Annotated in this window: 53 protein-coding genes and 1 pseudogene (1 of these 54 only partly in view); 32 read left to right on the top strand and 22 right to left on the bottom strand. The window is 55.7% G+C overall.

All coding sequences use genetic code 11. From position 1 onward, the window contains the following. A protein-coding gene (gene purM / locus ABLU80_RS23185; RefSeq protein ID WP_045392672.1) for a phosphoribosylformylglycinamidine cyclo-ligase crosses the window boundary here: on the bottom strand, positions 1 to 850 show its 5' portion. Its footprint begins 188 nt before the window's first position; the window shows 850 of its 1038 coding nt (coding positions 1–850); it begins with the start codon at positions 848 to 850; the stop codon falls past the left edge of the window. Between the two features lie 249 nt (positions 851 to 1099). Between purM and ABLU80_RS23180 the strand changes: the two genes are divergently transcribed. From ABLU80_RS23180 to ABLU80_RS23165, 4 genes are all read left to right on the top strand, one after another. Continuing rightward, a complete protein-coding gene (locus ABLU80_RS23180) occupies positions 1100 to 2530 on the top strand; it encodes a 6-phospho-beta-glucosidase (protein ID WP_045379879.1) in 1431 nt (476 codons plus the stop codon). Between the two features lie 196 nt (positions 2531 to 2726). Then, positions 2727 to 3353 (top strand): uracil phosphoribosyltransferase, encoded by a 627-nt coding sequence (gene upp, locus ABLU80_RS23175; protein WP_015370402.1) that lies wholly within the window; start codon positions 2727 to 2729, stop codon positions 3351 to 3353. A 96-nt stretch (positions 3354 to 3449) separates the two neighbouring features. Next, complete coding sequence (gene uraA / locus ABLU80_RS23170; protein WP_015370403.1) at positions 3450 to 4736, top strand: uracil permease; 1287 nt, start codon at positions 3450 to 3452, stop codon at positions 4734 to 4736. Between the two features lie 98 nt (positions 4737 to 4834). Then, complete coding sequence (locus ABLU80_RS23165; RefSeq protein WP_026612247.1) at positions 4835 to 5536, top strand: DnaA inactivator Hda; 702 nt, start codon at positions 4835 to 4837, stop codon at positions 5534 to 5536. Here ABLU80_RS23165 and ABLU80_RS23160 read toward each other — a convergent pair. The 3 genes from ABLU80_RS23160 to bepA form a co-directional block, all read right to left on the bottom strand. Then, positions 5533 to 6456 carry an Rpn family recombination-promoting nuclease/putative transposase gene (locus ABLU80_RS23160; RefSeq protein ID WP_129242828.1) on the bottom strand — a complete coding sequence of 308 codons (924 nt, stop codon included), beginning with the start codon at positions 6454 to 6456 and terminating at the stop codon, positions 5533 to 5535. The genes ABLU80_RS23165 and ABLU80_RS23160 overlap by 4 nt on opposite strands. Before the next feature lie 135 nt (positions 6457 to 6591). Continuing rightward, positions 6592 to 6951 carry an arsenate reductase (glutaredoxin) gene (gene arsC, locus ABLU80_RS23155; protein WP_015365459.1) on the bottom strand — a complete coding sequence of 120 codons (360 nt, stop codon included), beginning with the start codon at positions 6949 to 6951 and terminating at the stop codon, positions 6592 to 6594. 9 nt (positions 6952 to 6960) lie between these two features. After that, on the bottom strand, positions 6961 to 8424 hold the full coding sequence (gene bepA / locus ABLU80_RS23150; protein ID WP_015365460.1) for a beta-barrel assembly-enhancing protease: 1464 nt from the start codon (positions 8422 to 8424) through the stop codon (positions 6961 to 6963). 223 nt (positions 8425 to 8647) lie between these two features. Here bepA and ABLU80_RS23145 point away from each other — a divergent pair, with 223 nt between their 5' ends. Continuing rightward, positions 8648 to 9712 (top strand): AI-2E family transporter, encoded by a 1065-nt coding sequence (locus ABLU80_RS23145; RefSeq protein WP_015365461.1) that lies wholly within the window; start codon positions 8648 to 8650, stop codon positions 9710 to 9712. Between the two features lie 62 nt (positions 9713 to 9774). Here the strand turns inward: ABLU80_RS23145 and bcp are convergent, their stop codons facing one another. After that, entirely contained in the window at positions 9775 to 10245 is a 471-nt protein-coding gene (bcp, locus tag ABLU80_RS23140; protein WP_015365462.1) for a thioredoxin-dependent thiol peroxidase, read from the bottom strand. Positions 10246 to 10248: 3 nt separating this feature from the next. After that, positions 10249 to 10818 (bottom strand): glycine cleavage system transcriptional repressor, encoded by a 570-nt coding sequence (locus tag ABLU80_RS23135; protein WP_015365463.1) that lies wholly within the window; start codon positions 10816 to 10818, stop codon positions 10249 to 10251. A gap of 153 nt (positions 10819 to 10971) precedes the next feature. Here ABLU80_RS23135 and dapA point away from each other — a divergent pair, with 153 nt between their 5' ends. The 6 genes from dapA to ypfH all read left to right on the top strand — a co-directional run bounded on the left by dapA (position 10972) and on the right by ypfH (position 17570). Next, positions 10972 to 11850, top strand: a complete 879-nt coding sequence (gene dapA, locus ABLU80_RS23130; RefSeq protein WP_015365464.1) for a 4-hydroxy-tetrahydrodipicolinate synthase — start codon at positions 10972 to 10974, stop codon at positions 11848 to 11850. A gap of 16 nt (positions 11851 to 11866) precedes the next feature. Beyond that, positions 11867 to 12901, top strand: a complete 1035-nt coding sequence (bamC, locus tag ABLU80_RS23125) for an outer membrane protein assembly factor BamC (protein ID WP_015365465.1) — start codon at positions 11867 to 11869, stop codon at positions 12899 to 12901. Between the two features lie 142 nt (positions 12902 to 13043). Continuing rightward, positions 13044 to 13757: a phosphoribosylaminoimidazolesuccinocarboxamide synthase gene (purC, locus tag ABLU80_RS23120; RefSeq protein ID WP_015703148.1), complete on the top strand. Its 714-nt coding sequence runs from the start codon at positions 13044 to 13046 to the stop codon at positions 13755 to 13757. A gap of 121 nt (positions 13758 to 13878) precedes the next feature. Further along, positions 13879 to 14754 (top strand): neutral zinc metallopeptidase, encoded by an 876-nt coding sequence (locus ABLU80_RS23115; RefSeq protein WP_015365467.1) that lies wholly within the window; start codon positions 13879 to 13881, stop codon positions 14752 to 14754. Positions 14755 to 14763: 9 nt separating this feature from the next. Further along, complete coding sequence (locus tag ABLU80_RS23110; protein ID WP_348850497.1) at positions 14764 to 16764, top strand: GNAT family N-acetyltransferase; 2001 nt, start codon at positions 14764 to 14766, stop codon at positions 16762 to 16764. A gap of 107 nt (positions 16765 to 16871) precedes the next feature. Further along, positions 16872 to 17570 carry an esterase gene (gene ypfH, locus ABLU80_RS23105; RefSeq protein ID WP_020078198.1) on the top strand — a complete coding sequence of 233 codons (699 nt, stop codon included), beginning with the start codon at positions 16872 to 16874 and terminating at the stop codon, positions 17568 to 17570. 309 nt (positions 17571 to 17879) lie between these two features. Here the strand turns inward: ypfH and ABLU80_RS23100 are convergent, their stop codons facing one another. From ABLU80_RS23100 to ABLU80_RS23090, 3 genes are read right to left on the bottom strand one after another with little or no spacing between them, the layout of a single operon-like run. Continuing rightward, the gene (locus ABLU80_RS23100) at positions 17880 to 18080 is read right to left on the bottom strand and encodes a YpfN family protein (protein WP_015365470.1); all 201 of its coding nucleotides are present in this window, start codon (positions 18078 to 18080) and stop codon (positions 17880 to 17882) included. A gap of 53 nt (positions 18081 to 18133) precedes the next feature. Beyond that, entirely contained in the window at positions 18134 to 19261 is a 1128-nt protein-coding gene (dapE, locus tag ABLU80_RS23095; RefSeq protein WP_348850496.1) for a succinyl-diaminopimelate desuccinylase, read from the bottom strand. A gap of 3 nt (positions 19262 to 19264) precedes the next feature. After that, positions 19265 to 19621 (bottom strand): ArsC family reductase, encoded by a 357-nt coding sequence (locus ABLU80_RS23090; protein WP_047037111.1) that lies wholly within the window; start codon positions 19619 to 19621, stop codon positions 19265 to 19267. A 355-nt stretch (positions 19622 to 19976) separates the two neighbouring features. Here ABLU80_RS23090 and ypfM point away from each other — a divergent pair, with 355 nt between their 5' ends. Next, a complete protein-coding gene (gene ypfM / locus ABLU80_RS23085; RefSeq protein WP_087867655.1) occupies positions 19977 to 20036 on the top strand; it encodes a protein YpfM in 60 nt (19 codons plus the stop codon). An 84-nt stretch (positions 20037 to 20120) separates the two neighbouring features. Here the strand turns inward: ypfM and acrD are convergent, their stop codons facing one another. After that, on the bottom strand, positions 20121 to 23234 hold the full coding sequence (gene acrD / locus ABLU80_RS23080; RefSeq protein ID WP_163374610.1) for a multidrug efflux RND transporter permease AcrD: 3114 nt from the start codon (positions 23232 to 23234) through the stop codon (positions 20121 to 20123). A 383-nt stretch (positions 23235 to 23617) separates the two neighbouring features. Between acrD and aegA the strand changes: the two genes are divergently transcribed. The 3 genes and pseudogenes from aegA (at position 23618) to ABLU80_RS23065 (ending at position 27368) form a co-directional block, all read left to right on the top strand. Next, positions 23618 to 25588 carry a formate-dependent uric acid utilization protein AegA gene (gene aegA / locus ABLU80_RS23075; protein WP_260842060.1) on the top strand — a complete coding sequence of 657 codons (1971 nt, stop codon included), beginning with the start codon at positions 23618 to 23620 and terminating at the stop codon, positions 25586 to 25588. Positions 25589 to 25646: 58 nt separating this feature from the next. Continuing rightward, positions 25647 to 26244 (top strand): annotated as a pseudogene (gene nudK, locus ABLU80_RS23070) (GDP-mannose pyrophosphatase NudK). A gap of 77 nt (positions 26245 to 26321) precedes the next feature. After that, positions 26322 to 27368, top strand: a complete 1047-nt coding sequence (locus ABLU80_RS23065) for a DUF1176 domain-containing protein (protein WP_348850495.1) — start codon at positions 26322 to 26324, stop codon at positions 27366 to 27368. Here ABLU80_RS23065 and tkt read toward each other — a convergent pair. Then, positions 27358 to 29352 carry a transketolase gene (tkt, locus tag ABLU80_RS23060; RefSeq protein WP_260842059.1) on the bottom strand — a complete coding sequence of 665 codons (1995 nt, stop codon included), beginning with the start codon at positions 29350 to 29352 and terminating at the stop codon, positions 27358 to 27360. The two genes, ABLU80_RS23065 and tkt, sit on opposite strands and share 11 nt — an antisense overlap. A gap of 6 nt (positions 29353 to 29358) precedes the next feature. Beyond that, positions 29359 to 30327, bottom strand: coding sequence for a transaldolase (gene tal, locus ABLU80_RS23055; RefSeq protein WP_015365479.1), 969 nt, complete (start codon positions 30325 to 30327; stop codon positions 29359 to 29361). A gap of 293 nt (positions 30328 to 30620) precedes the next feature. Between tal and maeB the strand changes: the two genes are divergently transcribed. Continuing rightward, positions 30621 to 32900, top strand: coding sequence for an NADP-dependent oxaloacetate-decarboxylating malate dehydrogenase (gene maeB, locus ABLU80_RS23050; RefSeq protein ID WP_015365481.1), 2280 nt, complete (start codon positions 30621 to 30623; stop codon positions 32898 to 32900). A gap of 55 nt (positions 32901 to 32955) precedes the next feature. On the opposite strand, the gene hemF is transcribed toward maeB, so the two are convergent. Both hemF and amiA read right to left on the bottom strand, forming a co-directional pair. Next, a complete protein-coding gene (hemF, locus tag ABLU80_RS23045) occupies positions 32956 to 33855 on the bottom strand; it encodes an oxygen-dependent coproporphyrinogen oxidase (protein ID WP_047038280.1) in 900 nt (299 codons plus the stop codon). Next, the gene (amiA, locus tag ABLU80_RS23040) at positions 33855 to 34727 is read right to left on the bottom strand and encodes an N-acetylmuramoyl-L-alanine amidase AmiA (protein ID WP_015365483.1); all 873 of its coding nucleotides are present in this window, start codon (positions 34725 to 34727) and stop codon (positions 33855 to 33857) included. The genes hemF and amiA overlap by 1 nt, the downstream gene beginning before the upstream one ends. 211 nt (positions 34728 to 34938) lie before the next feature. On the opposite strand from amiA, the gene ABLU80_RS23035 reads away from it, so the two are divergent. From ABLU80_RS23035 to cysM, 9 genes are all read left to right on the top strand, one after another. Next, entirely contained in the window at positions 34939 to 35364 is a 426-nt protein-coding gene (locus ABLU80_RS23035; protein ID WP_015365484.1) for a GNAT family acetyltransferase, read from the top strand. Beyond that, positions 35351 to 35800, top strand: a complete 450-nt coding sequence (locus ABLU80_RS23030; RefSeq protein WP_047044705.1) for a DUF2919 domain-containing protein — start codon at positions 35351 to 35353, stop codon at positions 35798 to 35800. Before ABLU80_RS23035 ends, ABLU80_RS23030 begins: the two co-directional genes overlap by 14 nt. 61 nt (positions 35801 to 35861) lie before the next feature. Further along, positions 35862 to 36437: an RpoE-regulated lipoprotein gene (locus tag ABLU80_RS23025; RefSeq protein ID WP_015703137.1), complete on the top strand. Its 576-nt coding sequence runs from the start codon at positions 35862 to 35864 to the stop codon at positions 36435 to 36437. A 94-nt stretch (positions 36438 to 36531) separates the two neighbouring features. Further along, entirely contained in the window at positions 36532 to 37431 is a 900-nt protein-coding gene (locus tag ABLU80_RS23020; protein WP_032715067.1) for a Dyp-type peroxidase, read from the top strand. A gap of 208 nt (positions 37432 to 37639) precedes the next feature. Continuing rightward, positions 37640 to 38656 (top strand): sulfate ABC transporter substrate-binding protein, encoded by a 1017-nt coding sequence (locus ABLU80_RS23015; RefSeq protein WP_015365488.1) that lies wholly within the window; start codon positions 37640 to 37642, stop codon positions 38654 to 38656. After that, a complete protein-coding gene (cysT, locus tag ABLU80_RS23010) occupies positions 38656 to 39489 on the top strand; it encodes a sulfate/thiosulfate ABC transporter permease CysT (RefSeq protein WP_015365489.1) in 834 nt (277 codons plus the stop codon). Before ABLU80_RS23015 ends, cysT begins: the two co-directional genes overlap by 1 nt. Next, positions 39489 to 40364, top strand: a complete 876-nt coding sequence (gene cysW / locus ABLU80_RS23005) for a sulfate/thiosulfate ABC transporter permease CysW (RefSeq protein WP_015703135.1) — start codon at positions 39489 to 39491, stop codon at positions 40362 to 40364. The genes cysT and cysW overlap by 1 nt, the downstream gene beginning before the upstream one ends. Next, positions 40354 to 41448, top strand: coding sequence for a sulfate/thiosulfate ABC transporter ATP-binding protein CysA (cysA, locus tag ABLU80_RS23000; protein WP_015365491.1), 1095 nt, complete (start codon positions 40354 to 40356; stop codon positions 41446 to 41448). Before cysW ends, cysA begins: the two co-directional genes overlap by 11 nt. A 98-nt stretch (positions 41449 to 41546) precedes the next feature. After that, complete coding sequence (gene cysM, locus ABLU80_RS22995; RefSeq protein ID WP_348850494.1) at positions 41547 to 42458, top strand: cysteine synthase CysM; 912 nt, start codon at positions 41547 to 41549, stop codon at positions 42456 to 42458. Positions 42459 to 42501: 43 nt separating this feature from the next. Here the strand turns inward: cysM and ABLU80_RS22990 are convergent, their stop codons facing one another. Continuing rightward, entirely contained in the window at positions 42502 to 43218 is a 717-nt protein-coding gene (locus ABLU80_RS22990; RefSeq protein ID WP_032715065.1) for a type 1 glutamine amidotransferase, read from the bottom strand. A 13-nt stretch (positions 43219 to 43231) separates the two neighbouring features. Continuing rightward, complete coding sequence (gene ptsJ / locus ABLU80_RS22985) at positions 43232 to 44527, bottom strand: transcriptional regulator PtsJ (protein ID WP_032712127.1); 1296 nt, start codon at positions 44525 to 44527, stop codon at positions 43232 to 43234. An 82-nt stretch (positions 44528 to 44609) separates the two neighbouring features. Between ptsJ and pdxK the strand changes: the two genes are divergently transcribed. Together pdxK and ABLU80_RS22975 are read left to right on the top strand one after the other, a co-directional pair. Continuing rightward, entirely contained in the window at positions 44610 to 45473 is an 864-nt protein-coding gene (pdxK, locus tag ABLU80_RS22980) for a pyridoxine/pyridoxal/pyridoxamine kinase (protein WP_020078203.1), read from the top strand. A gap of 2 nt (positions 45474 to 45475) precedes the next feature. Then, entirely contained in the window at positions 45476 to 45703 is a 228-nt protein-coding gene (locus ABLU80_RS22975) for a hypothetical protein (protein WP_032712125.1), read from the top strand. 42 nt (positions 45704 to 45745) lie between these two features. Here ABLU80_RS22975 and crr read toward each other — a convergent pair whose 3' ends face one another. The 5 genes from crr to cysZ form a co-directional block, all read right to left on the bottom strand. After that, on the bottom strand, positions 45746 to 46255 hold the full coding sequence (gene crr / locus ABLU80_RS22970; RefSeq protein WP_015365497.1) for a PTS glucose transporter subunit IIA: 510 nt from the start codon (positions 46253 to 46255) through the stop codon (positions 45746 to 45748). 42 nt (positions 46256 to 46297) lie between these two features. Beyond that, the gene (gene ptsI, locus ABLU80_RS22965) at positions 46298 to 48025 is read right to left on the bottom strand and encodes a phosphoenolpyruvate-protein phosphotransferase PtsI (protein ID WP_047080741.1); all 1728 of its coding nucleotides are present in this window, start codon (positions 48023 to 48025) and stop codon (positions 46298 to 46300) included. A gap of 44 nt (positions 48026 to 48069) precedes the next feature. After that, positions 48070 to 48327, bottom strand: coding sequence for a phosphocarrier protein Hpr (gene ptsH, locus ABLU80_RS22960; RefSeq protein WP_000487600.1), 258 nt, complete (start codon positions 48325 to 48327; stop codon positions 48070 to 48072). A 379-nt stretch (positions 48328 to 48706) separates the two neighbouring features. Next, complete coding sequence (gene cysK / locus ABLU80_RS22955) at positions 48707 to 49678, bottom strand: cysteine synthase A (RefSeq protein ID WP_013878168.1); 972 nt, start codon at positions 49676 to 49678, stop codon at positions 48707 to 48709. 177 nt (positions 49679 to 49855) lie between these two features. Beyond that, the gene (cysZ, locus tag ABLU80_RS22950; protein ID WP_013878167.1) at positions 49856 to 50617 is read right to left on the bottom strand and encodes a sulfate transporter CysZ; all 762 of its coding nucleotides are present in this window, start codon (positions 50615 to 50617) and stop codon (positions 49856 to 49858) included. 230 nt (positions 50618 to 50847) lie between these two features. On the opposite strand from cysZ, the gene zipA reads away from it, so the two are divergent. The 3 genes from zipA (at position 50848) to ABLU80_RS22935 (ending at position 54240) form a co-directional block, all read left to right on the top strand. Then, positions 50848 to 51930 carry a cell division protein ZipA gene (gene zipA / locus ABLU80_RS22945; protein ID WP_348850493.1) on the top strand — a complete coding sequence of 361 codons (1083 nt, stop codon included), beginning with the start codon at positions 50848 to 50850 and terminating at the stop codon, positions 51928 to 51930. Positions 51931 to 52004: 74 nt separating this feature from the next. Next, entirely contained in the window at positions 52005 to 54020 is a 2016-nt protein-coding gene (ligA, locus tag ABLU80_RS22940) for an NAD-dependent DNA ligase LigA (RefSeq protein ID WP_047056005.1), read from the top strand. A gap of 1 nt (position 54021) precedes the next feature. Next, positions 54022 to 54240, top strand: coding sequence for a DUF3820 family protein (locus tag ABLU80_RS22935; RefSeq protein WP_013878164.1), 219 nt, complete (start codon positions 54022 to 54024; stop codon positions 54238 to 54240). On the opposite strand, the gene ABLU80_RS22930 is transcribed toward ABLU80_RS22935, so the two are convergent. Next, a complete protein-coding gene (locus ABLU80_RS22930; protein ID WP_013878163.1) occupies positions 54237 to 55235 on the bottom strand; it encodes a bile acid:sodium symporter family protein in 999 nt (332 codons plus the stop codon). The genes ABLU80_RS22935 and ABLU80_RS22930 overlap by 4 nt on opposite strands. Before the next feature lie 89 nt (positions 55236 to 55324). On the opposite strand from ABLU80_RS22930, the gene ABLU80_RS22925 reads away from it, so the two are divergent. Both ABLU80_RS22925 and ABLU80_RS22920 read left to right on the top strand, forming a co-directional pair. Beyond that, positions 55325 to 56251, top strand: a complete 927-nt coding sequence (locus tag ABLU80_RS22925) for a LysR family transcriptional regulator (protein ID WP_032712121.1) — start codon at positions 55325 to 55327, stop codon at positions 56249 to 56251. Positions 56252 to 56393: 142 nt separating this feature from the next. After that, positions 56394 to 57128 carry a hypothetical protein gene (locus ABLU80_RS22920; protein WP_213796142.1) on the top strand — a complete coding sequence of 245 codons (735 nt, stop codon included), beginning with the start codon at positions 56394 to 56396 and terminating at the stop codon, positions 57126 to 57128. The last annotated feature ends 280 nt before the right edge of the window (positions 57129 to 57408 follow it).

Genomic DNA, 57408 nt, shown 5'->3' with positions numbered 1-57408 from the left:
GCAGCCAGTTGAAGACTTCCGGCCACTGCCAGGAGGACTCGTCGATTACCGCCTGGGTGTTGTCCGGCAGTACGCGCGGGATATTTTCCCAGAAGCCGCCGCCGGTCAGGTGGGCGATGGCGTGAACGTCGACGTTGGCAATCAGATTCAGAATCGATTTGACATAGATGCGGGTCGGCGCCAGCAGGTGGTCGGCCAGCGGTTTGCCGTTGAGGTCGGTGGTCTGCGGGTCAACGCCGCTGACTTCGATAATCTTACGTACCAGCGAGTAGCCGTTAGAGTGCGGGCCGCTGGAGGCAAGCGCGACCAGGACGTCGCCGTCAGCCACTTTGCTGCCGTCGATGATTTCTGATTTTTCTACCACGCCGACGCAGAAACCGGCCACGTCATAATCTTCACCATGGTACATACCCGGCATCTCTGCCGTTTCGCCGCCAACCAGCGCGCAGCCGGACTGTAAGCAGCCTTCGGCGATGCCGTTGATCACGCTTGCCGCGGTGTCTACGTCCAGTTTACCGGTCGCGTAGTAGTCGAGGAAAAACAGCGGCTCGGCGCCCTGAACTACGAGGTCATTGACGCACATGGCGACCAGATCGATACCGATGGTGTCGTGACGTTTAAGGTCCATCGCCAGACGCAGCTTGGTGCCGACGCCGTCGGTGCCGGAGACCAGTACCGGTTCGCGGTATTTCTGCGGCAGAGCGCACAGCGCGCCGAATCCGCCCAGTCCGCCCATCACTTCCGGGCGACGGGTTTTCTTCACCACGCCCTTAATACGGTCGACGAGAGCGTTGCCTGCATCAATATCCACGCCGGCATCTTTATAGCTGAGAGAGGTTTTATCGGTCACTGCGAAGTCTCCACGCGTTTGCGGTAGCAAGAAAAATCGGCGCAATTCTAACAGGGAAAGCAAACGTTTGCGAGCCTGCTTTACACTCGATTTAAAACGGCTAACAGATGAGCAAATTTGATACTGTTCACGAAAATGAAACCGGGTACAGTCTTCTGCTTGCCTCGCCTTTAATGAATGATCATTATGCCAATGAAACCGGTTTCTGTTTGGTGAAAAGCGCATAACGATCGTCTATAGGGAGAGTATATGTCCGGATTCAAAGAAGGTTTTTTGTGGGGCGGCGCGGTAGCGGCGCATCAGCTTGAGGGCGGCTGGCAAGAAGGAGGGAAGGGGATTAGCGTCGCTGACGTGATGACCGCAGGCGCCCATGGGGTGCCGCGAACGATCACCGACGGCGTACTGCCTGGTCATAACTATCCCAACCATGAGGCAATTGATTTTTATCATCGTTATAAAGAAGACGTAGCGCTGTTTGCCGAACTGGGATTTAAGTGTTTCCGTACTTCAATTGCCTGGACGCGCATTTTTCCGCTGGGCGATGAGCTGGAGCCCAATGAAGCGGGCCTGCAATTCTATGACGATCTATTCGACGAGTGCCTGAAATATGGCATCGAACCGGTGATCACGCTCTCCCATTTTGAAATGCCTTACCACCTGGTGACTGAATACGGCGGCTGGCGCAACCGTAAGCTGATTGATTTCTTTGTCCGCTTCGCGAAGGTGGTGTTTACCCGCTATCAGCACAAAGTGAAGTACTGGATGACCTTTAACGAGATCAACAACCAGGCCAACTTCCATGAAGATTTCGCCCCCTTTACCAACTCCGGCCTGAAGTATCAGCCCGGAGAAGACCGTGAGCCGGTGATGTTTCAGGCCGCCCATTATGAACTGGTGGCCAGCGCGCTGGCGGTAAAGGCGGCACGTGAGATTAATTCGGACCTGCAGATTGGCTGTATGATCGCGATGTGTCCAATCTATCCGCTCACCTGCGCGCCGGACGACATCATGATGGCGATGAACGCTATGCATCGTCGTTACTGGTTTACCGATGTGCACGTGCGTGGCCGCTATCCGCAGCATTTGCTCAACTACTTCGCGCGCCGCGGTTTTACGCTGGATATCACCGACGCCGATCGCCTGGCGTTAAAAGAGGGTTGCGTCGACTATATTGGTTTTAGCTACTACATGTCCTTCGCCACCAAAGCAACTGACGATAATCCGCACCTGGATTACGACGAAAGCACCAGCCTGGTCTCCAACCCGTACGTCAAGAAATCGGATTGGGGCTGGCAGATTGACCCGGTTGGTCTGCGCTACTCGCTCAACTGGTTCTGGGATCACTATCAGTTGCCGCTGTTTATCGTTGAGAATGGCTTTGGCGCCATTGACGTGCGTGAAGCTGACGGCAGCGTGGATGACCAGTATCGTATCGAGTATCTCAGTGCCCATATTGCCGAAATGAAAAAAGCGGTAGTGGAGGATGGCGTCGATCTGATGGGGTATACCCCGTGGGGCTGTATCGATCTGGTCTCCGCCGGTACCGGCGAGATGAAAAAACGCTATGGATTTATCTTTGTCGATAAAGATAACGACGGTCGCGGCACGTTGGCCCGCAGCCGTAAAAAATCCTTTGCCTGGTATCAGCAGGTTATTGCCAGTAACGGCGAAAATCTGTAATCGCCAACAAGCATAGCCTTGTCAAAGATAAAAGCCGAAGGGGAACCTCCGGCTTTTTTTGTTTGTTTTATAATGTGTAACAATCCATAAATCACTTTGTTTGATATACGTCAAGCAAGATGGGTATGGCGCAATCCGCAAAAAGCGGTATAATCCCGCGATTTTTTTTGTGGCTGCCCCTCAGAGGAGAAAGAGAATGAAGATCGTGGAAGTGAAACATCCACTCGTCAAACACAAGCTGGGCCTGATGCGTGAGCATGACATCAGTACTAAACGCTTCCGTGAACTCGCCTCAGAGGTTGGTAGCTTACTGACCTACGAAGCAACCGCCGATCTCGCTACCGAGCGTGTCACTATCGAAGGCTGGAACGGTCCGGTCGAAGTTGAGCAGATCAAAGGTAAGAAAATTACCGTAGTGCCTATCCTGCGTGCCGGTCTGGGGATGATGGAAGGCGTGCTGGAGCACGTGCCGAGCGCGCGTATCAGCGTGGTTGGTATCTACCGTGATGAAGAAACGCTGGAGCCGGTTCCTTACTTCCAGAAGCTGGTTTCTAACATTGACGAGCGTATGGCGCTGGTGGTTGACCCGATGCTGGCAACTGGCGGTTCGATGATCGCAACTATCGACCTGCTGAAAAAAGCGGGCTGTTCGAGCATTAAGGTGCTGGTGCTGGTGGCGGCGCCGGAAGGCATTGCCGCGCTGGAGAAAGCGCATCCTGACGTCGAGCTGTACACCGCCTCCGTCGACCAGGGCCTCAACGAGCACGGATACATTATTCCGGGCCTCGGCGATGCCGGCGATAAGATTTTCGGTACCAAATAAATGATGAAGTGATAAAAAGCCGACTTTGAGAGTCGGCTTTTTTTTGAATAAATCACGCCCACAACAAATAACAAACGACTCTCAGAGGATAACATTATGACGCGCCGTGCAATCGGGGTGAGTGAAAGACCGCCGCTTTTACAGACAATCCCGCTTAGTTTGCAACATCTGTTCGCCATGTTTGGCGCAACGGTTCTGGTGCCTATCCTGTTCCACATTAACCCGGCTACCGTACTGCTGTTTAACGGCATCGGTACGCTGTTGTACCTCTTTATCTGTAAAGGCAAAATTCCGGCCTATCTGGGGTCGAGCTTCGCCTTTATCTCCCCGGTGCTGCTGCTGTTGCCGCTGGGTTATGAAGTGGCGCTCGGCGGTTTCATTATGTGCGGCGTCCTGTTCTGCATCGTCTCCTTTATTGTCAAAAAAGCCGGTACCGGCTGGCTGGATGTGATGTTCCCGCCGGCGGCGATGGGCGCCATCGTGGCGGTTATCGGCCTGGAACTGGCGGGCGTGGCGGCGAACATGGCCGGGCTGCTGCCGGCTGATGGCCAATCGCCCGATAGCAAAACCATTATTATTTCGATGGTGACGCTGGCGGTGACGGTTTTTGGTTCCGTACTGTTCCGCGGCTTCCTGGCGATTATCCCGATTCTTATCGGCGTGCTGGTGGGCTATGCGCTCTCCTTCGTGATGGGAGTGGTCGATACGACGCCTATCGCCGAAGCGCACTGGTTTGCACTGCCGACCTTCTACACCCCGCGCTTTGAGTGGTTTGCCATTTTCACCATTTTGCCTGCCGCGCTGGTGGTGATCGCCGAGCACGTGGGGCACCTGGTGGTGACCGCCAATATCGTTAAACGCGATCTGATCCGCGATCCGGGTCTGCACCGCTCGATGTTCGCCAACGGGCTGTCGACGATTGTCTCCGGTTTCTTTGGCTCAACGCCAAACACCACCTACGGTGAAAATATCGGCGTGATGGCGATTACCCGCGTATACAGTACCTGGGTTATTGGCGGCGCGGCGATTATTGCGATTCTGCTCTCCTGCGTCGGCAAGCTGGCGGCGGCGATTCAGATTATCCCGGTACCGGTGATGGGCGGCGTTTCTCTGCTGCTGTACGGGGTGATCGGCGCATCCGGTATCCGCGTGCTGATCGAATCAAAAGTCGATTACAGCAAAGCGCAGAACCTGATTCTGACCTCAGTTATTCTGATTATCGGCGTGAGCGGCGCGAAGGTGCATATTGGCGCGGCGGAGCTGAAAGGCATGGCGCTGGCGACGATCGTCGGTATCTGTCTGAGCCTGATCTTTAAACTGATCAGCGTTCTGCGTCCGGAAGAAGTGGTGCTGGACGCCGCGGATAGCGAAGAAGCGAAATAACGATCCTGATACCGGGCAGCGATCCTGCCCGGTTCTCTCCGGACCTAAAACTGTGTTAAACTCTTCGCGTTTTTCTGTAAGCCTATGTTGAGGTCCATCTGAACGCTCCGGCACAGCTCTCTTTGCCACTGTATCTTCCTGACGACGAAACGTTCGCGAGTTTCTGGCCGGGTGATAATCCTTCCCTACTTGCCGCTCTGCAGAACGTGTTGCGGCAGGAACACAGCGGATACATCTATATCTGGTCTCGTGAAGGCGCGGGGCGTAGCCACCTTTTGCATGCCGCCTGCGCTGAGCTATCCCAGCGTGGCGATGCCGTCGGCTACGTGCCGTTGGATAAGCGCACGTGGTTCGTGCCGGAAGTGCTGGACGGCATGGAGCAACTGGCGCTGGTATGCATCGATAACATCGAGTGCGTGGCAGGGGACGAGCCCTGGGAGATGGCTATCTTTAATCTCTATAACCGTATTCTCGAATCAGGTAAAACCCGCCTGCTGATCACCGGCGATTGCCCGCCGCGGCAGCTGCATCTCGGCTTGCCGGATCTCGCCTCGCGCCTTGACTGGGGGCAAATCTATAAGCTGCAGCCGCTGTCGGATGAAGATAAGCTGCAGGCGCTGCAGTTGCGCGCCAGACTGCGCGGTTTCGAGATGCCGGAAGATGTCTGCCGATTCCTGCTCAAGCGGCTGGATAGAGAAATGCGCTCGCTGTTTATGACGCTCGATCAGCTCGATCACGCATCGATTACCGCCCAACGAAAACTGACGATCCCATTCGTTAAAGAGATCCTGAAGCTTTAAGCCGAAAGCGACGCCAGCTCCTGCTCTGCCAGCCCGGTTAGCTGCGCCACCAGCGCGGGGGCGAGACCGCTACGTAACATCGCGGCGGCGATACGCAGTGCTTCTTCTTTCCGGCCTTCTTGCCGGCCCTCTTGCCGTCCCTGAAGCAAACCGCGCTCCAGCCCTTGCTGCTCGAGATATTCTGCAATAGTCATCAGCGTCTCCTTATGTTGCGGCGTCTGGCGCGCCAACTCACGAATAAACTTTATCGGTTCGCGGCTATTTCCCGCGAGCACCAGGTAGTGCATTAGCGCCTGCACCTGTGTTTGCGTGGCTAATCCAGTCAATAATAATTCGCTCAGCTTGTCGAGTAACTGCGCCAGATCGCGTTGTCGAATATGTTTTTGCAGTAATTCCAGCGTTGCCATACGTTGATGAGTGGCGATTTCATCATCCGGTATGACGGTGATATCCGCCAGTGGAAATTCGCCGTGGTAGAGCGTGGTCGCCAGCTCCGGCGCGGCAAACTCATCCAGCCAGCGCATTGAAAACGGATAGGGCGTCACCAGACCGTGATAGAAAAGCACCGGGATCACCAGCGGAAGTTTTTCGTGTCCGGCATCAAGGTGGCGCTGCATGACGGCGACGGCGTAGCGCATCAGGCGAAAGGCCATATGTCGGTCGGGGCTACTTTGATGTTCGATTAGCGCGTAAATATAGCCGTCGCCCGCAGTGGTTTGCAGCGAGTAGAGAATATCGGAATAGTAAGGTCTGAGATCTTCTTCGATAAAATTACCTGATTCTAAATGTAGCGTGCGCAGATCGCAGATCTCCTTTAGCGCTTCAGGAAGATACAACCGGAGAAAATCACGCGCGGTATCCGAATGGGAAAGGTAGGTTTTAAATACTGCGTCATGCGGCGTGGAAATAGCTTTTTTCATTGGCAATCCGTCCAGTGGATTCAGGTGACGGACAGACAGTAGCACCACTGTGCGGGCAGGGGGAGTTGGCCTGTATTTTCTGGAAGCGGGCACGAAAAAAATCGCGCCGCGGGCAAGACCGGCGGCGCGTAGGGGTTAGCTGACGATTTCCAGTACCTGTTCCGGCGGGCGGCCGATACGCGCCTGGCCGTGGCTGACCACGATGGGCCGTTCGATGAGCTTCGGGTTCTCGACCATGGCCTGAATCAACGCCTCTTCGCTGAGCTGTGGGTCGGCGAGATTGAGCGACTTATACAGATCTTCTTTCTGGCGCATCAGTTCACGGGCGCTGCTCATATTCAGCATTTTCAATAGCTGGCGCAGCGTCGCGGCATCCGGCGGCGTCTCCAGATACAGCACCACTTCAGGGTCGATGCCGTTAGCTTTCAGCAGGCTGAGCGTGTCACGGCTCTTCGAGCAGCGAGGGTTGTGGTAAATTTTTACCGCGTCAGACATGTGGTCTCCTTACATTTTCTGATAGGGGCGGAATCTTTCCTGCAGCTGGCGCAGCTGGTCGATGCGAGCGTCGTAGCGCGCCTGCTGCAAACTGCCCAATTTTACTTGCGAACTGGCGCTGCTCAGCAGCGAGATGGCCTGGTCAAGCCTACCGGCCAGCGCCATGCCTTCGGCTCGCGCCGCCAGCTCCTGATCGCGATGACCCAATGCGCCTTCCGCCTGTGCCAACAGGTCCCAACCGTTGCCGTCATCTTTATTGTTAAAGGTGTAGCGGTTGAGAATGGTCGCGGCTTCCGCCGGCTGCCCGCCCTGTACGTAGGCATTGGCCAGGTTCAGCTGCAGGACCGGATCGGTGCGGATCTCTTTGGCGTTTTTCAGGCGGTTAATTGCGTCAGTGGTCTTTTTCTGCCCAAGATCGATATCGGTGGCGAGATCCAGATACCAGGGATTTTGTGGGTCGGCGCTGAGCAGCGGCTGGAGCGCTTTGCGCGCCTGATCGTAGTTATTGCTCTCCATAGCCAGTAGCGCGCGGCCATACTGCGCGGCGTGCTGTTCGCGGATGTTCCCTTTTGACCAGGCGTCAAGCAGATCGCTGCCGAGCTTATTTTCACCGGAGTTGTACATACCGAGGGTACGGGCCTTGGCGAGATAGAAATCCGCCGACGACTGGACTACCACCGGGCGCATCTGATTGGCGCGGTTACGGGCGTCGGCCAGACGGCTTTCCGGCAGTGGGTGAGTGAGCAGCATTTCCGGCGGGCGGCTGGAATAGCGGGATTCGTCGAGTAATTTACCCATAAACGCCGGCATCGCCTGCGGATCGAAACCGGAGCGCTGCAGTACCTGAATACCGATGCGGTCGGCTTCTTCTTCGTTCTGACGGGTGAAGCTAATCATCCCCTGTTGGGTGCCAGCCAGGGTGCCGGTTAATGCCGCCATCCCCGCCTGCGGGCTGGCCATCGCCAGCAGAATAGAGCCCAGCGCGCCAACCCAGGTTAGCGGCGCGCTACGTTTTTGATCTTCCATCGCACGCGCCAGATGGCGCTGGGTGACGTGGGAGATTTCGTGCGCCATTACCGAGGCAAGCTGGCTTTCGTTATCCGCATAGCGGAACAGCGCCGAGTGCAGCACCACGTTGCCGCCGAAGAAGGCAAAGGCGTTAATCTGATCGTTATTAATCAGATAAAAGTGGAACGGCGTACGGACGGAATTAGCGTGAGCGACCAGGCGCATGCCCAGCCCGTTAATGTATTGCACCAACAGCGGGTCGTTTATCAGCGGCGCGCTACCGCGTAGCTGGCGTACGTAGTAATCCCCCATCTGCATTTCCTGACCGATGGAAAGGGTGCTTCCTGCCGAGGTGCCCATATCCGGCAGCGTATCCGCCGAGTCAGCGGCGGCAGGTAATATCGTCCCCAGCGTCAACGACGCGACGGCGGCGGCCACCAGCGTTTTCTTTAACTGCCTGAACATAACCTCTGTCCTGTAATGTGGGTGTGCCAGTTTGACCGGTTGTGCGGCCCAATGTTCCCATGCCGCAGATTCAGCGAGTTTAGCTGTCGTTGATGGCGTTGAAAATATGATATTCGCACAGTTGTGCAGGTTTGTGTCATAGCCAATAAAAAGCGAAGTCTTTTTTGTGACACTTAGATACAATTCCCAGGATTGTGGCGATTTGCGCTTCAGGGAAGGGTTTATGCTTGAGATGTTAATGCAGTGGTATCGTCGTCGTTTCAGCGACCCGGAAGCGATAGCGCTGCTGGTTATTCTGCTGGCCGGCTTCGGCATTATGTTCTTTTTCAGCGGGCTGCTGGCGCCGCTTCTGGTCGCCATCGTGTTGGCCTATCTGCTGGAGTGGCCGACCGTTCGCCTGGAGCGTATCGGCCTGTCGCGAACCTGGGCTACCTCGCTGGTGCTGGTGCTATTTGTCGGTATCTTGCTGCTGATGGCCTTTGTGGTGATGCCGGTGGCCTGGCAACAGGGCATTTATCTCATCCGCGATATGCCTGGCATGCTTAATAAGCTTTCCGATTTCGCCGCCACGCTGCCGCGGCGCTATCCGGCATTGATGGATGCCGGCATCATTGATGCAATGGCCGAAAATATGCGCAGCCGCATGCTGACCGTTGGCGATTCGGTAGTGAAGTATTCGCTCGCCTCGCTGGTCGGCCTGCTGACGCTGGCGGTTTATCTGGTCCTGGTTCCGCTGATGGTTTTCTTCCTGCTGAAAGATAAACAGCAGATGCTCAATGCCGTACGCCGGGTATTACCGCGTAATCGCGGCCTGGCGGGGCAGGTGTGGAAAGAGATGAACCAGCAGATTACCAACTATATCCGCGGCAAGGTGCTGGAGATGATTGTCGTCGGCGTCGCCACCTGGATAGGCTTCATTCTCTTCGGTCTCAACTACTCGCTGCTGCTGGCGGTGCTGGTGGGATTCTCGGTGCTGATTCCGTATATCGGCGCTTTTGTGGTCACCATTCCTGTGGTCGGCGTGGCGTTGTTCCAGTTCGGCGCGGGTACTGAGTTCTGGAGCCTGTTTGCCGTATACCTGATAATTCAGGGGCTGGATGGCAACCTGCTGGTGCCGGTTCTCTTCTCGGAGGCGGTGAATTTACATCCGCTGGTGATTATTCTGTCGGTAGTGATTTTCGGCGGGCTGTGGGGTTTCTGGGGGGTATTCTTCGCGATTCCGCTGGCGACATTAATCAAGGCGGTGGTTCACGCCTGGCCTGATGGAATGGTTATTGAAGACGAGTGACGCGCTGATTGACGCAAAAAAACGCCGGGCGATTTATTATCCCCGGCGTTTTCATTTAGACGTTATGCGTTTTCTTTCAGCCAGTTCAGCACGACATCGTGGTGATTGCTGGTTTTGAAGTTATCAAACACATGTTCAATCTTGCCGTCAGCATCAATGAGGAAGCTAATACGGTGAATGCCGTCGTAGGTTTTCCCCATAAATGATTTTTCGCCCCAGACGCCGAACTGTTCGCAGACCTGATGATCTTCATCAGACAGCAGCGTAAAGTTCAGCAGCTCTTTTTCGGCAAAACGAGACAGTTTTTCTGGTTTATCAGTGCTGATACCCAGTACTTCGACGCCCGCTTTTTTCAGGTCGTCCATATTATCGCGTAAACCGCACGCTTGTACGGTGCAGCCTGGGGTCATGGCTTTCGGGTAAAAATAAACCAGAACACGCTGTCCCTGGAAGTCGGTTAAATTTACTTCCTCGCCGTCCTGGTCCGGTAAGCTAAATTTCGGTGCGATATCACCGGCTTTCAGTGGGGTCATTGGTTAAACTCCATCCTGTTCATCATGCTGTGAATAATTAACGATGTTAATACTGCCTTGTGCGCTCAGTTCTGTACATAGTGCTTTGAACGCTTGCTCGATATTTGTCGTGTTTTGCGAGGCAGGACTGTGTGCGGTGATTTGAATAAATAGCTGAGCGGCGTCTTTATCTTCTCCCGGTTGAGTACGGGAGACCAGTTCGGCGATATTCATATTCCACGTGTCGCACAGCGCGGTAAAGCGCTCAATGATATGCGGCGAGTCCGGCACCTCTACCTGGATCCAAACCGTATTCGGCATCGCCTGCGGTGGGCGGGCGGAGGTGCGCTTCATTACGATCAGCAAATCCAGCTCGGCTCCTTTTAACGGCAGCGTTGATTCGATCAGGTTAATCGCGTTCCACGAGCCGGAAAGCAGCATTATAAACGTGAACTCGTCGCCGAGCATGGCCAAGCGGCTGTCTTCAATATTGCAGCCGCAGCTGCTGACGTGGCGAGTGATTGTGTTTACGATGCCGGGGCGGTCTGCGCCCAGAGCGGTAATCACCAGATAGTGTTGTAATGAGGCTGTCAAACCTGTTCTTCCTTTAAAAAGGTGAGGTAACATTAGGAAAGCATAAAAAAAACCGGCGTACAACATCCCAGATGGCGTTGGGTCTCTTGCTTTTATTGCAGCACCAAACGTAACATTGAGAATCTTGTCCCACTTCTGCTCTGAGGATGGCCCATGTTCACGGGAAGTATTGTAGCGCTTGTCACGCCGATGGATGATAACGGTAATGTCTGCCGGTCAAGCCTGAAAAAACTGATTGATTACCATGTCGCCAACGGAACCTCGGCGATTGTTTCGGTAGGGACTACCGGCGAATCCGCAACGTTGAGCCATGAAGAGCATGGCGACGTCGTGATGATGACCCTTGAGCTGGCCGATGGCCGCATCCCGGTCATTGCAGGTACCGGTGCAAATGCAACCGCAGAGGCGATTAGCCTGACCAAACGTTTCAACGATAGCGGCGTTGTCGGCTGCCTGACGGTCACTCCTTATTATAACCGTCCGACCCAGGAAGGCCTGTTCCAACACTTTAAAGCTATCGCTGAACATACTGACCTGCCGCAAATTCTGTATAATGTGCCGTCCCGTACCGGTTGCGATATGCTGCCGGAAACCGTTGGCCGCCTGGCGGAAATTAAAAATATTGTCGGTATTAAGGAAGCAACAGGGAACTTAAGTCGCGTTCACCAGATCAAAGAGCTGGTTTCAGATGACTTTATTCTGCTGAGCGGCGATGACGCAACCGGCATGGACTTTATCCAGCTCGGCGGCGTCGGCGTCATTTCCGTCACGGCGAACGTTGCTGCGCGTGAAATGGCGGACATGTGCCGACTGGCGATGGCGGGTCAATTCGCGGAAGCTCGCGCGATTAACCAGCGTCTGATGCCGCTGCATACAAAATTATTTGTCGAACCCAACCCGATCCCAGTCAAATGGGCTTGTAAGGCGTTGGGACTTGTAGCGACCGACACGCTGCGCCTGCCGATGACGCCGATTACCGAAGCGGGTACGAAAGCGGTTACCGCAGCGCTGAAGCATGCCGGTTTGCTGTAGAGTTTAGGGAGATTTGATGGCTTACTCAGTACAGAAGTCGCGCCTGGCGAAGGTTGCGGGTGTTTCGCTGGTTTTACTCCTCGCGGCCTGTAGTTCTGACTCGCGCTATAAGCGTCAGGTTAGCGGCGACGAGGCTTATTTAGATGCCACGCCGCTCAGTGAACTTCACGCCCCGGCGGGGATGATCCTGCCGCTGCAGACTGGCGACTACAACATTCCGGTTGCCGCCAGCACCGGTGCGGTAGGCAAGGCGCTGGATATTCGTCCGCCAGCTCAGCCTTTAGCCCTGGTCAGCGGCGCGCGTACCCAGTTTAACGGCGACACCTCCACCCTGATGGTGGAAAACAGCCGCAGCGGTTCTTTATGGGCGCAGGTGGTTAGCATCGTACAGGCGAAAAACTACACCATCACCAAGCGTGACGATGCAGGCCAGACGCTGAATACCGATTGGGTAGAGTGGAACCGCCTTGATGAAGACCAGCAGTACCGTGGCCGTTATCAAATCTCCGTTAAGCCGCAGGGCTATCAGCAGGCGGTGGTGGTGAAGCTGGTGAACCTGGAGCAGGCGGGCAAGCCCGTGTCTGACCCGGCTTCTCTGCAGCGCTACAGCACCTCAATGCTGAACGTTATCTCTTCCGGTCTTGATTCCAACGCCACTAATGCGCAGAACGCGGCGCAGCGAAGCGCTGGCGCGACCTTCGACGTGCAGAGCGCGGCGGATGACACCGGCTTGCCGATGCTGGTGGTACGCGCGCCGTTCAACATGGTGTGGCAGAAACTGCCGGCCGCGCTTGAAAAAGTGGGCATGAAGGTAACCGACAGCACTCGCTCTCAGGGCAGCATGGCGGTAACTTACAAGCCGCTGTCTGACAGCAGCTGGCAGGATCTGGGCGCCAGTGACCCGCAGTTGGCCTCTGGCGACTATAAACTGCAGGTCGGCGATCTCGATAATCGCAGTAGTCTGCAGTTTATCGACCCGAAAGGCCACACCCTGACGCAGTCGCAAAATGACGCCCTGGTAGCCGTATTCCAGGCCGCATTTAACAAGTAATAAAAAGGGCTGGAGCAATCCGGCCCTTTTTAATGTATAGTGACGCAAACGTGTGCGTAGCCGCAAAGTCAGGTAATTTGCCTGATTTTGCCTACGGGCGGAAAGGTAATTTTTTGGCTTAATATCACTGGAGTGGTGAAAGATGAAAAAGCAAGCTGAGTTGTATCGTGGCAAAGCGAAAACGGTATACAGCACCGAAAACCCGGATCTGCTGGTACTTGAATTCCGTAACGATACGTCAGCAGGGGATGGCGCCCGCATCGAACAGTTCGATCGTAAAGGTATGGTGAATAACAAATTCAACCATTTCATTATGAGCAAGCTGGAAGAAGCCGGTATCCCGACCCAAATGGAAGCGCTGCTTTCTGATACTGAATGCCTGGTGAAAAAGCTGGATATGGTGCCGGTTGAATGCGTGATTCGTAACCGCGCGGCGGGTTCACTGGTGAAACGCCTGGGTATTGAAGAAGGTATCGAGCTGACTCCGCCGTTGTTCGACCTGTTCCTGAAAAACGACGCCATGCACGACCCGATGGTCAACGAATCCTACTGTGAGACGTTCGGCTGGGTGAATAAAGAAAACCTGGCGCGCATGAAGGAGCTCAGCTACAAAGCGAATGACGTACTCAGCAAACTGTTTGATGATGCTGGTCTGATTCTGGTCGACTTCAAGCTGGAGTTCGGTCTGTTCAAAGGCGAAGTGGTGCTTGGCGATGAATTCTCTCCGGACGGTAGCCGTCTGTGGGATAAAAACACCCTCGATAAAATGGACAAAGATCGCTTCCGCCAGAGCCTCGGCGGCCTGATCGAAGCTTACGAAGAAGTGGCCCACCGTCTGGGCGTCAAGCTCGACTAATCCCCTCCGCGCCGGAAGAAATCGTCTCTTCCGGCACTCTTATTCGTTGTTTCCTGTGGTAATCCTCCGCTGAACCGCCTACGATCTCTCATATTCGTAACATGATGGAATAGAGGTGCTTATGCGCTGGCAAGGGCGTCGTGAAAGCGACAATGTGGAAGACAGACGTAGTGATTCAGGTTCGCCGCTGGGCGGCGGCGGTGGCGGTTTCCGTATTCCAAGCGGTAAAGGCGGCATCGTCCTGCTAATTATCGTTCTGGTGGCGGGTTACTATGGCGTGGATTTAACCGGCATGCTGACCGGCGAACCGATGCCGCAGCAGCAGACTTCAACCCAGCGTTCGATCAGCCCGAAGGATGATGAAGCGGCGAAGTTCACCTCCGTTATTCTGGCCACTACCGAAGATACCTGGGGGCCTATTTTTGAAAAGATGGGGCGGCAATACGTACAGCCGAAGCTGGTGATGTATCGCGGCGCGACCCGTACCGGCTGCGGCACCGGTCAATCGGTGATGGGGCCGTTCTACTGCCCGGCGGACAGCACGGTCTATATCGACCTGTCATTCTATGACGAGATGAAAAACAAACTCGGCGCTGACGGCGACTTTGCGCAGGGCTACGTGATTGCGCACGAAGTCGGCCACCATGTGCAGAAGCTGCTCGGCATCGAACCTAAGGTCCGTCAGATGCAGCAGCAGGCTTCGCAGACTGAAGTGAATCGCCTGTCGGTGAAAATGGAGCTGCAGGCAGACTGCTTTGCGGGCGTCTGGGGCAATAACATGCAAAAACAGGATGTGATGGAAACCGGCGATCTGCAAGAGGCGCTCAATGCCGCTGAGGCCATCGGCGACGATCGTCTGCAGGAGCAGAGCCAGGGCCGCGTGGTGCCGGACAGCTTCACCCATGGGACCTCCCAGCAGCGCTATACGTGGTTCAAACGCGGTTTCGATAGCGGCGATCCTTCGCAGTGTAATACCTTCGGCAGCGCGCTTCGCTAACGTTTGCCGATGGAAACGCTGCTTGACCTGACCGCGCAGATGGCGCGCGAGGGCGTTCGTCGCCTGCTGGTGCTCAGCGGCGACGAACATTGGTGTCTGGCGCAGGCCGTTGAGCTGCGAGAGCGGCTGGGCGGCGATAGTCTATGGGTCGGCGCGTTGCCGCGGCAGGAACCCTGCGTGGCGCCGGGCGCGCTGAAAACGCTGCTCGGGCGCGAGTTCCTGCATGCCTTCTTCGATGCTCGTCACGGTTTTGACGTGGCGGCTTTTGCTGCCCTCGGCGGTACGCTCCGCGCCGGCAGTTGGTTAGTGCTCCTGGCGCCGGATTTTGCCCGCTGGCCTGAGCAGGCGGATGGCGATTCGCTGCGCTGGAGCGATACATCTGAACCGATCGCCACCCCTAACTTTGTCCATCGTTGTCTTCAACTCTTTAGCGCGGATCCTGAGGTCGCGCTGTGGCGACAGGGCGACGGCTTACGGTTGCCGGAGGCCGCGCCGCGCAGGTACTGGCACGCTGCCGATGGCTACCCGCAGGCCGAACAGGCAGCCATTCTTTCGTCACTACTGTCATCGCCCCCGGAAATTGCCGCCGTCACCGCCGGGCGCGGGCGCGGTAAATCCGCGCTGGCGGGAATGTTGATTCATCAGCTCACCGGCTCCGCCATCGTCACCGCGCCGACGCGCGACGCGACAGCGGTCATCGCCGCTTTTGCGGGACAGAAGATGCGCTTTATGGCGCCTGATGCCCTGCTGGCAAGCGACACGAAAGCCGACTGGCTGGTGGTTGATGAGGCCGCCGCTATCCCCGCGCCGACGCTACGCCAGCTGACGGCGCGTTTTCCCCATACGCTATTAACGACCACTGTTCAGGGCTATGAGGGTACCGGTCGCGGCTTCTTATTGAAATTTTGCGCCAGTTTCCCAACGCTACGGCGGTATAACCTGTCGTCGCCGATTCGCTGGGCGCCGGGTTGCCCGCTGGAGTCGGTTATCGATCGGCTATTGTTGTTTAACGATGAGGCGTTTCTCCAGGCTCCGCACGGGGAACCGCAGCTGGAGACGTTAAGCCAACGTGCCTGGCGCGAACAACCCTCGCGCCCATCAGAGGCTTATCAACTGCTTTCCGGCGCGCATTACCGCACGTCGCCGCTGGATTTGCGCAGGATGATGGATGCGCCGGGCCAGCACTTTACCGTGGCTCGCTGCGGGGATGGCGTCGCTGGCGCGGTGTGGCTGGTGGAGGAGGGAGGGCTTGAACCTGAACTTAGCCGTGCCGTCTGGGCCGGATATCGCCGCCCGCGCGGCAATCTTGTGGCTCAGTCATTGGCCGCGCATGGCGGCAGCCCACTGGCGGCGACGCTGACCGGCAGGCGCGTCAGCCGTATTGCCGTACATCCAGCGCGTCAGCGCGAAGGGCTGGGGCAGCGTTTAATCGCCCATGCCGTCAAGCAGACGCACGGCTGTGACTATCTCTCCGTCAGCTTTGGTTATACCCCTGAACTATGGCGCTTCTGGCAGCGCTGCGGTTTTCTGCTGGTGCGGATGGGGACGCATCGCGAGGCGAGCAGCGGCTGCTATACGGCGATGGCGCTTTATCCGCTCAGTGCAGCGGGGCAGCAGCTGGCCTGGCGCGAACATCAACGGCTGGCGCGGGATGAACGCTGGCTAAGTCAGTGGCGTGATGAGCGTGCTCCGGTGACGGCGGAGGAAACAGCTATGCTTACTGAGGAGGACTGGCTGGAGATTGCCGGTTTTGCCTTTGCGCATCGTTCACTGTTGACGGCGGCCGGGAGTCTGAACCGGCTTCTGCAGGCGACGCCGCTGCCGTTAGTGGCGCTCCGTGCGCGATTAGCGCAGCACGATGAGGCAGCGCTGTGCGCGGACCTTGGTTTATCCGGGCGTAAGGCGCTGTTGGGGCGACTGCGGGAAGAGGCGGCGGCGGCGCTGTCAGGCCTCGATCCCGCTCGTGCGCAACGGCTGGACGAGTGGGTCAGGAAGCTGCAATTTTTTTAACTAACTCATTCAGTTAAATGGCATGGTCATATTCTCTGCGCGGCGTAAACTGCCTTGCATCAATCAGGAGCCAGATTCCTGCTTATCTGAGACATCAGGAGATAACCATGAAACACGATCACTTTATTGTTCAGAGCCCGGCAACACCTGCGCAACAGTTGCTGCTGCTGTTTCATGGCGTTGGCGATAATCCGGTTTCGATGGGGCAAATTGGTAGCTGGTTTGCGCCGCAATTTCCCAATGCGCTCATTGTCAGTATCGGTGGCGCAGAACCCTGCGGCCCGGCGCCGGCGCGGCAGTGGTTTTCGGTGCAAGGCGTGACGGAAGAAAATCGTCAGCAACGCATCGATGCCATTATGCCGACCTTTATTGAAACGGTGCGCTACTGGCAAAAACAGAGCGGTTTAGGCCCGCAGGCGACGGCGCTGATCGGTTTTTCGCAGGGGGCGATTATGTCGCTTGAGAGTATTAAAGCCGAGCCAGGGCTGGCGTCGCGGGTGATTGCCTTTAACGGCCGTTACGCGACGCTGCCGCAAACGGCTACTACGCAAACCACCGTGCATCTGATCCACGGCGGCGAGGATCGGGTGATCGATCTGGCGTGGGCGGTCTCCGCGCAGGAGCGGCTGCAGGAGCTGGGGGGAGATGTCACGCTGGATATCGTTGAAGATCTCGGACATGCCATTGATGACCGGAGCATGCAGTTTGCCCTCGATCGGCTGCGTTATACCGTACCGAAGCACTATTTTGATGAAGCGCTAAGCGGCGGTACGCCGAAAGATGACGATATTATCGAAATGCTGTAATGGCCCCGCGGCACAACGTCGGCTGGTTTAGGTAAATACTGTTATCGGTTTACAACTGTTTTAAGGGTTTTCCCGGATGCGGCGCGTTGCGCCTTCTCCGGGCTACCAAATCGCACAGCGCTGTAGCCCCGGTAAGCGGCAGCGCCACCGGGGAATTTTGAGGCCACCAACACCGGCAGTTTCAGTAGCCTTGGGAACAGAGGTAAAATTGAGAGCTTCATCTCGCAATGGTACGGGCCGTAGCCCGGGTAAGGCGTCAGCCGCTACCCGGGAATGCATCCAGCCTACGCGATGACGGGGAGCGCAGGTTTACTTCTTCGGCTGGTCTTTGTTCGGCCAGTCGTCATCGTCATCCCACTTGCTATTGAAGTCGCGATGCGGCGGCAGATCCGGTTTGTTATCGAGATATTTTTTCGGGTCGACGCGATTAAGATCTTTAATCACGTTGATCATCACGCCGACTAAAAATACCAACACCAGAATCCACCAGTGGTTGATAAGCCATTCCATGCTGTGTCCTCTTTTTACCCCGCAGCGGCGCTGCAGGGTAATCGTTATTGTCGTCAGGCGACCAGTTGTTCCATGATGCGTTGATACATCCGCGCCAGCAGCTGCAGGTCGGCGGCATTGACGCATTCATTAATTTTATGAATGGTCGCATTCACCGGACCCAGTTCAACTACCTGCGCGCCCATGCGGGCGATAAAGCGTCCGTCAGAGGTACCGCCGGTGGTTAGCAACTGCGGTTTTACTTCATTATAGTGCTCAATGGCGTTCACTACCGCATCGACAAGATTGCCGCGGCCGGTCAGGAATGGCTGGCCGGAAAGCCACCATTCGACGGTATAGCGCAGCTGATATTTCTCCAGCAGCGCGATGATGCGTGCTTTGATCATCTCGTCGGTCAGCTCGGTGCTGAAACGGAAGTTGAACTGAACGAACATATCGCCAGGGATGACGTTGTTACTGCCGGTGCCAGCCTGCACGTTGGCGATTTGCATGCTGGTCGGCGGGAAGTACTCATTGCCTTTATCCCATTCGATAGCCACCAGCTCCGCCAGCATCGGCGCGGCGCGGTGTACCGGGTTATCGGCGAGGTGCGGATAAGCGACGTGGCCCTGGACTCCATGAATCGTCAGGTTACAGGTGAGTGAACCGCGACGGCCATTTTTCACGACATCGCCAACCACTTCGGTACTTGAAGGTTCGCCGACCAGGCAGTAATCAAGGCGCTCGTTACGCGCCATCAGCGTTTCGACCACTTTTACCGTGCCATGGGTGGCGCTGGCTTCTTCATCTGAGGTGATGAGAAACGCCAGGCGTCCTTTATGATCCGGATACTGCGCGACAAAGCGCTCGGCGGCGACAACCATCGCCGCCAGCGATCCTTTCATATCCGCCGCGCCGCGGCCAAACAGCATGCCATCACGAATAGTTGGTTCAAACGGCGGATTGATCCAGCGGTCGGCATCGCCGGCCGGTACCACATCGGTATGGCCGGCAAAGGCCAGCGTTTCACCCTGTCCACGCCAGGCCCAGAAATTTTGCGTATCGCAGAAGTCCATTGCTTCAACGGTAAAACCGATCGCCCGCAGACGTTCAATCATTAACGCCTGGCATCCCGCATCATTGGGGCTAAGGGAAGGGCGGCGAATAAGCTGCTGAGCCAGCTCAATGACCGGGCAAGACATAGACTACACCTCGTTAATAAATTTTTCGTAGTTTGCTTCGCTAAAGCCCAGCAGCATAGGCTGACCGGGCGCGCAGAGCAATGGGCGTTTGATAATTGCCGGCATTTCCAGCATCAATGCCGCCGCCGCATCGGCATTATCGATACCGGCGCGGACCGATTCATCGAGTTTGCGCCAGGTGGTGCCGCGGGTGTTAAGCAGCGCTTCCCAGCCTAATTCGGCAATAAAGGTATTCAGCAATTCGCGGTCCAGTCCGTCAACACGATAGTCGTGGAAGCGATAGTCTATCTGATGGGTTTCCAGCCAGCGGCGGGCCTTTTTAATGGTGTCGCAGTTTTTGATGCCGTACATGGTCAACATAATTAAACCTTCACGTTAAAAGAATATGTTTCTCAGTTTTTTCCGAATATATAAGCTTTGTTAAATAATACGTGAATCGGCTGGATAAATATAACTTTTCAGCCTTGTCTGATTAAAATTTGTTCTTTTTCGCGACAGACTAAGATAATGAATTACAGGAATTCTGATATTAACAAAATGTTGCGTAATGTTGCTCTGTGTCACATTAAATTTACATGAACCGGCTTATGGTAGCCGCAAGCCAGAGTATTCAAGGCTTGCGGCGACAAGAAAAGCGATTAGAGCGATAGATCGGACGAACTTCTCCTGAGCGGGGAAATTACCTAAAATCGCCATAATAATAAGAGAGGCTATTATGATTGAACATGAACTGGGGAACTGGAAAGATTTTATCGAAGACATGCTGCGTAAATAAAATCTGGCTTTGTCGGTACTGAAGACAATGTTTGACCCATGAAAAAGGCGACTATGACAGTCGCCTTTTCTGTTATTTGCAGGTTTATTCCGGCCTCTCTTTCAGCGGGAAGCGGCGGCGCACCAACACGAAGAACAGCGGTACAAAGAAGATGGCCAGCACGGTGGCGGAGATCATTCCGCCCATGACGCCGGTACCAACAGCGTGTTGGCTGCCGGAGCCCGCGCCGGTACTGGTTGCCATTGGCAGCACGCCGAAGATAAACGCCAGTGAGGTCATCAGTATCGGGCGTAGACGCTGGCGACAGGCCGATAGCGTGGCGGTCAGCAGATCTTCGCCTTTCTGGTTCAGTTCGTTGGCGAACTCAACAATCAGGATGGCGTTCTTTGCCGACAGGCCGATGACCGTCAACAGACCAACCTGGAAGTAGACGTCGTTTTCCAGGCCGCGCATCCAGGTCGCCAGCAGCGCGCCGATAACCCCCAGCGGCACCACCAGCATCACCGAGAATGGTACCGACCAGCTTTCATATAGCGCCGCCAGACACAGGAACACCACCAGCAGAGAAATGGCGTACAGGGCAGGCGCCTGAGCGCCAGACAAACGCTCCTGATAGGACATCGCCGTCCATTCAAGGCCGAAACCGTTCGGTAGCTGTTTGGCTAACTCTTCCATGATGGTCATGGCGGTACCGGTACTGACGCCTGGCGCGGCCTCACCGACGATCTCGACCGCTGAGTAGCCATTGTAACGTTCGAGGCGCGGTGACCCCGTTTCCCAACGCGAGGTGGCGAAGGCGGAGAACGGTACCATGGTGCCGCTACTGTTACGCACATACCACAAATTGATATCGTCAGGCAGCATGCGATATTTTGCCGCCGCCTGGACGTAGACCTTCTTCACGCGTCCGCGATCCATAAAGTCGTTTACGTAGCTCGAACCCCAGGCGGTCTGCAGCGTATCGTTAATATCATCAATAGAGACCCCCAGCGCCTGGGCTTTACGCTGGTCGATATCAACCTGTAGCTGCGGGCTGTCGTCCAGACCGTTGTGGCGAACGCGGGTGAGCTGGTCGTTGTTCGCCGCCAGCTCCAGCAGCTTGTCGCGTGCTGACATCAACGCCTCGTGACCGTTACCGGCGTGGTCTTCGAGCTCCATATCGAAGCCCGCGGAGCTGCCAAGGCCGCTGATGGCCGGTGGGCTGCTGGCAAAAACGCGCGCTTCTTTAATTTTGTTGAAGGCTTTGGTCGCGCGCTCAATGATAGCGAACGAGGAACCGGTTGTCGGGTCGCGCTGGTCCCAGTCTTTCAGGCGGACAAACATACGAGCGACATTCTGGCCGTTGCCGCCGGGGCCGGAGCCGACGGTAGCAAATACCGACTCGACGTTACTCTTCTCGTTATTAAGGAAATAATCCTCCGCTTTCTGCACCACTTTCAGCGTCTGCTGTTGGGTGGAACCGCTCGGAAGCTGTATCGAGGTGGTGAACATACCGCGGTCTTCCAGCGGCAGGAACGAAGTCGGCAGATGCAGGAACAGCAGCACCATGCCGCCGAGCAGCAGGACGTAAATCAAAATCCAGCGCAGCGAGCGATGGAGAATTTTGCCCACGAAAGTTTCATAGCGGCTGGCGCTGCGGTTGAAGGTGCGGTTAAACCAGCCGAAGAACCCTTTTTGACCATGCTCCTCGCCTTTGTGAATCGGTTTTAACAGCGTGGCGCAGAGCGCCGGGGTGAGGATCATCGCCACCAGCACCGACAGCACCATTGCTGAAACGATGGTGATGGAGAACTGGCGGTAAATGGCGCCGGTGGTGCCGCCGAAGAAGGCCATAGGGACGAATACCGCCGAAAGGACCATGGCGATACCGACCAGCGCCCCCTGGATCTGCTTCATCGATTTTCGCGTCGCTTCGCGCGGCGAAAGACCTTCTTCGCTCATAATGCGCTCGACGTTTTCGACCACGACGATGGCGTCATCGACCAGCAGGCCGATAGCCAGCACCGTCGCGAACATCGTCAGGGTGTTAATACTGTAGCCGCAGGCGTAGAGCACCGCGAAGGTGCCCATCAATACCACCGGCACGGCGATGGTCGGGATCAGGGTCGCGCGGAAGTTCTGCAAGAACAAATACATGACCAGGAACACCAGCAGAATCGCCTCCAGCAGCGTTTTTACCACATCGGTAATCGAGGCTTTTACAAAAGAGGTGGTCTCGTAGGCGACTTTATACTGCAGCCCGTGAGGAAAATATTGCGACAGTTCATCAAGACGGGCGATAACGCGCTCGGCGGTGGCCATTTCGTTGGCGCCGGAGGCGAGCTTAATTCCCAGTCCCGAAGCGGCCTGACGATTATAGCGGCTCAGATAATCATATTTTTCAGCGCCCATTTCGACGCTGGCGACGTCGCCCAGCGTGACTTCCGAACCATCCTGATTCACGCGCAGGGTAATATCGCGGAACTGCTGCGGCGTTTGCAGCAGCGATTGTGAGTTGATGGTGGCGTTCAGCGCCTGTTTATCCACCGACGGGGTACCGCCCAACTGGCCGACGGCAATCTGCGCGTTTTGCGATTCGATGGCGTCAGTCACATCTTTCGCCGTCATCTGATAGCTGTTGAGTTTCGCCGGATCGAGCCAGATACGCATTGAGTACTGTGAACCGTAGGCGTCGATATCGCCGACGCCGTTTACGCGGCTTAGAGGATCCTGCACGTTACTGGCGACGTAGTCGGCAATATCCTGCTTATCCATGCTGCCGTCGGTAGAGACAAACGCAAGAGTGAGAATGTTGGTGTCGCCGGTTTTGCGCACCGTGACCCCCTGATTCTGTACCGCCTGCGGCAGTTTACGCATCGCCGATTGCAGCTGGTTTTGTACCTGCTGCACTGCTTCATCCGGGTCGGTACCTGCGGTAAAGCTCAGGGTAACCGTTGCCTGACCGGTGGCGCTACTTTGCGATGACATGTACATGAGGTTATCGAGGCCGGTCATATTCTGTTCGATAACCTGGGTCACGGTATTCTCTAGCGTCTGCGCGGAGGCGCCGGGATAATTGGCCGTCACCCGGACGTTAGGCGGCGCCAAATCCGGATATTGTTCTACGGGGAGCGACAAAATTGCCAACGTGCCGGTCAGGACCAACAGAATAGCCAAAACCCAGGCAAAGATGGGGCGATCGATAAAGAAATTCGCCATCGGAATCAGGACCTCATTGTATACATTTTTTGTTATTGCGCAGCTTGTGACACTTTATAGTTAACCCCGCAGGCAATCGTGGAGAAATTAAGGAGATAGTGTAATTTATCATGTGTCTTTTATGAGAGCGTAAAGAAACCTCTGCCGCTCCTCTCTGAATTTATATGCGCTTATCACGTCTTTTCTGTCATTCCGTCAAAGCCGCCTATTATTGCTCAGCTAAATGAAACAAAATTTCATTCAGGTCAATATTTTTGATCTAAACCGGATTCTGGCGAGAAAAGCCGATTTCTGGGCAAATGACCATTGTCCCACGGTCATGATGTCAGGTAATAAACAGTCATACTAAATGAGGGGTTATTAGCGATAAGCCGGAAGGATGTATGAACCACTTTATTATGAGCGATAGTCGCAAATGCATCGGATGCAGGGGCTGCGAAGTGGCCTGCGTGATGGCGCATAATGGCGAACAACATGTCTTGACCCCACAGCGCTTTTTGCCGCGTATTACCGTTATTAAAAACCAGAAACAGCGTAACGCGGTAACCTGTCGTCACTGTGAAGGCGCGCCCTGCGTGCGTAGCTGCCCTAATGGCGCCATTAGCCAGCAGGATGACAGCGTATTGGTGCATGGAGAAAAATGTATTGGCTGTAAATCCTGCGTGGTGGCTTGCCCCTTTGGCGTGATGCAAATCGTCGTCACGCCAGACGGCAGGGCAACGGCGCACAAGTGCGACTTATGCTATGAGCGCCAAGCCGGGCCGGCCTGCGTGCAGAATTGTCCGGCGCAGGCATTACAGCTGGCGACCGATTCCACGCTAAGCGAGATGGCGAAAACGCGGCGCCTGCGGGCAGCGCGTGCGGATGCGGCGTCGTGGCAACATCGTACTTTCACCGCTTTAGCGTCAACCTCTGGCGATAAGGCCAGCCAGATGGCGGCCACGCCCGCGCGCGGCGAGGCGGATAAACTGGCGGCTGACGCGCGTAAACAGCACTTTGGCGAAATTTATTTGCCGTTCAGCGCCGCACAGGCGCAGCGGGAAACGCAACGCTGTCTGAAATGCGGCGATCGCAGCATCTGTGAGTGGACCTGTCCGCTGCATAACCATATTCCGCAGTGGATCGAGCGGGTAAAAGCCGGCGACATCGCCAGCGCCGTTGAGCTTTCCCATCAAACTAACTGTCTGCCGGAAATCACCGGCCGCGTCTGCCCGCAGGATCGCCTGTGCGAAGGCGCCTGTACGCTACGCGATGAGAGCGGCTCGGTGACTATCGGCAACATTGAACGCTATATCTCCGACCAGGCGCTGGCCGACGGCTGGCGCCCGAACCTTTCGGCGGTAAAAGCCAGCGGCAAGAAGGTTGCCATCATCGGCGCCGGGCCTGCGGGCCTGGCCTGCGCCGACCTTCTGGCGCGTAGCGGCGTGGCGCCGGTGGTGTTCGATCGCCACCCGGAAATCGGCGGCTTGCTGACTTTCGGTATTCCGCCTTTCAAGCTGGATAAATCATTGCTGGCCCGTCGGCGCGAGATTTTCAGCCAAATGGGCATCCGCTTTGAACTGAACTGCGAGGTGGGCAAAGACATCGAACTCGCTCAACTGCTTGCAGACTATGACGCGGTTTTCGTCGGCGCCGGTACCTATCGCTCGATGAAAGCCGATCTGCCCAATGAGGAGGCGCCGGGCGTGTATGAAGCGCTGCCGTTCCTTATCGCCAACACTAAACAAGTGATGGGGCTGGAAGCGCTGGCCGATGAACCTTATATCGATACCGCCGGGCTGAATGTTGTCGTGCTGGGGGGCGGCGATACGGCGATGGACTGCGTGCGTACCGCGCTGCGCCACGGCGCGCAACAGGTTACCTGCGCCTATCGTCGGGATGAAGCTAACATGCCGGGGTCGAAAAAAGAGGTCAAAAACGCCCGCGAAGAGGGGGCGAGCTTTGAATTCAATGTTCAGCCGATCACCCTTGAGCTCGGCGAGGACGGCCGGGTCAGCGGCGTGCGCTTTCTGCGTACCCGGCTTGGCGAACCGGACGCTCAGGGCCGCCGCAGCCCGTCGCCGATCCCCGGCAGCGAATTTGTGATGCCTGCCGATGCGGTCATTATGGCGTTTGGTTTTCACCCGCATTCGATGCCGTGGCTGGAAGTCGCAGGGGTACAGTTGGACAGTCGCGGGCGGATCAAGGCGAACGTGGAGAGCCGCTATCGTTACCAGACCAGTAATCAGAAGATCTTTGCCGGCGGCGACGCGGTACGCGGCGCGGATTTGGTGGTGACGGCGATGGCGGAAGGGCGGCATGCCGCGCAGGGGATCATGGACTATCTTGGTGTCGCTTCCGCACTGCCGCACTAACGACAAAGCAGGCTCCGCGGCGTAGTATGACTGGGTTATTTCACGCTGCGGAGTTTGCATGTCACTTAATATTCACGTCATTAAAGATAAAATCCTCTCCGAAAACTACTTTCTGCTGCGCAACATGACCTATGAGTTGACGCGCCGCGACGGCAGCGTCGTGCGTCACAAACGCGAAGTGTACGATCGCGGCAACGGCGCCACGGTTCTGCTTTACAACCCCAACAAGCAGAGCGTGGTACTGGTGCGTCAGTTCCGCGTCGCCACCTGGGTTAACGGCAACCCGGATGGCATGCTGATTGAAACCTGCGCCGGGCTGCTGGATAACGACGCGCCAGAGGTATGCATCCGCAAGGAGGCGATTGAGGAGACCGGCTATCAGGTCGGCGAGGCGCGCAAGGTCTTCGAACTCTATATGTCGCCCGGCGGCGTGACCGAACTGATTCACTTTTTTATCGCCGAATACAGCGAGGCGCAGCGCGCTAACCGGGGCGGCGGCGTAGATGATGAAGATATTGAGGTGCTGGAACTGCCGTTCGTCCGGGCGCTGGAAATGGTCGCCAGCGGTGAAATCCAGGATGGCAAAGCGGTGATCCTGCTGCAATACCTACAAAATTCCGGCCTCATGTCGCGGGATCTCTGATAAATCTGATTGAGCAAAACCCCGCCAGTGCTGATGATAATGACGAATTAGAAATCACTCTGTCAGTCATACTTCGGGATTGTGCCGCTCATGTTTTATCGGGTTTTAATGCTGCTTTTTTTCGGTTTTCTGCCGACGTCGTTGGCGTGGGCGGCGCCAGCCCAGCAGTTGTTTGGAGATTGGCTTGTCACCTGCAACAATCAAAATTATTGCGTCACGCGTAATGTCGGGCTACATCATGGATTGGTGATGACGTTAAGCCGCAGCGCGGGGGCGGCCACCGATGCCGCTTTACGCATCGAACTTGGCGGCGTTGGTAATCCGGTCGCCGCGCTGGCGGCCATCGGCCCGCGGCTGCAGCTAGATGGAAAACCGCTGCATTTTGACGGTAAACATTGGCAGATTGCCGATAAGCTGATTAAAACCGGTGATAGCGTCAGTATCGACGCTTTCCTGCAGCAGGCCCAGGAGGGGAAAGAGATTACCCTGCAAAACGGTCTGCAAAGCATTTCATTGAAGGGCCTGAAGGCCGCGCTGCTATTTATTGATAATCGGCAAAAGCGGGTCGGCAGCGAAACCGCGTGGGTCGGCAAAGGTGAAGAACCACCGCTCAGCGTACCGCCAGCGCCGGCGTTGCGAACCGTAGGCAAAGCGGAGGTGGCGCAGTCGCCCCTCAGCCGCGACGAACTTAATGAGCTTATCGATTACGGCAATGAGCAGATGAACGCCAGCCCCTGTTCGCTCGATCCTTTCCGCCGGGAAATCCGCGTCACCGCGCTGACCGATGAGAAAGTTCTGCTGATGACCAGTTGCGAAGCGGGCGCCTACAACACCGTCTGGCTGGCGTGGCTGGTGTCGCGCAAAACGCCGCATCTTGCCCGCCAGGTGCGCCTGGCGCTGCCTTTCCAGCCGCCCGGCAATGCGCCGCGCGATATTGAGTTGATTAACGCCAGCTTTGACGAGCAGCGTCATGAACTGGTGACCTTCGATAAAGGCCGCGCGCCGGGCGATTGCGGGATCCAAACCCGCTGGCGTTATGACGGCCAGCGGTTTAATTTGACCCGCTACGCTCAGCAACCGCAGTGCGATAACTGGCAGGGGCCAGACGCCTGGCCCACACTATGGATCACCCGTTAAGCACCTTACGGCTGACTTCGACAATATGTTCAGCGGTAAAGCCGAAGAACGGGAACAGCTTGTCGGCGGGCGCCGATTCCCCGTAGCGGGTCATACCAACAATTGCGCCTTTCAGGCCGACATATTTATACCAGTAGTCGGCAATACCGGCTTCGATAGCGACGCGGGCGCTAACATCGGAAGGCAGCACCGACTCGCGCCAGCCCTCATCCTGAGCATCGAAAACGTCGGTGGAAGGCAGCGACACCACCCGCACGTTTACGCCGCTGGCCAGCAGCGTCTCCGCCGCCTGAACGGCGATCTCGACTTCCGAACCTGTGGCGATCAGGATGAGATCCGGCTTGCCGCCCGCATCCTTCAGAACGTAACCGCCGCGAGCAATTTCCTGCACCTGTTCCGGCGTACGGGCCATTTGCGCCAGATTCTGTCGTGAAAGGATTAATGCGGTAGGGCCGTCCTTGCGCTCAATGGCCGCCTGCCAGGCGACGGCGGTTTCCACCTGATCGCACGGACGCCAGGTACTAAAATTGGGCGTCAGGCGCAGGCTTGCCAGTTGCTCTACCGCCTGGTGTGTTGGACCGTCTTCGCCAAGGCCGATTGAGTCATGGGTATAGACCATAATCTGATGCGCCTTCATCAGCGCCGCCATGCGCGCGGCGTTGCGCGCGTATTCGACGAACATCAGGAAGGTCGAGGTATAGGGAATAAAACCGCCGTGCAGGGCGATGCCGTTAGCCACCGCGGTCATACCGAATTCGCGTACGCCGTAGTGGATATAATTACCCGCCTGATCCTCTTTGATCGACTTCGAGCCGGACCAGATCGTCAGGTTACTGGGCGCCAGGTCGGCGGAACCGCCGAGCAGCTCAGGCAAATCCGGGCCGTAGGCGTTAAGCGCATTTTGTGAAGCCTTACGGCTGGCGATCTTCGCCGGTTCCGACTGTAGCTTCGCTACATAATCGCGGGCCGTTTTTTGCCAGTTATCCGGGAGCTCGCCTTCCATGCGCCGTTTGAGCTCAGCCGCCAGTTCTGGATACTGCTGCTGATAAGCGGCGAATTTTTCATTCCACGCATGTTCTGCTTTCTCGCCGCGCGGCCGCGCATCCCAGCCCTGATAAATTTCTTTCGGGATTTCAAACGGCGGGTATTTCCAGCCCAGCTGTTCGCGGGCCAGCGCGACCTCCTTTTCCCCCAAGGCCGCGCCGTGCGACTCTTCGGAACCGGCTTTATTTGGTGAACCAAAGCCGATTATGGTGCGGCAAATAATCAGCGAGGGTTTGTCTGTTACCGCCTGCGCCTCCTGGATTGCCTGCTTCACCGCCTGCGGATCGTGACCGTCGATATCGCCAATCACGTGCCAGTGGTAGGCGCGAAAGCGCTCGGCGGTATCGTCGGTGAACCAGCCTTCAACGTGGCCGTCAATAGAGATACCGTTGTGATCGTAGAACCCGATCAGCTTGCCTAATCCCAGGGTGCCCGCCAGCGAACTGGCCTCGTGAGAAATCCCCTCCATCAGACAGCCATCGCCCATAAACACCCAGGTGTAGTGATCGACGATGTCGTGGCCGGGACGGTTAAACTGCGCCGCCAGCGTACGTTCGGCGATAGCCATCCCGACGGCGTTAGCCAGCCCCTGGCCGAGCGGCCCGGTGGTGGTTTCCACGCCGGGGGTATAACCATGTTCCGGGTGACCCGGCGTTTTCGAATGCAGCTGGCGGAAGTTTTTCAGCTCATTCATCGGCAGATCGTAGCCGGTCAAATGCAGCAGGCTATACAGCAGCATCGAAGCATGGCCGTTAGACAAAATGAAACGATCGCGATCGTACCAGTGCGGGTTTGTCGGGTTGTGCTTGAGAAAATCGTTCCACAGCACTTCGGCGATATCCGCCATCCCCATCGGAGCGCCGGGGTGGCCGGAATTGGCTTTCTGGACGGCGTCCATGCTCAGGGCGCGAATGGCGTTAGCAAGCTCTCTTCGGGACATAGTCGTTTACTCCGTGACAAAGGATGACAGTTTTGCTGCTAGCAGATCTTCCAGTTTGCGTTGATCGACGGCGAACTGGCGAATACCTTCCGCCAGTTTTTCTACCGCCATCGGATCCTGGTTATGCTCCCAGCGGAATTCCGCTTCGCTCATCGGAACCGGGCGCGGCAGTATCTGATGAGCGGGGATGAGTTTGCGTATTACCGGCGCGTCGCTGGCCTGCAGCTCTTGTAACAAGGCCGGGGAGATGGTGAGGCGGTCGCAGCCAACCAGCGCGAGGATTTGTTCGGTGCGGCGGAAGCTGGCGCCCATCACGATGGTGTTGTACTTATGGAGTTTGAAATAGTCGTAGATATTGCGCACCGATTTCACCCCCGGGTCTTCATCAACCACGTAAGGATCTAACGGCTGACGAGCCTGATACCAATCGTAAATACGCCCGACGAAGGGCGAAATCAGAAACACGCCGGCTTCAGCGCAGGCGCGAGCCTGGGCGAAAGAGAACAGCAGCGTCAGGTTGCAGTGAATCCCTTCTTTTTCCAGCACCTCCGCGGCGCGGATCCCTTCCCAGGTGGAGGCGAGTTTGATCAGGATCCGCGACTTATCGATCCCCATTTCCTGATAGAGAGCGACCAGATGGCGCGCTTTTTCAATACTTTTTTCTCGGTTAAAGGAGAGGCGGGCATCGACTTCGGTGGAGACGCGCCCTGGGATGCTTTTGAGTATTTCCGCACCAAAATTGACCGCCAGTTTATCGCAGGCATTGGCGACCTGCGTCTCGCGGTTGCCGCCCTGTTTTGCAGCCCAGGCGAGGGCATCATCGATAAGCCCGGCGTAGTTATCCAGTCCGGCAGCCTTTAAGAGCAGCGAAGGGTTGGTGGTGGCATCTTCAGGCTGATAGTGGCGGATAGATTCAATATCGCCGCTGTCGGCGACTACGGTGGTGAATTGTTTGATACTGTCTAGCTGGTTCATTAAAAAGTACTCCTGGAACAATAAGTTGCATGAGTTCTTGTCGTTATGCGGTAGAGGTCGTGATGAGGTACATAACTAAAAAGCATAGCAGACGGGGCTATCATTGACCGTGAAACTAGGTTACATAAATATTATAAATTGATAACAACCAGACCTTTGTGATGGCAAGAGTATGGCGGCCTTCAAAGTTTAAACCGCCGTCAGGCGCGATACTAAGCCTCGCCTTAAGGCGGGCCGACGGCTCGCCATCACGCTTCACCCCCTACGATTCGATACGTGAAAGGAACCATAAAATGGATGAGCAGTTGAAACAAAGCGCCCTCGATTTCCACGAGTTCCCGGTGCCCGGGAAAATTCAGGTGTCGCCGACCAAGCCCCTGGCGACCCAACGCGATCTGGCGCTGGCATATTCGCCGGGCGTTGCCGCGCCGTGCCTGGAAATTGAGAAGGATCCTTTGGCCGCTTACAAATACACCGCTCGCGGCAACCTTGTGGCGGTGGTCTCCAACGGTACCGCCGTCCTCGGTTTAGGCAATATCGGCGCGCTGGCCGGAAAACCGGTAATGGAAGGAAAGGGCGTTCTGTTTAAAAAGTTCGCCGGTATCGATGTGTTCGATATTGAAGTTGATGAGCTGGATCCTGACAAATTCATTAATGTCGTTGCCGCCCTGGAGCCGACGTTTGGCGGCATCAACCTCGAAGATATTAAAGCGCCGGAATGTTTCTACATTGAGCAGAAACTGCGTGAGCGCATGAATATTCCGGTGTTCCACGACGATCAGCACGGCACGGCGATTATCAGCACCGCGGCGATCCTCAACGGTCTGCGGGTGGTCGAGAAGAATCTCTCCGATGTGCGGATGGTGGTCTCCGGCGCGGGAGCGGCGGCAATCGCCTGTATGAACCTGCTGGTGGCGCTGGGAATGCAGAAACACAATATCGTGGTCTGCGACTCGAAAGGCGTTATCTATAAAGACCGTGAAGCCAACATGGCGGAAACCAAAGCGGCCTACGCGGTGGAAGACGACGGGAAACGTACCCTCGACGATGTCATTGATGGCGCGGACATTTTCCTCGGCTGCTCCGGGCCGAAAGTTCTGACCCCGGAGATGGTCAAGAAAATGGCGCGCTCGCCGCTGATCCTCGCTCTGGCGAACCCGGAGCCGGAAATCCTGCCGCCGCTGGCGAAGGAAGTGCGCGACGACGTGATTATTTGTACCGGCCGTTCCGACTATCCAAACCAGGTCAACAACGTGCTGTGCTTCCCGTTCATCTTCCGCGGCGCGCTGGATGTTGGCGCGACGGCGATAAACGAAGAGATGAAGCTGGCGGCGGTTCATGCTATCGCCGAGCTGGCGCATGCCGAACAGAGCGAAGTCGTGGCTTCCGCCTATGGCGACCAGGATCTCAGCTTTGGCCCGGAGTACATTATTCCGAAACCGTTCGATCCGCGTCTGATCGTCAAGATCGCCCCAGCGGTCGCTAAAGCGGCGATGGAATCCGGCGTGGCGACGCGGCCAATTGCCGACTTCGATGCCTACATCGAGAAGCTGAGCGAGTTCGTTTATAAAACTAACCTGTTTATGAAGCCGATCTTCTCCCAGGCGCGCAAAGAGCCGAAGCGCGTGGTGCTGGCGGAAGGTGAGGAGACTCGCGTGCTGCACGCCACGCAGGAGCTGGTATCTCTGGGGCTGGCGAAGCCAATCCTCATCGGTCGCCCGAGCGTGATTGAAATGCGTATCCAGAAACTGGGTCTGCAGATCAAACCGGGCGTGGACTTTGAAATCGTCAATAATGAATCCGATCCGCGCTTTAAAGAGTACTGGAGCGAGTACTATCAGCTGATGAAGCGCCGCGGCATTACCCAGGAGCAGGCGCAGCGGGCGGTCATTAGCAACACTTCGGTCATTGGCGCGATCATGGTTCATCGCGGTGAGGCGGATGCGATGATCTGCGGAACCATCGGCGATTATCATGAGCACTATCGCGTGGTTCAGCCACTGTTTGGCTTCCGCGACGGCGTCAGCACCGCCGGGGCGATGAACGCGCTGCTGCTGCCTAGCGGCAACACCTTTATCGCCGATACCTATGTCAACCACGATCCATCGCCGGAAGAGCTGGCGGAGATCACCCTGATGGCGGCGGAAAGCGTGCGTCGTTTTGGTATCGAACCGCGCGTGGCGCTGCTGTCGCACTCTAACTTCGGTTCAGCTGATTGCCCGTCCGCCAGCAAAATGCGCAAAACGCTGGAACTGGTGAAGGCGAGCGCGCCGGATCTGATGATTGACGGCGAAATGCACGGCGACGCCGCGCTGGTGGAGAGCATCCGCAATGATCGTATGCCGGATAGCCCGCTGAAAGGGGCGGCTAATATTCTGGTGATGCCGAATATGGAAGCCGCGCGTATCAGCTACAACCTGCTGCGCGTCTCCAGTTCGGAAGGGGTAACCGTCGGGCCGGTACTGATGGGTATCGCTAAGCCGGTGCATATTCTGACGCCTATCGCCTCCGTGCGCCGTATCGTCAACATGGTGGCGCTGGCGGTCGTGGAAGCGCAGACCCAGCCGCTGTAAACGCAAAAAATTAAGCCCCGGTATTCCGGGGCTTTTTTGTCTCAGGTGGCTAAATTCAGATCCACTCTTTCACTTTGATAAACTCGCTCAGCGCGGCTTCCGGGCTGCCTTCCTGCGGATGGTAGTCATACTCCCAGCGCACCAGCGGCGGCATCGACATCAGAATAGACTCCGTACGCCCACCGGTCTGCAGGCCGAACAGCGTGCCGCGATCCCACACCAGATTGAATTCCACATAGCGCCCGCGGCGATAAAGCTGGAAATCGCGTTCGCGCTCACCGTAAGGCGTGGTTTTTCGACGCTCAACGATCGGCAGGTAAGCGTCGGTAAAGCCGTTGCCCACCGCCTGCATAAAGGCGAAGCAGTGGTCGAAGTCCGGGGTATTTAAATCATCGAAGAACAGGCCGCCAATGCCGCGCTGTTCGTTACGGTGCTTAAGGAAGAAGTAATCATCGCACCACTTTTTATAGCGCGGATAGACCTCGTCGCCGTACGGCAGGCATAAATCGCGGGCAGTACGATGCCAGTGAATGGCGTCTTCTTCAAACCCATAATAAGGCGTTAGATCAAACCCGCCGCCGAACCACCACACCGGGTCGGCGCCGGGCTTCTCGGCAATAAAAAAGCGAACGTTAGCGTGGCTGGTCGGCACATAGGGGTTGCGCGGATGCACCACCAGCGAAACCCCCATTGCTTCAAAGCTGCGCCCGGCCAGTTCCGGGCGGTGGGCGGTAGCCGAGGCGGGCATCGCATCGCCGTGGACGTGAGAAAAGTTAACCCCGGCCTGCTCAAAGATGCCGCCGTTACGTAAAACCCGGCTGCGTCCGCCGCCGCCGCCTTCGCGCTGCCAGCTATCTTCAACAAAATCCTTGCCGTCAACGGCGGAGAGTTTGGCGCAAATGGCATCCTGCAGCTGAAGAAGGAAGGCTTTGACCTGCTGTACATCGGGTTTCATTAACGTCTCTTCGAATGCGCTTTCTGGTTATCGAACCAGTGGAAATAACTAATAATGCCGGAAGCGATAGCGTTAGCAATCTTCTGGCGGAAAGCGGTTGTGCCGAGTAGCTTCTCTTCATTTGGGTTGGTAATGAACGACGTTTCGACCAGCACCGAGGGAATCGAAGGGGACTTCAGCACCACAAAGGCCGCCTGCTCTGTATTGCGGCTGTGCAGTTTATGCACCGGCTTAATCTTTTTCAGAATATGCGAGCCGAGCGTCAGGCTGTTCTTAATGGTGTCGGTTTGCACCAAATCGAACAATACCTGCTGCAGCAGATGGTCCTTATCCGTCGCTTTTTTACCGGCGACCTCATCGGCGCGGTTTTCGCGCTCGGAGAGGTATTTCGCCATGGCGCTACTGGCGCCGCGGTTGGAGAGCGCAAAGACGGAGGCGCCGGCCGCACTCGGGTTGGTAAAGCCGTCGGCGTGAATCGACATAAACAGATCGGCGCCGTGCTGGTGGGCGATCTCAACGCGATCGTACAGCGGAATAAAGGTATCGCCGCTACGCGTCAGACGGGCATCGATGCCGTTGCTGCGTAAAATGCTGCGCACATTTTTAGCAATGGCCAGCACGACGTGTTTTTCTTTCGAACCGTTGTGGCCAATTGCCCCCGTATCGATGCCGCCATGACCGGGGTCAAGCATCACCAGACGCCTGCTGCCTGCTTTCTTTGCGACGGGTTTGCTGTGTCCATTGGAAGTTTTTAGCGGCTGCTCTTTGGCAGTGGCTTGGGAAGCGACGCCGGTTAGCGTCATCGCAGCCAGTCCTGCTTTCAGCACCTGACGGCGCGAAGCAAGTATTTTTAATGGTTTAAAAGTGCTCATTCGGCCTGAATTGTAAACAAGTGATGTCCAATGTTATATCGTATCGCGTTTCCCGTTACGACCACTCAAAATAAGAATTGTTTTACTTTTCATTTCAATACATGACAAAGCGATATTATGCCATTTTTTGCTGATGATTTCGCCTGATATTGGCTATCAGTCATATTCGCGCCATAATCACTGTTTTTAACCGTAAATGGTGGGGAATACCATGGAGATTCGCGTTTTTCGCCAGCAGGATTTCGAAGAAGTGATCACCCTTTGGGAGCGCTGCGATCTTCTGCGCCCATGGAACGATCCGGAAATGGATATCGAGCGTAAGCTCAACCACGACGTGAGCCTGTTTCTGGTCGCGGAAGTGAACGGTGAAGTGGTCGGGACGGTGATGGGCGGTTACGACGGCCACCGCGGTTCCGCTTACTATCTTGGCGTACATCCGGAATACCGCGGCCGCGGTATCGCTAATGCGCTGCTCAATCGGCTGGAAAAGAAGCTGATCGCCCGCGGTTGCCCGAAAATTTCAATTATGGTGCGTGACGATAACGATGTGGTGCAGGGGATGTACGAGCGTCTCGGTTACGAGCACTCGGATGTACTCACCTTGGGTAAGCGCCTGATTGAAGATGAAGAATACTGAATTTATTCCTGCCGATTATGATACCCAGGGTCGTTTACGGCTGCCGCTGTTGTTTTGGGGCGTGCTGTTGCTGCAGGCGCGCACCTGGGTGCTGTTCGTCATGGCCGGAGCCTCCCGCCAGCAGGGGGATGCGCTGCTGAACCTGTTTTATCCCGATCACGATAACTTCTGGCTGGGTTTACTGCCCGGCGTACCGGCGGTCGCGGCATTTTTGTTGAGCGGTCAGCGTCAGCGTTTTCCCCGGATCTGGCCGCTGATGCGCTGGCTGCTGATTGCTTCACAGGCGCTGTTGCTGGCCTGGCAGCCGTGGCTGTGGTTCACCGGCGAGGCACCTTCCACGCTGACCATCGCCCTGCTGGTGGCCGATATTTATGCGCTATGGTGGCTGATAACCAGCCGCAGGTTGCACGCCTGTTTTCGCCTTGAAGCGCTTTAATGGCACTTTTTGCCGATCGCGCACTCCAACATGCGTTGAATGAATCAGAAAGGATTGAGTTATGAAATCGCTACGTCTAATGCTTTGCGCGCTTCCGCTGGCGCTAACCGGCTGCTCAACGATGAGCGCGGTGAACTGGTCGGCTGCCTATCCATGGAACTGGTTTGGTTCCTCCAACGAGGTCACCGAGCAGGGCGTGGGTAAACTGACGGCGTCGACGCCGCTCAATGAACAGGCAATTAGCGATGCCCTCGGCGGCAGCTACCGTCTGCGCAGCGGAATGAAAACCGCGGATGGCAAAATCGTTCACTATTTTGAAGCGCTAAAGGATGACAAGCTGGCGCTGACTATCAACGGCGATGGCGGTACGGTGAGCCGCATTGATGTGCGCGATAGCGCGATTCCCGCCGCCAGCGGCGTGAAAATCGGTACCCCGTTTAGCGAGCTGTACGGCAAAGCGTTCGGCAACTGCGAGAAAGGCGTTCCCGACAACGGCGCGGTGGTGGAATGTAAAGCGCCTGGCAGCCAGCACATCAGCTACGCCTTTACTGGCCACTGGAGCGGCCCGGACGAGCTGATGCCGTCCGACGATACCCTGAAGAACTGGAAAGTCAGCAAAATTATCTGGCGTCGCTAATTTGATCTGAAGAGACACGTGGGCGGATAAAAACGGTTACAATGGCGCGTTAGCAACGTCATAGCGTTGTGGTTGCATCATTTCAGGAGGAGCGATGTCTCAGGTTCAGAGCGGCATTTTGCCGGAACATTGCCGCGCGGCGATTTGGATTGAAGCCAATGTAAAAGGGGACGTTAACGCCCTGCGCGAAGCGAGCAAAATTTTTGTCGATAACGTGGCCACCTTCCAGGCTAAATTCCCTGACGCCAAACTCGGCGCGGTGGTCGCTTTCGGCAATACCGTCTGGCGTCAGCTGAGCGGTGGTGAAGGCGCGGAAGAGTTAAAAGATTTTCCGGTTTACGGCAAAGGGCTGGCGCCATCCACGCAGTATGACGTGTTGATTCATATTTTATCCGCCCGTCATGAAGTGAACTTTTCCGTCGCCCAGGCGGCGGTGGCCGCTTTCGGCGACGCCATTGAAGTGAAAGAAGAAATTCACGGTTTCCGCTGGGTGGAAGAACGCGATCTGAGCGGCTTCGTCGACGGCACCGAAAACCCGGCAGGCGAAGAAACCCGCCGTGAAGTCGCGGTGATTAAAGACGGCGTTGACGCGGGCGGCAGCTACGTATTCGTGCAACGCTGGGAGCACAATCTTAAGCAACTGAACCGCATGAGCGTGCCGGATCAGGAGATGATGATTGGCCGTACCAAAGAAGCCAATGAAGAGATCGATGGCGACGAGCGTCCGATTACTTCGCACCTGAGCCGCGTGGACTTAAAAGAAGATGGCAAAGGGCTGAAAATCGTCCGCCAGAGCCTGCCATACGGTACCGCCAGCGGCACTAACGGCCTGTACTTCTGCGCCTACTGCGCACGCCTGTATAACATTGAGCAGCAGCTGCTGAGTATGTTCGGCGATACCGACGGTAAGCGCGATGCCATGCTGCGCTTCACTAAACCGGTGACCGGCGGTTATTACTTCGCGCCGTCGCTGGAGCGTATTCAGGCGCTGTAATTTTTCCCCTCACCCTAACCCTAACCCAGAGGGTTAGGGTGTAAGCGAATCCAGCATACGTACAGCCGCTTTCAGCAAAGCTTTGCCAGTTGCTTATTCTCTTTTCTACTTCCAAATCGCCAAACGGTATATAAAACCGTTACTCCTTTCGTACTCGTTATAAATATGATGATCATCAGTAAATGATCATTTTTGATAAGGGTGCGCAATGGCCGTTAAATCACTGAAAAAAGGATATCTGGCGCTGGCAGCTTCCATGCTGCTGGTGGCGCAGGCGCAGGCGACTGAACTGCTGAACAGTTCCTATGATGTTTCCCGCGAGCTGTTCGCCGCCCTTAATCCGCCTTTTGAACAGCAGTGGGCAAAAGAAAACGGCGGCGACAAGCTGACCATTAAGCAGTCACATGCGGGCTCCTCCAAGCAGGCGTTGGCGATTCTGCAAGGTCTGAAGGCTGACGTCGTGACCTATAACCAGGTGACGGACGTCCAGATTCTGCATGATAAAGGCAACCTGATCCCGGCAGACTGGCAGAGCCGTTTGCCGAATAACAGCTCGCCGTTCTATTCGACCATGGCGTTCCTGGTGCGTAAGGGCAATCCCAAAAATATTCATGACTGGAACGATCTGGTGCGTTCTGACGTGAAGCTGATCTTCCCGAATCCTAAAACTTCAGGCAACGCGCGCTATACCTATCTTGCGGCCTGGGGGGCGGCGGACAAAGCCGATGGCGGCGATAAAGCCAAAACCGAACAGTTCATGACCCAGTTCCTGAAGAACGTCGAGGTATTCGATACCGGCGGTCGCGGCGCGACGACCACCTTCGTCGAGCGCGGGTTGGGCGATGTGCTGATTACTTTTGAATCGGAAGTTAACAACATCCGTAAACAGTATGAAGCGCAGGGGTTCGAAGTCGTTGTGCCGAAGGTCAATATCCTCGCCGAATTCCCGGTCGCGTGGGTAGACAAAAACGTTAAGGCCAACGGTACTGAAAAAGCGGCGAAAGCCTACCTGAACTATCTCTATAGTCCGCAGGCGCAGACCATCATCACCGATTACTACTATCGCGTGAACGATCCGAAAGTGATGGCGTCGCTGAAAGATAAATTCCCGCAGACCGAACTGTTCCGCGTGGAAGACCAGTTTGGCAGCTGGCCTGAAGTGATGAAAACCCACTTCGTCAGCGGCGGCGAGCTGGACAAACTGCTGGCAGCGGGGCGTCAGTAATGTTGGCTGTGTCGTCCAAGCGCGTGCTGCCGGGCTTTACCCTGAGCCTTGGCACCAGCCTGCTGTTTGTGTGCCTGATTTTACTGTTGCCGCTCAGCGCGCTGGTGATGCAGCTGGCGCAGATGAGCTGGGCGCAGTATTGGGAGGTGATTACCAACCCTCAGGTGGTCGCCGCCTATAAAGTCACGCTGCTGTCGGCCTTCGTGGCCTCGATTTTTAACGGCGTGTTCGGCCTGCTGATGGCGTGGATTCTTACCCGTTATCGTTTTCCAGGCCGTACGCTGCTCGATGCCCTAATGGACCTGCCGTTCGCGCTGCCGACGGCGGTGGCGGGCCTGACGCTGGCCTCGCTGTTCTCGGTTAATGGCTTGTACGGCGAGTGGCTGGCGAAGTTTGATATCAAAGTGACCTATACCTGGCTTGGCATCGCGGTGGCGATGGCCTTTACCAGCATCCCGTTTGTGGTGCGTACCGTGCAGCCGGTGCTGGAAGAGTTAGGGCCGGAATATGAAGAGGCGGCGGAAACCCTCGGCGCGACGCGCTTACAGAGTTTCCGCAAAGTGGTGCTGCCTGAACTGTCGCCAGCCCTGCTGGCGGGGATTGCGCTGTCGTTTACCCGCAGCCTTGGCGAGTTCGGTGCGGTGATCTTTATCGCCGGCAACATCGCATGGAAAACGGAAGTGACTTCGCTGATGATTTTCATTCGTTTGCAGGAGTTTGATTACCCGGCGGCGAGCGCGATTGCCTCGGTGATCCTCGCGGCTTCGCTGCTGCTGCTGTTCTCTATCAACACCCTGCAGAGTCGCTTTGGTCGACGCGTGGTAGGTCACTAATGGCGGAAGTTACTCAATTGAAGCGCTATGACGCGCCCCGGATCAACTGGGGCAAATGGTTTCTGATCGGCGTCGGGATGCTGGTATCCGCCTTCATCCTCGTGGTGCCGATGATTTATATTTTTGTCCAGGCTTTCAGTAAAGGGTTAATGCCGGTGCTGGAAAACCTGGCCAATCCGGACATGCTGCACGCCATCTGGCTGACGGTGATGATCGCGTTGATTACCGTGCCGGTGAATCTGGTATTCGGTACGCTGTTGGCCTGGCTGGTGACGCGCTTTACCTTCCCTGGCCGCCAGCTGCTGCTGACGATGCTGGATATCCCGTTCGCCGTCTCGCCGGTGGTGGCAGGTCTGGTTTATTTACTGTTTTACGGCTCCAACGGCCCACTCGGCGGCTGGCTTGATGAGCACAACATGCAGATCATGTTCGCCTGGCCGGGTATGGTGCTGGCGACTATCTTCGTCACCTGCCCGTTTGTGGTCCGCGAGCTGGTACCGGTGATGATGAGCCAGGGGAGCAACGAAGATGAAGCGGCGATACTGCTCGGCGCTTCCGGTTGGCAGATGTTCCGCCGGGTGACGCTACCCAATATTCGCTGGGCGCTGCTGTACGGCGTGGTGCTGACCAACGCCCGCGCGATTGGCGAATTCGGCGCGGTGTCGGTCGTTTCCGGCTCGATCCGCGGCGAAACGCTGTCGCTGCCGCTGCAAATTGAATTACTGCAGCAGGACTACAACACCGTCGGTTCGTTTACCGCCGCGGCCCTGCTGACGTTAATGGCTATTTTGACCCTGTTTTTAAAGAGTATGTTGCAATGGCGTCTGGCCAATCAGGAAAAACGCGCGCAACAGGAGGGAAATCATGAGCATTGAGATTGCCAATATTAAGAAATCGTTTGGTCGCACCCAGGTGCTGAATGATATCTCGCTGGATATCCCTTCCGGGCAAATGGTTGCGCTGTTGGGGCCGTCCGGCTCCGGTAAAACCACCTTATTGCGGATTATCGCCGGGCTGGAGCATCAATCCAGCGGCCATATCCGTTTTCACGGTACCGACGTGAGCCGAATGCACGCGCGCGATCGTAAAGTGGGCTTTGTTTTCCAGCACTATGCGCTGTTTCGACATATGACGGTATTCGATAACATCGCCTTTGGCCTGACCGTGCTGCCGCGCCGTGAGCGTCCCAATGCGGCGGCGATTAAAGCCAAAGTGACCAAACTGTTGGAGATGGTGCAACTGGCCCATCTTGCTGACCGTTATCCGGCGCAGCTTTCCGGCGGCCAGAAGCAGCGCGTGGCGTTAGCGCGCGCGCTGGCGGTCGAGCCGCAAATTCTGCTGCTGGATGAACCCTTTGGCGCGCTGGATGCGCAGGTGCGTAAAGAATTGCGCCGCTGGCTGCGCCAGCTGCACGAAGAATTAAAATTCACCAGCGTGTTTGTTACCCACGACCAGGAAGAGGCGATGGAAGTCGCCGATCGGGTAGTGGTAATGAGCCAGGGCAACATCGAACAGGCCGATGCGCCTGAACGCGTCTGGCGTGAACCTTCGACCCGTTTTGTGCTCGAGTTTATGGGCGAAGTTAACCGCCTGCAGGGCACCATTCGCGGCGGCCAGTTCCACGTCGGCGCCCACCGCTGGCCTTTAGGCTATACCCCGGCATACCAGGGGCCGGTCGATCTGTTCCTGCGGCCGTGGGAAGTAGATATCAGCCGCCGTACCAGCCTGGATTCGCCGTTGCCGGTGCAGGTGCTGGAAGCTAGTCCGAAGGGGCACTACACCCAATTAGTCGTCCAGCCTCTTGGGTGGTATGACGAACCGCTGAGCGTGGTGCTGGCGGGCGATGAGGCTCCGTCCCGCGGCGAACGCCTGTTTGTCGGCTTGCAGAATGCGCGCCTGTATAACGGAACCGAGCGCATCGAGCCGCGCGGCGAACTTGCTCTGGCAGAGTCGGCCTGATAGCTTAAATCCACGTGCTTTTGCCGGGCGGCTCAGCGCTGCCCCGGCTGACAGCCCGGAGCGCATGACGCGGCCGGGCTTTTTATTGGACAGCTGAAGTGAACACATTAGAACAAACAATTGGCAACACGCCGCTGGTGAAATTACAACGTCTGGGGCCGGACAACGGCAGCGAAATTTGGCTCAAGCTTGAGGGCAACAACCCGGCAGGCTCGGTAAAAGATCGCGCCGCGCTGTCGATGATTGTCGAAGCGGAAAAGCGCGGCGAAATTAAACCCGGCGATGTATTGATCGAGGCGACCAGCGGTAATACCGGTATCGCGCTGGCGATGATTGCGGCGTTAAAAGGCTATCAGATGAAACTGCTGATGCCGGACAACATGAGCCAGGAGCGGCGCGCCGCAATGCGCGCCTACGGCGCTGAACTCATCCTGGTCACCAAAGAGCAGGGGATGGAGGGCGCTCGCGATCTGGCCGCCGCGATGGCAGAGCGTGGCGAGGGTAAGCTATTGGATCAGTTTAACAATCCGGATAACCCATACGCCCATTACACCACCACCGGCCCGGAGATCTGGCGCCAGACGGACGGGCGTATCACCCACTTTGTTTCCAGCATGGGCACCACCGGTACCATTACCGGCGTATCGCGTTTTCTGCGCGAACAGGCGAAGCCGGTAAGCATCATTGGGCTACAGCCGGAAGAGGGCAGCAGCATTCCGGGGATCCGCCGCTGGCCGCAGGAATATATGCCGGGCATTTTTAATGCCTCGTTGGTGGATGAGGTGCTGGATATCCACCAGCAGGATGCGGAAAACACGATGCGCCAGTTGGCCGTACAGGAAGGGGTCTTCTGTGGCGTCAGTTCCGGCGGCGCGGTTGCCGGGGCGCTGCGTATTGCTCGCGCCAATCCGGGCGCGGTGGTGGTGGCGATCATCTGCGATCGCGGCGATCGCTATCTGTCAACCGGCGTGTTCGGCGAAGAACACTTCAGCCAGGGGGCGGGTATCTAAACGCGCTATCACGGCCCCCATGCCAGGCTTGGGGGTCGGTTAACTAAAGTGCGTGTTTCGCTACCAGCTTATCCAGAAACGCCCATAGTTTTTGATTCATCTCGCGATAATCCCATTGTCTCATTTCATCTTCGCTGCGAATAAAGCGCCTGCCTTTTGCGGCGGCAAGTTCATGTTGCGAGTGGGTAATTAATAACTCAATGACCTCCGCGTCAAACTCCATATGGCACTGAAAACCGTAGACCCGATCGCTATATTTGACGATTTGCCGCGGGCACCCTTCGCTGGAAGCCAGGACTTCTGCCGCAGGCGTCAGGCCCGGCATATCGTTGTGCCAGTGACCGACTACCACCGATGAGCCGAAATGGGCGATGTTGTCATCCTGCAGTCCGGCGGTGGTCAGGATGATAGGATAGTGGCCAATCTCTTTTTCCGGGCTTTGCATCACCGGCGCCCCCAGCGCTTCGCCGATGAGCTGCGATCCGAGACAAATCCCGACCACGATACGCCCGGCGGCAATCGCCTGGGCAATCAGGTTTTTCTCGGCATGGGCATCAAACCATGGGCACTCGGCAAGCGTGGTGCGTGGTGATTGCGGGCCGCCAAGTACCACCAGCATATCGAAACCTTCGGCATTCGCCGGCAGCGGATCCCCTGCATAAACTCGCGACCAGCTGGCCTGATAGCCGCGCGCGTTAACCCAGCGCAGATAGGCGCCAGGCGCTTCAAAAACTTCATGAACGATAAAGTGGATCCGCATAAAACTCCCGTGTTTAACAAGGTAAGACCAGCGATAAATCGTGTGCAAGTTGTTCAATTTGCGCCTCGGTTAAGGCGCCCAGCGACAGGCGCAGGCCGTGCGCCGGTGTTTTCACGCCAAAGGCTTCACCTTCACGCACCAGCCAACCGGCCCGCGCCAGACGCAGCGCCAGCGGCTGGCTGGCGGCTGATAGCGGCAGCCAGAAGTTAAGACCATCGCCAGGCGGATAATCGCCAGCGCCGTGGCGGGCCAACGCGGCGGCGAGCTGCTGATTTTGCTGCTGATAATGGCGCTGGCTCGCAGTCAGAGAAGCGGCAAAAGCGCTATCATTCAGGCAGGCGAACGCCAGCTCTTGTAGTAAATGGCTGACCCACTGGCTACCGGCGTTCAGGCGCAGGCGCAGCGCCGCCGAGGTTGTCGGGTCGCTGGCGACTATCGCCAGCCGCAAATCCGGGCCCAGGGTTTTGGACATTGAGCGCACCAGCGCCCAACGCTGAATGCCGTCAGGTAGCGGATTGTGCCAGCATGTCGCTGAGAGCAGAGCGAAGTGATCGTCAACGATCGCCAGCGTCTGCGGATAGCGGGCGAGCACGGCGCGAATCGCTTGTGCGCGCTCCGGCGTCAAACTGCAGCCGGTCGGGTTGTGGGCGCGTGGAGTCAGTATTACCGCGCGGGCGCCGTTGCGCAGTGCTTCTTCAAGCCGCTCCGGGTCCATGCCTTCACCGTCGACGGCGACAGGGCTGGGCTGGAAACCGGCGTAACGCAGCATATTGATGCTGCTCAGAAAGCAGGGGTCTTCTACCGCGACGCTGTCGCCGGGTAGCAGCAGCGCGCAGAGCAGTCGTTCCAGAGCGTCAATCGCGCCGCTGGTCAAGTTGATGTCAAATTCCTGGCCGATATCACCGCTGACCCACTCCCGGGCCCAGTCAGCCAGCCGTGGCTCAACGGCGGCATCGCCATATAAGTGCGGGGTCTGCGCCAGCTGCGGAAGAAAACGGCCAATATCCGGCAGACATCGTGGATCCGGATTGCCGCCGGAAATATCAATCAGCGATGTCGTTGGATCGCCACCCTCGACCGCATTAAGCGTATTGCGCGCCTTAATGGCCGTGCCGTTACGCCCCTGACTGACGGCGAGCCCTGAAGTCACCAGCCGCTTGTAGGCCGCCGCCACCGTATTGCGGTTGACTGCCAGTTCGCCTGCCAGTTCGCGCACCGGCGGCAGCGCCTCGCCGGGTTGCAACGCGCCGCTCTGCACCAGATGACGGATGTTATCGAAAATCTCGCTTGCGGTTTTTCCGGTGAACATTATTGACCTATGACAAAATGAATTTTAGCATAGGACGAATGATAATCAGAGTATGACCCGCTGTCCAGCGGGGGGAGAAAGGATGAGTCAGCAAGACGAAATACAGTCCGTGCTCTTTAACGACCACAGCCGGGCGCTGGAGGTTGATATTGTGGCGGTGCAATCGCAGGTGGTATACGGCAGCGTCGGCAACAGTATCGCGGTACCGGCAATCAAGCAGCATGAATTACGGGTGATGGCGGTGCCGACGGTGTTATTCAGCAATACCCCACATTACGATACTTTCTACGGTGGAGTGATCCCGGAAGAGTGGTTTAGCGGCTATCTGCGGGCGCTGGAGGAGCGTGATGCGCTTCGCGAGCTGCGGGCGGTAACCACCGGCTATATGGGCAGCGCCGGGCAAATTGCGCTGCTGGCGCAGTGGCTGCAGCGGATCCGCGTGCACCATCCCGACCTCTGTATTCTGGTTGACCCGGTGATTGGCGACGTGGATAGCGGCATTTACGTAAAAGCGGAGATCCCCGAGGCTTATCGCCGCCATCTATTGCCGCTGGCGCGGGGTATCACACCAAATCTGTTCGAGCTCGAAACCCTCAGCGGCATGCCGTGCCACAACCAGCAGGAAGCGGTGGTCGCCGCGCGAAGTCTGCTTTCCGATACGCTAAAGTGGGTGGTGATTACCAGCGCGCCTGGACCGGATGCTTCGACTATTAACGTGCTGGTGGTCACCGACGACGCGGTCGAAGTGGTCGTCCATCCTCGCGTCGAAACCGACCTCAAAGGCACCGGCGACCTGTTCTGCGCCGAGCTCATCAGCAACCTGGTGCGCGACATGCCGTTGGGAGACGCTACGCGCGCCGCCGCTCAGCGCGTGCTGGCGGTAATGACCTGGACCGAGAGTCAGGGCTGCGATGAACTTATTTTACCGCCGTCTGGAGCGCAATAACGATGCATAGCTATCGGTTAGTGGTACGCAGGGAGGGAAGAACCGTCGGCCATTTCGAGACAACGGGAATGAACGCGCTGGAAGATGCCTGTAGGGCGAGGTCGTTGTTTGAAAGCGATCCTGGCTACCAGTGCGAGCTATGGGTTGCGGATAGCGAACGGCGGATTCTGGAAAGTAGCCCGCAGGGGATGAAAATCCTGGCGAGTGAAAAATGCTACCGCCCAGCATAAAAAAATGGCGCCTTCAGGCGCCATTTTCTCGGCAAGCAAGAATTACTTCTTGATGCGGATAACCGGAGTTTCACCAACGGTGACGCTACCGGACAGTTTGATCAGCTCTTTGATCTCATCCATGTTGGAGATAACAACCGGAGTCAGGGTAGACTTGGCTTTTTCTTCCAGCAGCGGCAGATCGAATTCGATAACCGGGTCGCCGACTTTCACGCGCTGACCTTCTTCAGCGATGCGCTTGAAGCCTTCGCCTTTCAGTTCAACGGTATCGATACCGAAGTGAACAAACAGCTCAATGCCGCTATCGGATTCAATAGAGAAAGCATGGTTGGTTTCAAAAATTTTACCGATGGTACCCTCTACCGGCGCAACCATTTTGTTGCCAGTAGGTTTGATGGCAATGCCATCACCCACAATTTTCTCCGCAAAAACCACATCCGGCACGTCTTCGATGTTGACGATCTCGCCAGAGAGCGGAGCAACAATCTCAATAGTTCCGGTGTCTTTTTTGTCATCAGAAACCAGAGATTTCAGTTTATCGAACAAACCCATGATCTTCTCCTAAGCAGTAATTTGGGCCGCGCATCTCGTGGATTAGCAGATTGTTTTTTCTTCAATGAACTTGTTAACCAGCGTCATTAACTCGTCCGTTGTCGGTTGAGCAAGAGCCTGCTCTGCTAATACTTTCGCATCTTCGAAGTTCGTGTTACGAATAATCTTCTTGATGCGCGGGATGGAAATGGCGCTCATAGAGAATTCGTCCAGCCCCATACCCAGCAACAGAAGTGTAGCACGTTCATCGCCCGCAAGCTCACCACACATACCAGTCCATTTGCCTTCTGCATGAGAAGCATCAATAACTTGCTTGATCAGAGTCAGCACAGACGGTGACATCGGCTGGTAAAGATGCGAGATCATATCATTACCACGGTCAACTGCCAGAGTATATTGCGTTAAATCATTGGTTCCGATACTAAAGAAATCAACTTCTTTGGCTAAATGACGAGCAATAGTCGCGGCTGCCGGGGTTTCCACCATCACGCCGATCTCAATTGATTCGTCAAAAGCTTTACCTTCGTCACGCAGTTCCTGTTTGTAGTTCTCAATCTCTTTCTTCAGTGCGCGCACTTCTTCAACAGAGATGATCATCGGGAACATGATGCGCAGCTTACCGAAAGCGGAGGCACGCAGGATAGCGCGAACCTGGTCGCGGAGGATCTCTTTACGATCCATCGCGATACGCACGGCACGCCAGCCGAGGAACGGGTTCTCTTCTTTCGGGAAGTTCATGTACGGCAGCTCTTTATCGCCGCCGATGTCCATGGTGCGAACGATAACGGCCTGTGAGCCGCACGCTTCAGCCACCGCTTTATAGGCTGCGAACTGTTCTTCTTCAGTCGGCAGAGAATCGCGGTCCATGAACAGGAATTCGGTACGGTACAGGCCCACGCCTTCCGCGCCGTTGCGCTCAGCGCCGTCTACGTCGCGAACGGTACCGATGTTAGCGCAAACTTCAACCTGATGACCGTCGAGGGTGATGGCCGGCAGATCTTTCAGTTTCGCCAGTTCCGCTTTTTCTTCAGCAACCTGCGCCTGCAGCGCACGCAGCTCTTCAATTTTTTCGTTGCTCGGGTTAACCAGAACCTGGTTGTTAACCGCATCGAGAATCAGATAGTCGCCGTTTTTCACCTGGGAGGTGACGCTTCCGGTACCGACAATTGCCGGCAGCTCAAGGGAGCGCGCCATGATAGAGGTGTGGGAAGTACGGCCGCCCGCGTCGGTGATGAAACCCAGCACCTTGTTCAGGTTCAGCTGTGCGGTTTCCGACGGGGTCAGATCGGCGGCAACGAGGATGACTTCTTCCGCGATAGCGCTCAGATCGATGATTGCCAGGCCCAGAATGTTGCGCAGCAGACGTTTACCGATATCGCGTACGTCAGCGGCACGCTCTTTCAGGTATTCGTCATCCAGCTCTTCCAGTGCAGTTGCCTGACCTTCGATAACTTCATTGGCTGCCGCATCGGCAGTCATGTGCTTATCTTTAATCAGGGCTATGATTTCCTGCTCAAGCTCCTCATCTTCCAGCAGCATAATATGCCCTTCGAAGATGGCTTCTTTTTCTTCACCGAAAGTTTCACCAGCTTTGGTTTTGATGACCTCCAGCTGGGCGGAGGCCTTGGTGCGGCCGTTCAGGAAACGTTCAACTTCCTGATCAACCTTATCGGCAGAAATTTTCTTCCGGTCGATGACAATTTCATCTTCTTTCAGCAGGAGAGCCTTGCCGAAAGCGATACCCGGGGATGCTAAAATGCCTGAAATCATAACCCTACCTTACTTGTGACTGATATTAAAAAGAACCCGTGAACTTACTCGAGTTCAGCCATCAGTTTAACCAGATGCTCAACTGCTTTTTGCTCATCTTCGCCTTCAGCGGAGATGGTCACAACGGTACCCTGAGTCAGGCCCAGAGTTTGCAGTTTGAACAGGCTTTTTGCGCTGGCGCTTTTGCCGTTGGAGGTTACAGTGATCTCAGAAGTGAAGCCTTTCGCTTCTTTAACAAACTGAGCAGCAGGGCGGGTGTGCAGACCGTTCGGAGCGGTAATGGTAACTTCTTGCTGGAACATTATATTTCCCCAACTTATAGGTTTAGTGTTGTGGACCTAAAGTCTAGCCTAACGACCAAACTTTAGCCTGTATTGTTAGCGCCGGCGTTACGTGTGTGGCTAAGGCGTCAGCAGCGGAACCGCTGAGAGGACCTTAAGTCCGTTGACGTCTAGCACTTCATTAAACATTATGCCGCGAAAGGAAGACTTGAACCAAATCATAAAATCGATTCAGCCTGCGGAAATCCAAATCTGAATAATTTCGCGCTTCAAAATAAATGTGCTGGTTAAATACCAGACCCTACGAGGTGAATCAATGCCAGGAGGGGTAAAACTTTGACGTATGCCACAAAAAAGCACCCGAAAAGGTGCTTTTTTACACGGTTTTTACAAACTGGCACTACTGTTGCAATTCTTTCTCGGTGAAGAGATCTGCGAACAGCGCCGTGCTTAAATAACGCTCACCGGAAGACGGTAGGATAACCACAATATTCTTATTGGTAAAGGCTTCATCTTCCTGCAGCTTTAACGCCGCGGCGACAGCAGCGCCGGAAGAGATACCGGCCAGAATACCTTCTTCTTCCATCAGGCGACGAGCGGTGGAGATGGCTTCTTCGTTGGTGATGGCGACCACTTTATCGACCAGTTTCAGGTCGAGGTTGCCCGGGATAAAGCCGGCGCCGATGCCCTGAATTTTGTGCGGGCCAGGTTTCAGCTCTTCACCAGCCAGCGCCTGGGCGATAACAGGCGAGTCGGTCGGCTCAACGGCGACGGTAATCAGATCTTTTTTACCTTTAGTGCCTTTAATATAACGAGAAACACCGGTCAGGGTACCGCCGGTACCGACGCCGGAGATAAAGACGTCAACCTGGCCATCGGTGTCTTCCCAGATTTCCGGGCCGGTGGTCTTTTCGTGAATTTCCGGGTTAGCCGGGTTACTGAACTGCTGCAGCAGCAGATATTTTTCCGGGTCGCTGGCGACAATCTCTTCCGCCTTCTGGATGGCGCCTTTCATGCCTTTCGCGCCTTCGGTCAGCACCAGATTAGCGCCCAGCGCTTTCAGCAGCTTGCGGCGTTCCACGCTCATGGTTTCCGGCATGGTCAGCGTCAGTTTGTAGCCGCGAGCGGCGGCGACGTAGGCGAGGGCGATACCGGTGTTGCCGCTGGTTGGTTCAACCAGTTCCACACCCGGTTTCAGTACGCCGCGCTTTTCAGCATCCCAAATCATATTGGCGCCGATACGGCATTTAACGCTAAAGCTCGGGTTACGAGATTCTACCTTGGCCAGGATTCGGCCATTACCGATGCGGTTCAGTCGTACCAGCGGCGTATGACCGATTGTCAGGGAGTTGTCTTCAAAAATCTTACTCATGGCCCGTCCTTAACTGTATGAAATTTGGGGGTACGGCTTCAGCATACCCGCTTAAACAATATCCGGAAGTAAGGATTTAGCATATCTATATGCTGAAGGGAAATAATGATGAGCAAGAAGGAATAAGACGGAAATAAGGGGCGGCGTGAACCGCCCCGAAAGAGAGAGCTAAGCGCACTATTTCCACATCGCGTGCTTATCGCGATAGCAATCCACCCACATCGCCGTCGCGCCGCAGATAGCGACTGGCAGAATAACCAGGTTGAGAACCGGGATCATGGTGAACAGGCTGGTCAGCGCGCCAAACTGCATGTTGATGACCTTCCGCGAACGCAGCGCCTCGCGCATGGTTTTAAACGGCACTTTATGGTTATCGAACGGATAGTCGCAATACTGAATGGCCAGCATCCAGGCGCTAAACAAGAACCACAGTACCGGCGCGACGGTTTGGCCAATGCCGGGGATAAAGTACAGCAGTAACAGAACGATGGCGCGCGGCAGGTACCAGGCAAACTTTTGCCATTCGCGTTTCATGATGCGCGGGACATCTTTCATGATGCCGAATATGCCAACGTCGGGCGGCGTCGCGCCGGTCAGTCGCGCTTCGAGCTGTTCCGCCAGCAGGCCGCTAAACGGCGCGGCAATCCAGTTGGCGATGGTCGAAAAGAAGTAACCAAATACCAACAAAATAGAGATAACCGCCACCGGCCACAGCAGGTAGTTTAACCACTGAAGCCATTCAGGCACATGGCTCATTAATGAAGGGATCCAGCTATCGAGGCGGGTAAACAGCCACCAGAACGCGCCGCCCATCAGAATCACGTTAACTAATAAAGGCAGGAACACGAAACGTCGGATCCCTGGCAGCCTGATGAGTTTCCAGCCTTGTGAAAAATAGTAGACGCCGCTACGTGGGGTAGTTGCGGATGATGAAACCATAGTCAGGCGATGCTCCTTTTTTAACATTCAGTGTGAATGCCCGCTTATTTTATCGGGTTGTCAGACAATAACCAGTTAGGAAATGTTCGAAAAAACAGCAAAAAGCACGATTTAGTTCATCTTTATGGGGTGAAAGGGGCAGACGCACTTGCACTTGATGTAATCGGCAAATACTCTTAGTGAGTAAATGTTTGCCGTGGTGGCAAGGTGTTAGAACAACAGAGAATATAATGATGCAGGATTTGCGTCTGATATTAATCATTGTTGGCGCGATCGCCATAATCGCTTTACTGGTACATGGTTTCTGGACCAGCCGTAAAGAGCGTTCCTCGATGTTCCGCGATCGCCCACTGAAACGTATGAAGTCTCGCGACGATGAAACATCGGAAGGCGATGACTTTGATGACGATGTTGAAGGCGTAGGTGAAGTTCGCGTTCACCGGGTTAATCACGCCCCGAACGGCGCATATGGGGAGCAAGAAGCACCTCGTCAGGCGCCGCAACACCAGTATCAGCCTCCTTATGAGCGTCAGGTGCAGCAGCCTGTGCGTCAGGACGAGCCGGTTCATCAGGCGCCGTCGCACGCGCCGCGCCCGCAGCAGCCTGTTGCTCCGCAGCCGCAGGCCCAGCCGCCGCATCATGTTGCCCCTGCTCAGCCGGTACATCCAGCGCAGCCGGTCCATCAGCCGCAGCCGGTACCGCCGCAATATCAGCAGCCGGTGCAGCCTGCGCCGCAGCAGCCTGTAGCTCAACAGTCGGCGCCAGTCCCACAACCTGTTGCTCAACAACCTGCGCCGGTTCAACAGCCTGCCGCGCCGCAGCCGCAACCGGCCCCTGAAGCGCCAGCCGCTGAACCTCTGCAGCCGGCCGCTGCGCCGCAGCCGAAAGAGCGCAAAGAGACGGTCATCGTGATGAACGTCGCCGCGCATCACGGTTCGCAGCTTAATGGCGAACTGCTGATCAACAGCATCCAGCAGGCCGGCTTTAAGTTTGGCGATATGAATATTTTCCATCGTCATTTAAGCCCGGACGGTAGCGGACAGGTATTGTTCAGCCTGGCGAACATGGTTAAACCTGGCACCTTCAATCCGGATGCGATGGTGGATATGACCACGCCAGGCGTGACTATCTTTATGCAGGTGCCGTCGTTTGGCGACGAGCTGCAAAACTTTAAACTGATGCTGCAATCGGCGCAGTACATCGCCGATGAAGTTGGCGGCGTGGTGCTTGACGACCAGCGTCGGATGATGACGCCGCAGAAACTGCGTGAGTACCAGGATCGTATTCGCGAAGTAAAAGAGGCTAACGCCTGATCTACGCGCTAGCGTGTCGTCTGCTTAATCTGAACCCCCGCCCGTCGGGGGTTTTTTATCATTGATGGTGCGATATGGAACCAATCGAACAAAAACTGACTGAACTGCGAACCACCCTTCGCCATCATGAATATCTGTATCATGTTATGGACACCCCGGAGATTCCCGATGCGGAATATGACCGGCTGATGCGCGAACTGCGCGAACTCGAAGCGCAACATCCTGAGCTGATTACCCCTGACTCGCCGACCCAACGCGTTGGCGCGGCGCCATTGGCCTCTTTCAGCCAGATTCGCCATGAAGTGCCCATGCTGTCGCTGGATAACGTCTTTGATGAAGAGAGTTTCCTCGCCTTTAACAAACGCGTGCAGGACCGTTTAAGCGATACGGCGGATCTGACCTGGTGCTGCGAGCTCAAGCTCGATGGCCTGGCGGTCAGTATCCTTTATGAAAACGGCGTGCTGATGCAGGCGGCGACCCGTGGCGATGGCACCACCGGCGAGGATATTACCTCCAACGTGCGAACCATTCGCGCTATTCCGCTGAAGCTACGCGGCGACAATATCCCGGCGCGGCTGGAAGTGCGCGGAGAAGTGTTCCTGCCGCAGGCCGGATTTGAAAAAATCAATGAAGAAGCGCGCCGCACCGGTGGCAAAGTATTTGCTAACCCGCGCAATGCCGCCGCGGGTTCGTTGCGCCAGCTGGATCCGCGTATTACCGCGAAGCGACCGCTTACCTTCTTCTGCTACGGCGTTGGCGTGCTGGAAGGCGGCGAACTACCGGCCAGCCACTCTGGGCGTTTGCAGCAGTTTAAGCAGTGGGGATTGCCGGTGAGCGACCGCGTGAAGCTGTGTCATTCTCCAGAGGAAGTGCTTACTTACTATCGCCAGGTTGAAGAAGACCGTCCGCATCTAGGTTTTGATATTGACGGCGTGGTGATTAAAGTCGATTCGCTGGCGCTGCAGGAACAGCTTGGTTTCGTCGCCCGCGCTCCTCGCTGGGCGGTGGCCTTTAAATTCCCGGCCCAGGAGCAGATGACTTTTGTCAACGATGTGGAATTCCAGGTGGGGCGTACCGGAGCGATTACGCCGGTAGCGCGCCTTGAACCGGTGCACGTGGCCGGGGTGCTGGTCAGTAACGCCACCCTGCATAACGCCGACGAAATCGAACGTTTAGGTCTGCGTATTGGCGACAAAGTGGTCATTCGCCGCGCGGGGGATGTGATCCCGCAGGTCGTCAACGTGGTGCTTTCCGAACGCCCGGAACATACGCGTGAAATCATCTTCCCTACACATTGTCCGGTATGTCATTCCGATGTTGAACGGGTGGAAGGGGAAGCGGTGGCGCGCTGTACCGGCGGACTTATCTGCGGCGCACAGCGTAAAGAAGCGCTGAAGCACTTTGTCTCCCGACGGGCGCTGGATGTCGACGGTATGGGCGATAAAATCATCGATCAGCTGGTTGAGAAAGAGTACGTCCATACGCCAGCCGATCTGTTCCGCCTCAGCGCCGGTAAGCTTACCGGGCTGGATCGCATGGGACCGAAATCGGCGCAAAATGTGGTCAACGCGCTGGAGAAAGCGAAAGAGACGACTTTCGCCCGCTTCCTGTATGCGTTAGGTATTCGCGAAGTCGGTGAGGCGACCGCCGCGGGACTGGCGGCGCATTTTGGCACTATTGAAGCGCTGGAACAGGCTTCAATTGAGGAGCTGCAGAAGGTGCCTGACGTCGGGATTGTCGTCGCCACACATACTTTTAACTTCTTCGCCGAAGAGAGCAACCGCGAGGTCATCGCGCAACTGCGCGCTGAAGGCGTTCGCTGGCCGGCGCCGGTGGTGGTGAAGGCGGAAGAAATTGACAGTCCGTTTGCTGGTAAAACCGTGGTATTAACCGGTAGCCTGAGCCAGCTGTCGCGCGATGATGCCAAAGCGCGGCTGGTCGCGCTGGGGGCGAAAGTCGCCGGCAGCGTGTCGAAGAAAACCGATCTGGTGATCGCCGGCGAAGCGGCGGGCTCTAAGCTTGCGAAGGCGCAGGAGTTAGGCATTGAGGTTATCGACGAAGCCGAAATGATGCGCCTGCTGGGAGAATAACGTGGATAAAGCACAGCTCATCGAGATTGCTAATACCGAGATGCCGTTTGGCAAATATAAGGGGCGCCGTTTGATCGACGTCCCGGAAGAGTATTTGCTGTGGTTTGCCCGTAAGGATCAATTCCCTGCCGGGCATCTCGGCGAGCTGATGGCGTTGACCTTATTAATCAAGACCGAGGGGCTGACGCAACTGGTGCAGCCCCTTAAACAACCGCGTTAACCTGCCGTAGCGCGGGATTTCTCCTGCGCCTGTTGGGCGTCTGTTTGCGCTTTATAGCGACGAGCCAGTACAGCGCAGACCATCAGTTGGATCTGATGGAAGATCATTAGCGGCAGCACCATTATCCCCAGAATCGATGCCGGGAACAGGATATTCGCCATCGGTATCCCGTTCGCCAGGCTCTTTTTCGAGCCGCAGAAGACGATGGTAATTTCATCCGGCTTGCTAAAGCCGCAGCGGCGGGCGACAAAAACGTTGATCGCGATGACAATAGCCAACAGCACCAGGCTGACAACGACGATAAACAACAGCGAGCCTACGCCCACTTTATGCCAGATTCCATTGACGACGGCTTCGCTGAAGGCGGAGTAGACCACCAGCAAGATCGAGGTCTGGTCGGTTTTGCCAATCCATTTTTTATGTTTCGCCACCCAGCTACCGATCCACGGGCGCGACAAGTGTCCAAGAACAAACGGCAGCAGCAGCTGCAGCATAATCTTACCGACCTGTTCCAGATCGCCGCCAGCGCCATGCAAATGCATTAGCAGCCCTACCAGCAATGGCGAAACAAAAATACCGAGCAGACTTGATGCTGAAGCGGAACAGACCGCCGCGGCGACGTTACCGCCGGCGAGCGAAGTAAAGGCAATTGCTGACTGTACGGTCGCCGGTAAGATACAAAGGTAAATAAAACCGCTATAGAGCATCGGGTCGACCTTAATCGGCGCCCACCACGCAAACAGAACCCCCAGAACCGGAAAAACAATAAAGGTGCTGCACATCACCCACAGGTGTAAACGCCAGTGGCTGCCACCGGCGATAATTGCTTCACGCGACAGCTTGGCGCCGTGCATAAAGAATAACAGCGCGATGGCGGCGGTGGTGAGATGCTCGACGAAAGGGACGAATTCGCCGCGCGCCGGAAAGAACGAGGCCAGCAGAACCACGGTAATCAATGTCAGTGTAAATGGATCAAGAATGCGGAAAAGTTTCATAAACGCTCCTGAAATTCGATGCCGCTATTGTGCTTTCTTTGTTTTGAGAAATAAAATTGATTTATTGCATCTATTCATGAATAAAACAGATGAATTACTCGTTACGTCAGTTAAAGGTCTTTGTCACCGTCGCCAGGGCGCGCAGTTTTAGCCGTGCCGGGGAAATTATTGGTCTTAGCCAGTCGGCAGTGAGCCATAGCGTTAAGGAGCTGGAGCATCAGACCGGCGTACGTTTGCTCGACAGAACGACGCGTGAAGTGGTGCTCACCGAAGCAGGCCATCAGTTGGCGGGCAAGCTTGAGCGTTTGCTTGATGAACTCCATGTGACCCTGCGTGAAGCGGGGCGGGTAGGGCAGCAGTTGACGGGGACCGTGCGCGTCGCCGCCAGCCAGACCATCTCGGCGCATCTGATCCCGCAATGCATCGCTCATAGCAATCGCCGCTATCCGGATATTGATTTCGTACTGCATGACAGGCCGCAGCAGTGGGTGCTGGAAAGTATCCGTCAGGGCGAGGTTGATTTTGGTATCGTTATCGATCCGGGGACGGCGGCAGACTTGCAGTGCGAGTCCGTGTTGGCGGAACCTTTTCTGTTGTTATGTCGTGAGGATCACCGTTTTTCCCGGCAGTTATCGGTCAACTGGCAGGAGTTGCAAGGGGAGAGGCTGGTATTGCAGGACTATGCTTCCGGCAGCCGGCCGCTGATTGATGCCGCGCTGGCGCGTTTTGCCATCAAAGCCGATATTGTGCAGGAAATTGGTCATCCGGCGACGCTGTTCCCGATGGTGGAATCGGGGATTGGTATTAGCGTACTGCCGGCGCTGGCTTTACCCTTGCCGCAGGGCAGCCGTTTGCAGGTAAAAAGATTAACCCCTGTTGTGGAGCGCCAATTGATGCTGGCGCAGCGTAAAAATCGCTCTCTGTCGACCGCGGCGCAGGCGCTATGGGAAATCGTGCGTGAAGAGGGGGCAAACCTGACATCAGCCAGGGTCGAGGACCCGCTTTATCAGCGCTAAAGCGAACGGTGCTACACAGAGTTATATGACATTTAAAAATTAAAAGCTTATATTGCTCTCAGGTTTTAAATATAGCAATGACATAATCACCGTATTTATTTGTTTCGGGGTGGATGTTAATTAAAAATAATTAGAGGGTATAATGCAATCGATAAAAATATTCACATTTTTGATGGGTTGTTTATTTTTATTGCCAATATGCGCTGCCGAGAATAAATATCAATCTTTGGGCTTATTGATAAATGCAGGGAATAATAACTACCTGTTCTATAGTAAGGGAGAGGTAAAGGAGTTATTGCTGAATAGGAAAGGTAAGCCGCTGATGGTGAAGAAACATGCGTGTGCTTCTGTTTCCTACTTTGGAAATGATAGTGAGATCAAGAGAATAAATAATATCGTATTTAATCAAGATGATAAATGTTATCAAAATGAAGAGATAAGTAAGCTTTACGTTTCGGAGTACGCTTATGGCGGCGCGCCAAAAGGCTTTAAAGAGATGGGGGGGAACAAAGTGTATCTTGCTTATAATTATACTCCAGATAAAGAAAACAGGTTTTTCTTCTACCTTAATGGGAGGATTAAATATTATGTATTTGGAAATTATGACAATCTCTATGTTAAGTCTGAAATGTGCAATGTCAATAAAAAATTAATAAAGTGCAAACGGTATAATCAGTCAGGCCCCGCAATTGGCCGACTTAACGAAGAGATAAACTACGTGGATGTCTATGGAAGCTATCAAGAAGAAGGAGAGCATATTTTATATGATCCTGATGGAAGCGTTACATTGATTGAAATTAAAAATAAAGATGACAAAAAATATAAAATCATATTCGACCGGTATCCGGAAAGAAGAAAACGCTTTACCTTTAGCTAAGGAATTGCTGCCGTAACGTGTACTGGCCGCTATACGGGCGGTCGTCGCAAGCGGCTCCGTTGTCTCACTGCGTTCGACCCGAACCTGCTGCAGGGAAACTCGTCTCATCCTGAGACTCGCCCTTTGGGCCAACGCTTTCGCGTTGTGCAAAATTGTTCCTGACAATTTTGTCGAATCTTAAAGTTCTACGCATAGCAAAAAGGCGCCTTTAGGGCGCCTTTTTACATTGGTGGGTCGTGCAGGATTCGAACCTGCGACCAATTGATTAAAAGTCAACTGC

Source organism: Klebsiella sp. CN_Kp104 (genome assembly GCF_040064515.1).
Lineage (GTDB): Bacteria > Pseudomonadota > Gammaproteobacteria > Enterobacterales > Enterobacteriaceae > Klebsiella > Klebsiella aerogenes.
The sequence above is the reverse complement of the archived record's forward strand: the minus strand, read 5'-3'. Positions and strand labels throughout refer to the sequence as shown.

Coding starts and splice junctions, on each gene's coding strand:
- amiA (WP_015365483.1), bottom strand. CDS start 34,727: ATGAGCACTTTTAAACCATTAAAAATACTTGCTTCGCGCCGTCAGGTG.
- ligA (WP_047056005.1), top strand. CDS start 52,005: ATGGAACCAATCGAACAAAAACTGACTGAACTGCGAACCACCCTTCGC.
- cysZ (WP_013878167.1), bottom strand. CDS start 50,617: ATGGTTTCATCATCCGCAACTACCCCACGTAGCGGCGTCTACTATTTT.
- hemF (WP_047038280.1), bottom strand. CDS start 33,855: ATGAAACCCGATGTACAGCAGGTCAAAGCCTTCCTTCTTCAGCTGCAG.
- zipA (WP_348850493.1), top strand. CDS start 50,848: ATGATGCAGGATTTGCGTCTGATATTAATCATTGTTGGCGCGATCGCC.
- ptsH (WP_000487600.1), bottom strand. CDS start 48,327: ATGTTCCAGCAAGAAGTTACCATTACCGCTCCGAACGGTCTGCACACC.
- ptsJ (WP_032712127.1), bottom strand. CDS start 44,527: ATGTTCACCGGAAAAACCGCAAGCGAGATTTTCGATAACATCCGTCAT.
- ABLU80_RS23065 (WP_348850495.1), top strand. CDS start 26,322: ATGTTTTATCGGGTTTTAATGCTGCTTTTTTTCGGTTTTCTGCCGACG.
- purC (WP_015703148.1), top strand. CDS start 13,044: ATGAAAAAGCAAGCTGAGTTGTATCGTGGCAAAGCGAAAACGGTATAC.
- dapE (WP_348850496.1), bottom strand. CDS start 19,261: ATGTCTTGCCCGGTCATTGAGCTGGCTCAGCAGCTTATTCGCCGCCCT.
- ypfH (WP_020078198.1), top strand. CDS start 16,872: ATGAAACACGATCACTTTATTGTTCAGAGCCCGGCAACACCTGCGCAA.
- ABLU80_RS23160 (WP_129242828.1), bottom strand. CDS start 6,456: ATGAAAAAAGCTATTTCCACGCCGCATGACGCAGTATTTAAAACCTAC.
- ABLU80_RS23035 (WP_015365484.1), top strand. CDS start 34,939: ATGGAGATTCGCGTTTTTCGCCAGCAGGATTTCGAAGAAGTGATCACC.
- bamC (WP_015365465.1), top strand. CDS start 11,867: ATGGCTTACTCAGTACAGAAGTCGCGCCTGGCGAAGGTTGCGGGTGTT.
- dapA (WP_015365464.1), top strand. CDS start 10,972: ATGTTCACGGGAAGTATTGTAGCGCTTGTCACGCCGATGGATGATAAC.
- crr (WP_015365497.1), bottom strand. CDS start 46,255: ATGGGTTTGTTCGATAAACTGAAATCTCTGGTTTCTGATGACAAAAAA.
- cysK (WP_013878168.1), bottom strand. CDS start 49,678: ATGAGTAAGATTTTTGAAGACAACTCCCTGACAATCGGTCATACGCCG.
- pdxK (WP_020078203.1), top strand. CDS start 44,610: ATGAGTCAGCAAGACGAAATACAGTCCGTGCTCTTTAACGACCACAGC.
- cysW (WP_015703135.1), top strand. CDS start 39,489: ATGGCGGAAGTTACTCAATTGAAGCGCTATGACGCGCCCCGGATCAAC.
- ABLU80_RS23025 (WP_015703137.1), top strand. CDS start 35,862: ATGAAATCGCTACGTCTAATGCTTTGCGCGCTTCCGCTGGCGCTAACC.
- bepA (WP_015365460.1), bottom strand. CDS start 8,424: ATGTTCAGGCAGTTAAAGAAAACGCTGGTGGCCGCCGCCGTCGCGTCG.
- ptsI (WP_047080741.1), bottom strand. CDS start 48,025: ATGATTTCAGGCATTTTAGCATCCCCGGGTATCGCTTTCGGCAAGGCT.
- aegA (WP_260842060.1), top strand. CDS start 23,618: ATGAACCACTTTATTATGAGCGATAGTCGCAAATGCATCGGATGCAGG.
- bcp (WP_015365462.1), bottom strand. CDS start 10,245: ATGACCCCACTGAAAGCCGGTGATATCGCACCGAAATTTAGCTTACCG.
- upp (WP_015370402.1), top strand. CDS start 2,727: ATGAAGATCGTGGAAGTGAAACATCCACTCGTCAAACACAAGCTGGGC.
- ABLU80_RS22930 (WP_013878163.1), bottom strand. CDS start 55,235: ATGAAACTTTTCCGCATTCTTGATCCATTTACACTGACATTGATTACC.
- uraA (WP_015370403.1), top strand. CDS start 3,450: ATGACGCGCCGTGCAATCGGGGTGAGTGAAAGACCGCCGCTTTTACAG.
- ABLU80_RS23115 (WP_015365467.1), top strand. CDS start 13,879: ATGCGCTGGCAAGGGCGTCGTGAAAGCGACAATGTGGAAGACAGACGT.
- ABLU80_RS22925 (WP_032712121.1), top strand. CDS start 55,325: ATGAATTACTCGTTACGTCAGTTAAAGGTCTTTGTCACCGTCGCCAGG.
- ABLU80_RS23020 (WP_032715067.1), top strand. CDS start 36,532: ATGTCTCAGGTTCAGAGCGGCATTTTGCCGGAACATTGCCGCGCGGCG.
- ABLU80_RS23180 (WP_045379879.1), top strand. CDS start 1,100: ATGTCCGGATTCAAAGAAGGTTTTTTGTGGGGCGGCGCGGTAGCGGCG.
- arsC (WP_015365459.1), bottom strand. CDS start 6,951: ATGTCTGACGCGGTAAAAATTTACCACAACCCTCGCTGCTCGAAGAGC.
- acrD (WP_163374610.1), bottom strand. CDS start 23,234: ATGGCGAATTTCTTTATCGATCGCCCCATCTTTGCCTGGGTTTTGGCT.
- tkt (WP_260842059.1), bottom strand. CDS start 29,352: ATGTCCCGAAGAGAGCTTGCTAACGCCATTCGCGCCCTGAGCATGGAC.
- ABLU80_RS23090 (WP_047037111.1), bottom strand. CDS start 19,621: ATGTTGACCATGTACGGCATCAAAAACTGCGACACCATTAAAAAGGCC.
- ABLU80_RS22990 (WP_032715065.1), bottom strand. CDS start 43,218: ATGCGGATCCACTTTATCGTTCATGAAGTTTTTGAAGCGCCTGGCGCC.
- ABLU80_RS22920 (WP_213796142.1), top strand. CDS start 56,394: ATGCAATCGATAAAAATATTCACATTTTTGATGGGTTGTTTATTTTTA.
- ABLU80_RS23015 (WP_015365488.1), top strand. CDS start 37,640: ATGGCCGTTAAATCACTGAAAAAAGGATATCTGGCGCTGGCAGCTTCC.
- tal (WP_015365479.1), bottom strand. CDS start 30,327: ATGAACCAGCTAGACAGTATCAAACAATTCACCACCGTAGTCGCCGAC.
- cysT (WP_015365489.1), top strand. CDS start 38,656: ATGTTGGCTGTGTCGTCCAAGCGCGTGCTGCCGGGCTTTACCCTGAGC.
- maeB (WP_015365481.1), top strand. CDS start 30,621: ATGGATGAGCAGTTGAAACAAAGCGCCCTCGATTTCCACGAGTTCCCG.
- ABLU80_RS23110 (WP_348850497.1), top strand. CDS start 14,764: ATGGAAACGCTGCTTGACCTGACCGCGCAGATGGCGCGCGAGGGCGTT.
- ABLU80_RS22975 (WP_032712125.1), top strand. CDS start 45,476: ATGCATAGCTATCGGTTAGTGGTACGCAGGGAGGGAAGAACCGTCGGC.
- ABLU80_RS23100 (WP_015365470.1), bottom strand. CDS start 18,080: ATGGAATGGCTTATCAACCACTGGTGGATTCTGGTGTTGGTATTTTTA.
- ABLU80_RS23145 (WP_015365461.1), top strand. CDS start 8,648: ATGCTTGAGATGTTAATGCAGTGGTATCGTCGTCGTTTCAGCGACCCG.
- ABLU80_RS23030 (WP_047044705.1), top strand. CDS start 35,351: ATGAAGAATACTGAATTTATTCCTGCCGATTATGATACCCAGGGTCGT.
- cysA (WP_015365491.1), top strand. CDS start 40,354: ATGAGCATTGAGATTGCCAATATTAAGAAATCGTTTGGTCGCACCCAG.